This window comes from Megasphaera sueciensis (assembly GCF_050219315.1).
Lineage (GTDB): Bacteria > Bacillota > Negativicutes > Veillonellales > Megasphaeraceae > Megasphaera_A > Megasphaera_A sueciensis.
In genome coordinates this window covers 2,421,204-2,478,874 of record NZ_CP116939.1, presented here as the reverse complement: position 1 = coordinate 2,478,874, position 57,671 = coordinate 2,421,204, and the positions used below count along the sequence as shown (strand labels likewise).

At 39.3% G+C, this 57,671-nt stretch carries 51 protein-coding genes, 1 pseudogene, 2 riboswitches and 1 other annotated feature (2 of these 55 cut by a window edge); of the genes and pseudogenes, 26 read left to right on the top strand and 26 right to left on the bottom strand.

What is annotated here, in order from left to right; all coding sequences use genetic code 11:
* Positions 1-12, bottom strand: partial view of a transposase gene (locus tag NXG62_RS11920; RefSeq protein ID WP_427112640.1) — the 5' portion only. 228 nt of this gene lie to the left of the window's left edge; 12 of the gene's 240 nt are visible here — the first part of the coding sequence; its start codon is at positions 10-12; its stop codon lies off the left edge, out of view.
* Between the two features lie 293 nt (positions 13-305).
* Between NXG62_RS11920 and NXG62_RS11915 the strand changes: the two genes are divergently transcribed.
* The 6 genes from NXG62_RS11915 to NXG62_RS11890 are packed head-to-tail and all read left to right on the top strand — an operon-like array spanning position 306 to position 7,310.
* The gene (locus NXG62_RS11915; protein WP_427112639.1) at positions 306-1,835 is read left to right on the top strand and encodes an ABC transporter substrate-binding protein; all 1,530 of its coding nucleotides are present in this window, start codon (positions 306-308) and stop codon (positions 1,833-1,835) included.
* Between the two features lie 34 nt (positions 1,836-1,869).
* Positions 1,870-2,835: an ABC transporter permease gene (locus NXG62_RS11910; protein WP_427112637.1), complete on the top strand. Its 966-nt coding sequence runs from the start codon at positions 1,870-1,872 to the stop codon at positions 2,833-2,835.
* On the top strand, positions 2,825-3,697 hold the full coding sequence (locus NXG62_RS11905; RefSeq protein ID WP_427112636.1) for an ABC transporter permease: 873 nt from the start codon (positions 2,825-2,827) through the stop codon (positions 3,695-3,697). The genes NXG62_RS11910 and NXG62_RS11905 overlap by 11 nt, the downstream gene beginning before the upstream one ends.
* Positions 3,698-3,710: 13 nt before the next feature.
* Complete coding sequence (locus NXG62_RS11900; RefSeq protein WP_427112635.1) at positions 3,711-4,691, top strand: ABC transporter ATP-binding protein; 981 nt, start codon at positions 3,711-3,713, stop codon at positions 4,689-4,691.
* Positions 4,688-5,671, top strand: coding sequence for an ABC transporter ATP-binding protein (locus NXG62_RS11895; protein ID WP_427112633.1), 984 nt, complete (start codon positions 4,688-4,690; stop codon positions 5,669-5,671). The genes NXG62_RS11900 and NXG62_RS11895 overlap by 4 nt, the downstream gene beginning before the upstream one ends.
* A gap of 22 nt (positions 5,672-5,693) precedes the next feature.
* Entirely contained in the window at positions 5,694-7,310 is a 1,617-nt protein-coding gene (locus tag NXG62_RS11890; RefSeq protein WP_427112632.1) for a gamma-glutamyltransferase family protein, read from the top strand.
* 127 nt (positions 7,311-7,437) lie between these two features.
* Here NXG62_RS11890 and NXG62_RS11885 read toward each other — a convergent pair whose 3' ends face one another.
* Positions 7,438-8,844, bottom strand: coding sequence for a sodium:solute symporter family protein (locus tag NXG62_RS11885; protein ID WP_427112631.1), 1,407 nt, complete (start codon positions 8,842-8,844; stop codon positions 7,438-7,440).
* A 423-nt stretch (positions 8,845-9,267) separates the two neighbouring features.
* Between NXG62_RS11885 and NXG62_RS11880 the strand changes: the two genes are divergently transcribed.
* Both NXG62_RS11880 and NXG62_RS11875 read left to right on the top strand, forming a co-directional pair.
* Positions 9,268-10,623: a M20/M25/M40 family metallo-hydrolase gene (locus NXG62_RS11880; protein ID WP_427112630.1), complete on the top strand. Its 1,356-nt coding sequence runs from the start codon at positions 9,268-9,270 to the stop codon at positions 10,621-10,623.
* Positions 10,624-10,671: 48 nt separating this feature from the next.
* Positions 10,672-12,102, top strand: coding sequence for an amidohydrolase (locus NXG62_RS11875; RefSeq protein ID WP_427112629.1), 1,431 nt, complete (start codon positions 10,672-10,674; stop codon positions 12,100-12,102).
* Positions 12,103-12,181: 79 nt separating this feature from the next.
* On the opposite strand, the gene NXG62_RS11870 is transcribed toward NXG62_RS11875, so the two are convergent.
* Positions 12,182-13,372 (bottom strand): M20 metallopeptidase family protein, encoded by a 1,191-nt coding sequence (locus NXG62_RS11870; RefSeq protein WP_427112627.1) that lies wholly within the window; start codon positions 13,370-13,372, stop codon positions 12,182-12,184.
* Between the two features lie 232 nt (positions 13,373-13,604).
* The gene (locus NXG62_RS11865; protein ID WP_427114283.1) at positions 13,605-14,996 is read right to left on the bottom strand and encodes an ABC transporter substrate-binding protein; all 1,392 of its coding nucleotides are present in this window, start codon (positions 14,994-14,996) and stop codon (positions 13,605-13,607) included.
* A gap of 110 nt (positions 14,997-15,106) precedes the next feature.
* Between NXG62_RS11865 and NXG62_RS11860 the strand changes: the two genes are divergently transcribed.
* Positions 15,107-16,351 (top strand): IS256 family transposase, encoded by a 1,245-nt coding sequence (locus NXG62_RS11860; protein WP_083615847.1) that lies wholly within the window; start codon positions 15,107-15,109, stop codon positions 16,349-16,351.
* 49 nt (positions 16,352-16,400) lie between these two features.
* Here the strand turns inward: NXG62_RS11860 and NXG62_RS11855 are convergent, their stop codons facing one another.
* A complete protein-coding gene (locus NXG62_RS11855; protein ID WP_427112626.1) occupies positions 16,401-16,676 on the bottom strand; it encodes a hypothetical protein in 276 nt (91 codons plus the stop codon).
* Positions 16,677-17,947: 1,271 nt separating this feature from the next.
* Between NXG62_RS11855 and NXG62_RS11850 the strand changes: the two genes are divergently transcribed.
* The 4 genes from NXG62_RS11850 to NXG62_RS11835 all read left to right on the top strand — a co-directional run bounded on the left by NXG62_RS11850 (position 17,948) and on the right by NXG62_RS11835 (position 22,538).
* Positions 17,948-18,547: an N-acetylmuramoyl-L-alanine amidase gene (locus NXG62_RS11850; RefSeq protein WP_427112625.1), complete on the top strand. Its 600-nt coding sequence runs from the start codon at positions 17,948-17,950 to the stop codon at positions 18,545-18,547.
* A gap of 109 nt (positions 18,548-18,656) precedes the next feature.
* Positions 18,657-19,445, top strand: coding sequence for a polysaccharide deacetylase family protein (locus tag NXG62_RS11845; RefSeq protein WP_427112624.1), 789 nt, complete (start codon positions 18,657-18,659; stop codon positions 19,443-19,445).
* Positions 19,446-19,481: 36 nt separating this feature from the next.
* Positions 19,482-21,284 carry a sulfatase-like hydrolase/transferase gene (locus NXG62_RS11840; RefSeq protein WP_427112623.1) on the top strand — a complete coding sequence of 601 codons (1,803 nt, stop codon included), beginning with the start codon at positions 19,482-19,484 and terminating at the stop codon, positions 21,282-21,284.
* 132 nt (positions 21,285-21,416) lie between these two features.
* Positions 21,417-22,538: a murein hydrolase activator EnvC family protein gene (locus NXG62_RS11835; RefSeq protein WP_427114282.1), complete on the top strand. Its 1,122-nt coding sequence runs from the start codon at positions 21,417-21,419 to the stop codon at positions 22,536-22,538.
* A 55-nt stretch (positions 22,539-22,593) separates the two neighbouring features.
* Here the strand turns inward: NXG62_RS11835 and NXG62_RS11830 are convergent, their stop codons facing one another.
* The 5 genes from NXG62_RS11830 to NXG62_RS11810 are packed head-to-tail and all read right to left on the bottom strand — an operon-like array spanning position 22,594 to position 26,761.
* Positions 22,594-23,364 (bottom strand): amino acid ABC transporter ATP-binding protein, encoded by a 771-nt coding sequence (locus NXG62_RS11830; protein ID WP_091653088.1) that lies wholly within the window; start codon positions 23,362-23,364, stop codon positions 22,594-22,596.
* Positions 23,365-23,375: 11 nt separating this feature from the next.
* Entirely contained in the window at positions 23,376-24,086 is a 711-nt protein-coding gene (locus NXG62_RS11825; protein WP_427112622.1) for an amino acid ABC transporter permease, read from the bottom strand.
* Entirely contained in the window at positions 24,070-24,855 is a 786-nt protein-coding gene (locus tag NXG62_RS11820; RefSeq protein ID WP_427112621.1) for an amino acid ABC transporter permease, read from the bottom strand. The genes NXG62_RS11825 and NXG62_RS11820 overlap by 17 nt, the downstream gene beginning before the upstream one ends.
* A 12-nt stretch (positions 24,856-24,867) precedes the next feature.
* Positions 24,868-25,746 (bottom strand): transporter substrate-binding domain-containing protein, encoded by an 879-nt coding sequence (locus NXG62_RS11815; RefSeq protein ID WP_427112620.1) that lies wholly within the window; start codon positions 25,744-25,746, stop codon positions 24,868-24,870.
* 19 nt (positions 25,747-25,765) lie between these two features.
* Positions 25,766-26,761 (bottom strand): uroporphyrinogen decarboxylase family protein, encoded by a 996-nt coding sequence (locus tag NXG62_RS11810; protein WP_427112619.1) that lies wholly within the window; start codon positions 26,759-26,761, stop codon positions 25,766-25,768.
* A gap of 45 nt (positions 26,762-26,806) precedes the next feature.
* Positions 26,807-27,029 (bottom strand) — a binding site (T-box leader).
* 479 nt (positions 27,030-27,508) lie between these two features.
* A riboswitch (SAM riboswitch) is annotated at positions 27,509-27,610 on the top strand.
* A gap of 166 nt (positions 27,611-27,776) precedes the next feature.
* A riboswitch (SAM riboswitch) is annotated at positions 27,777-27,875 on the top strand.
* A gap of 76 nt (positions 27,876-27,951) precedes the next feature.
* Between NXG62_RS11810 and NXG62_RS11805 the strand changes: the two genes are divergently transcribed.
* The 7 genes from NXG62_RS11805 (at position 27,952) to NXG62_RS11775 (ending at position 34,691) form a co-directional block, all read left to right on the top strand.
* Positions 27,952-29,082: a trans-sulfuration enzyme family protein gene (locus NXG62_RS11805; RefSeq protein ID WP_427089550.1), complete on the top strand. Its 1,131-nt coding sequence runs from the start codon at positions 27,952-27,954 to the stop codon at positions 29,080-29,082.
* A gap of 104 nt (positions 29,083-29,186) precedes the next feature.
* Positions 29,187-30,359, top strand: coding sequence for a pyridoxal phosphate-dependent aminotransferase (locus tag NXG62_RS11800; RefSeq protein WP_427112618.1), 1,173 nt, complete (start codon positions 29,187-29,189; stop codon positions 30,357-30,359).
* Positions 30,360-30,379: 20 nt separating this feature from the next.
* Positions 30,380-31,204: a MetQ/NlpA family ABC transporter substrate-binding protein gene (locus tag NXG62_RS11795; RefSeq protein WP_427112617.1), complete on the top strand. Its 825-nt coding sequence runs from the start codon at positions 30,380-30,382 to the stop codon at positions 31,202-31,204.
* 41 nt (positions 31,205-31,245) lie between these two features.
* Complete coding sequence (gene menC, locus NXG62_RS11790; RefSeq protein ID WP_091652861.1) at positions 31,246-32,358, top strand: o-succinylbenzoate synthase; 1,113 nt, start codon at positions 31,246-31,248, stop codon at positions 32,356-32,358.
* Positions 32,359-32,514: 156 nt separating this feature from the next.
* Positions 32,515-33,417 carry an IS30 family transposase gene (locus NXG62_RS11785; RefSeq protein WP_427112616.1) on the top strand — a complete coding sequence of 301 codons (903 nt, stop codon included), beginning with the start codon at positions 32,515-32,517 and terminating at the stop codon, positions 33,415-33,417.
* A gap of 24 nt (positions 33,418-33,441) precedes the next feature.
* Positions 33,442-33,786, top strand: a complete 345-nt coding sequence (locus NXG62_RS11780; RefSeq protein ID WP_427111881.1) for a transposase — start codon at positions 33,442-33,444, stop codon at positions 33,784-33,786.
* On the top strand, positions 33,783-34,691 hold the full coding sequence (locus NXG62_RS11775) for an IS3 family transposase (protein WP_427112048.1): 909 nt from the start codon (positions 33,783-33,785) through the stop codon (positions 34,689-34,691). Before NXG62_RS11780 ends, NXG62_RS11775 begins: the two co-directional genes overlap by 4 nt.
* Before the next feature lie 338 nt (positions 34,692-35,029).
* Here NXG62_RS11775 and NXG62_RS11770 read toward each other — a convergent pair whose 3' ends face one another.
* From NXG62_RS11770 to NXG62_RS11760, 3 genes are all read right to left on the bottom strand, one after another.
* Complete coding sequence (locus NXG62_RS11770) at positions 35,030-36,268, bottom strand: IS256 family transposase (RefSeq protein ID WP_427112192.1); 1,239 nt, start codon at positions 36,266-36,268, stop codon at positions 35,030-35,032.
* Between the two features lie 87 nt (positions 36,269-36,355).
* Complete coding sequence (locus NXG62_RS11765; protein ID WP_427112615.1) at positions 36,356-37,456, bottom strand: KamA family radical SAM protein; 1,101 nt, start codon at positions 37,454-37,456, stop codon at positions 36,356-36,358.
* 235 nt (positions 37,457-37,691) lie between these two features.
* Positions 37,692-38,975, bottom strand: coding sequence for an ArsB/NhaD family transporter (locus tag NXG62_RS11760; protein ID WP_427112614.1), 1,284 nt, complete (start codon positions 38,973-38,975; stop codon positions 37,692-37,694).
* A gap of 304 nt (positions 38,976-39,279) precedes the next feature.
* Here NXG62_RS11760 and NXG62_RS11755 point away from each other — a divergent pair, with 304 nt between their 5' ends.
* From NXG62_RS11755 to NXG62_RS11735, 5 genes and pseudogenes are all read left to right on the top strand, one after another.
* Positions 39,280-40,044 carry a DeoR/GlpR family DNA-binding transcription regulator gene (locus NXG62_RS11755; RefSeq protein ID WP_427112613.1) on the top strand — a complete coding sequence of 255 codons (765 nt, stop codon included), beginning with the start codon at positions 39,280-39,282 and terminating at the stop codon, positions 40,042-40,044.
* Complete coding sequence (gene pfkB, locus NXG62_RS11750; protein ID WP_427112612.1) at positions 40,041-40,943, top strand: 1-phosphofructokinase; 903 nt, start codon at positions 40,041-40,043, stop codon at positions 40,941-40,943. The genes NXG62_RS11755 and pfkB overlap by 4 nt, the downstream gene beginning before the upstream one ends.
* A 32-nt stretch (positions 40,944-40,975) precedes the next feature.
* The gene (locus tag NXG62_RS11745) at positions 40,976-42,892 is read left to right on the top strand and encodes a PTS fructose transporter subunit IIABC (protein WP_427112611.1); all 1,917 of its coding nucleotides are present in this window, start codon (positions 40,976-40,978) and stop codon (positions 42,890-42,892) included.
* Positions 42,893-42,964: 72 nt separating this feature from the next.
* A complete protein-coding gene (locus NXG62_RS11740; protein ID WP_427112610.1) occupies positions 42,965-43,222 on the top strand; it encodes an HPr family phosphocarrier protein in 258 nt (85 codons plus the stop codon).
* A 19-nt stretch (positions 43,223-43,241) separates the two neighbouring features.
* Positions 43,242-43,765, top strand: a pseudogene (locus tag NXG62_RS11735) (putative PEP-binding protein).
* A gap of 188 nt (positions 43,766-43,953) precedes the next feature.
* Here NXG62_RS11735 and NXG62_RS11730 read toward each other — a convergent pair.
* From NXG62_RS11730 to NXG62_RS11675, 12 genes are all read right to left on the bottom strand, one after another.
* Positions 43,954-44,964, bottom strand: coding sequence for an XdhC family protein (locus NXG62_RS11730; RefSeq protein WP_427112609.1), 1,011 nt, complete (start codon positions 44,962-44,964; stop codon positions 43,954-43,956).
* A 12-nt stretch (positions 44,965-44,976) separates the two neighbouring features.
* A complete protein-coding gene (locus NXG62_RS11725; RefSeq protein WP_427112608.1) occupies positions 44,977-46,020 on the bottom strand; it encodes a sulfate/molybdate ABC transporter ATP-binding protein in 1,044 nt (347 codons plus the stop codon).
* Entirely contained in the window at positions 46,017-46,688 is a 672-nt protein-coding gene (gene modB / locus NXG62_RS11720; protein ID WP_427112607.1) for a molybdate ABC transporter permease subunit, read from the bottom strand. Before modB ends, NXG62_RS11725 begins: the two co-directional genes overlap by 4 nt.
* A gap of 81 nt (positions 46,689-46,769) precedes the next feature.
* A complete protein-coding gene (modA, locus tag NXG62_RS11715; RefSeq protein ID WP_427112606.1) occupies positions 46,770-47,621 on the bottom strand; it encodes a molybdate ABC transporter substrate-binding protein in 852 nt (283 codons plus the stop codon).
* Positions 47,622-47,656: 35 nt separating this feature from the next.
* The gene (locus NXG62_RS11710) at positions 47,657-48,595 is read right to left on the bottom strand and encodes a molybdenum cofactor synthesis domain-containing protein (protein ID WP_427112605.1); all 939 of its coding nucleotides are present in this window, start codon (positions 48,593-48,595) and stop codon (positions 47,657-47,659) included.
* Position 48,596: 1 nt separating this feature from the next.
* Positions 48,597-49,574, bottom strand: a complete 978-nt coding sequence (moaA, locus tag NXG62_RS11705; RefSeq protein WP_427112604.1) for a GTP 3',8-cyclase MoaA — start codon at positions 49,572-49,574, stop codon at positions 48,597-48,599.
* Positions 49,571-50,062, bottom strand: a complete 492-nt coding sequence (moaC, locus tag NXG62_RS11700; protein ID WP_427114281.1) for a cyclic pyranopterin monophosphate synthase MoaC — start codon at positions 50,060-50,062, stop codon at positions 49,571-49,573. Before moaC ends, moaA begins: the two co-directional genes overlap by 4 nt.
* Before the next feature lie 11 nt (positions 50,063-50,073).
* Positions 50,074-51,093: a molybdopterin-binding protein gene (locus tag NXG62_RS11695; protein ID WP_427112603.1), complete on the bottom strand. Its 1,020-nt coding sequence runs from the start codon at positions 51,091-51,093 to the stop codon at positions 50,074-50,076.
* A complete protein-coding gene (locus NXG62_RS11690) occupies positions 51,090-52,172 on the bottom strand; it encodes a histidine phosphatase family protein (protein ID WP_427112602.1) in 1,083 nt (360 codons plus the stop codon). The genes NXG62_RS11695 and NXG62_RS11690 overlap by 4 nt, the downstream gene beginning before the upstream one ends.
* A gap of 2 nt (positions 52,173-52,174) precedes the next feature.
* The gene (locus NXG62_RS11685) at positions 52,175-53,011 is read right to left on the bottom strand and encodes a TylF/MycF/NovP-related O-methyltransferase (protein ID WP_427112601.1); all 837 of its coding nucleotides are present in this window, start codon (positions 53,009-53,011) and stop codon (positions 52,175-52,177) included.
* Positions 53,012-53,013: 2 nt separating this feature from the next.
* Positions 53,014-53,937 carry an NTP transferase domain-containing protein gene (locus tag NXG62_RS11680; RefSeq protein WP_427112600.1) on the bottom strand — a complete coding sequence of 308 codons (924 nt, stop codon included), beginning with the start codon at positions 53,935-53,937 and terminating at the stop codon, positions 53,014-53,016.
* Positions 53,938-54,501: 564 nt separating this feature from the next.
* Positions 54,502-55,356, bottom strand: a complete 855-nt coding sequence (locus NXG62_RS11675) for a hypothetical protein (RefSeq protein ID WP_427112599.1) — start codon at positions 55,354-55,356, stop codon at positions 54,502-54,504.
* A gap of 302 nt (positions 55,357-55,658) precedes the next feature.
* On the opposite strand from NXG62_RS11675, the gene NXG62_RS11670 reads away from it, so the two are divergent.
* A complete protein-coding gene (locus NXG62_RS11670) occupies positions 55,659-56,783 on the top strand; it encodes a M20/M25/M40 family metallo-hydrolase (RefSeq protein ID WP_427112598.1) in 1,125 nt (374 codons plus the stop codon).
* 72 nt (positions 56,784-56,855) lie between these two features.
* On the opposite strand, the gene NXG62_RS11665 is transcribed toward NXG62_RS11670, so the two are convergent.
* A protein-coding gene (locus tag NXG62_RS11665) for a sodium:solute symporter family protein (RefSeq protein WP_427112597.1) crosses the window boundary here: on the bottom strand, positions 56,856-57,671 show its 3' portion. Its footprint extends 645 nt past the window's final position; only the last 816 of its 1,461 coding nucleotides appear in the window; its start codon lies off the right edge, out of view; it ends in the stop codon at positions 56,856-56,858.

The window sequence follows — 57,671 nt, the reverse complement described above, 5'->3', positions numbered from 1 at the left end:
GGCCTTATTCACAGCCTTGATCCCAGTTTCATAGGTCGAGAGCAGGGTGAAGGATGAGGTCTTTTGTAAGCCTTTTCGCGTGTGAGCGCTTTGGGCCGGATGCAGGCGATGACAAACGCATCGACATAGTCGTTCTTGCCGAGGTCAATAAACGATTGCTTGTAGTTTTTAATGGCCTTCGGATTCAAGCAGTATACCGCAGTGTGGAACGGAGCAAGAACCTCACAGGAAGAGAGATAAGAAGTTTTACCTTGTAAGCAAAGCGGAAATCTTGCTTACAAAATATATTATACGAGGGGATAGATATGAGAAAAAATTTTTATATTGTAACCATTATAGTGATGGTATGTTGTCTAATGCTTACAGGCTGCGGCAATAAAGAAATGGGGCAAGGTCAATGGGATGGCACTTTAAAAATTGCATTGCATCAGGATCCGCCTAATCTAGATCCTTGTTTTTCTACAGCTGCCGTAGATAGGCAAATATTTCAAGGAATTTTCGATACATTGGTCACACTTGATGAAAAGGGGAACATCAAGCCTATGTTGGCTGATTCTTGGGATATAAGTTCTGATGGTTTAGTGTACATATTTCATCTACATAAAGGAATCGTATTCCACGATGATACTCCATTTAATGCAGATGCCGTCGTTTTTAACATCAAAGAATCTTTAAAAAAATCTTCCAGCAGAAAAAGTGAATTATCATTTGTATCTGATGTAGAAACTATTGATGCAAATACAGTAAAGATAATATTAAAAAAACCGTTCTCTCCATTTTTATCTGTTTTAACCGATAGAGCAGGCATGATGAGATCACCGGCTGCCGTAAAAAAATATGGTAAGGATTTTATGAATCATCCCATAGGAACTGGTCCATTTTTGTTTAAAAACCGATTAAAAGGCGATAGTGTCACATTAACACAAAATCCCCACTATTGGAATCATGTTCACATGCCTAAGGCAAAAAAAATTATTTATAAAATTATTGATGATCCCAATGTTGCTTTAGTTAATTTAAAAAGTGGTCAAATCGATTTTTCTGACTATTTACCTTTTAACCAAATCAATGACTATAAAAATGACCCTATAATTACTGCCTCCGATGAGCCGGCTTTGGGTTTTAACGGTTTTTTCCTAAACACCAAAAGTGAAGCATTTTCCGATGTACGTACTCGCAAAGCCATAGACCTTCTCATTGATCGAAAAGCAATTGTCAATGTAGCCCTATCTGGTGTCGGAACACCTGGCAGAACAGCATTTCCCGAAATGAATTTTGCCTATGATACGTTAGATACTCCGCAGAAACCAAATATAGAAAAAGCAAAAGAATTACTTAAAGCAGCAGGAAAAGACCATGGTTTCTCATTTACACTTTGTACTGACACGAATCCGATTAACCAAACAATGGCCCAAATGCTTCAAAAAATGATGCATGACGGCGGTATTGACATGAAAATACAAAAAGTTGACTTTGGCACTTTATTAGCCAAAGGAAAACGAGGACATTACGAAGCTATCGTCATCCAATGGAGCGGCCGTATCGACCCCGATCAAAATATTTATTCGTGGTTATATTCAGGAGCGTCTAATAATTATGCGTCTTACAGTAATTCTCATGTTGATGCAGCTTTGGAAGCAGCGAGAGCATCTCAGAATATAACACAGAGAAAACAATTATATCACCAAATGGACACATATCTTGATCGAGATGTTCCTTACATTTTTTTATATCATGCACACAATTTATATGGAATGCGGCGTAATGTTAAGGGGTATATACCAAGTCCTGACGGCATGATAAAACCAGTAAACATATATAAAGAAGGAAATTAAATAAATTTTACAGATAAAAACGAGGGGGATATATATGCGGCAACTTATTTTTAAAATAGTCTCATTCATTCCTGTATTCATTTTAGTTAGTATCATGGTGTTTTCTATGCTTCATATGTTGCCTGGTGATCCTGCAACAACGATATTAGGAAATGAAGCATCACCGGAAGCAATAGCAGCTTTAAATGAAAAATTAGGAATGAATAAACCTATTATAATGCAATATTTTGATTGGATTTGGGATATAATCCACGGTAATTTTGGAAATTCTATGGTAGATAATACCCCGGTCCTACAATTAATTTCCCAGCGATTACCCGCTACGTTGGAATTAATCACAGGCTCTTTTATCGTGGCATTGCTTATTGCTTTACCTACAGGAATTATATCGGCAGCCCGTCCAGGAACTTGGATTGATCATATTTGCACATCAATATCCATGATTGGTATGTCCATTCCCCACTTTTGGTTAGGAATGATGATGATTATATTTTTTTCCGTAAAAATAGGAATTCTCCCAGCTTCCGGATATGTTCCTTTTTCTCAGGATCCGGCTGGAAATTTAGCTTCCATGATTATGCCTATGGTCGCTACTGGTTTTCGTCAATCAGCAGTTTTAATGAGGATCGTACGCAGTAGTATGCTTGATATACTGAATGCCGATTATATTCGTACAGCTATAGCAAAAGGTCTTTCGGAAAGGTCCGTTTTAATGGGACAATCCCTGCGAAATGCACTCATTCCTGTAGTTACTACCAGTGGTTTGCTCATTGCTGGCTTAATAGGCGGACTAGTTATTACAGAAACTATTTTTTCAATTCCAGGATTTGGTAAATTAATGATTGATTCTGTATTTCGCCGTGATTATACAACTGTCCAAGGCACCGTTTTAGTTACAGCCCTGCTTGTCATTTTCATCAATATTGCAGTAGATGCATTATATACATACATCGATCCACGTATTAAAAACGAAAAAGAAGGTGGCCAAAATGACAAATAATCAGACCCATAGACAATCTATGGTTCATGTAATCTTTTATCGCTTCCTACACGATAAACAAGCAATGCTCGGTACATGCATTATTTTTATTCTGCTATTTATCGCTGCTTTTGCTAATTTTCTTGCTCCGGCAAATCCTGTATTCCAGCAAAATTATTCTGCAATACTGATAGATCCGGGCACATCACAGTATCTACTGGGCAGTGATGAATTAGGACGGGATATTTTATCACGTCTAATATACGGTTCTCGTTTTACATTAGCAGCGGCTGTCCTTCCCGTATTTTTTGCGTTGCTTATCGGAGTTCCCATTGGACTGTATGCCGGATTTAAAGGTGGTATCATGGATCAATGGGTCATTATGCGCATCGTTGATGCCTTCCAAGCTTTTCCTTCTCTGATTTTGGCATTGGCATTAGCCGCAATGTTGGGTGGAGGCTTTGCCAATGCAATGTTGGCCATCGGCATTGGATTTTTACCTAATTTTATTCGTATTACTCGTTCTCAGGTCATTAGTATTCGAAATTTAGAATATATTCAAGCAGCTAAATCAATTGGATGTACAAACATGCGTATTGTTTTTGTTCACATTTTACCTAATGTAATTCCCATTTTATTGGTACAAACAACATTATCCATGGCCACTGCCATTATTGCCGAAGCCGGTTTATCATATATCGGCATCGGAGCCAGTCCTGAACAACCTAGTTGGGGTTCTATGCTGCGCACAGCACAAGGTTTTTTAAGTGTACAACCCTGGATGGCTTTTTGGCCAGGAATTTCTATATCCGCAGTCGTACTTGGATTTAATTTATTCGGTGATGGACTACGCCGTGCAATTGATTCGAAAATTCGGCACTAAGGAGGAGAGACTCATGGCAAACCCTATTATTCAAGTAAAAGATTTACATGTAGAATTTATGTCTGACGGACAAGTTATTCCCGCTGTGGATGGTGTTAATTTTCAGGTATCAGAAGGGGAAACATTGGGATTAGTCGGTGAATCAGGATGTGGAAAAAGCACTACAGCTCTTGCTATTATGCGTATTCTGCCACGATATATTGCACAAATCACTAAGGGAGAGATTCTGTTTGGCGGAACTTCCCTCTCAACATTATCGGAACCGGAAATGCAGAAAATCAGAGGAAATACTATCTCTATGATTTTTCAGGATCCTATGACTTCATTGAACCCGGTGTATTCGATAGGAAAACAGCTTCGTGAAGGGCTGCAACTCCATATAAACTGCTCTCACGCTGAAGCAGATAAACAAATTTTGAAAATGTTAAACCTTGTGCATATTCCACGTGCAAAAAGTATTCTCAAAAATTACCCGCACGAACTTTCCGGCGGCATGCAGCAACGTATAATGATTGCTATGGCTTTATTATGCAATCCACAATTATTGATTGCTGATGAACCAACAACGGCACTGGATGTAACTGTTCAAGAACAAATTTTAGATTTACTGCAGATAATTCAAGAGAAAAAAAGAATGGGAGTAATTTTAATCACACATGATTTAGGAGTTGTTGCCCAAATGTGCCAGCGGGTATGTGTCATGTATGCTGGTCAAATCGTAGAAACTGCTGATATTGATAGTATTTTAGATCATCCACTTCATCCTTACACGCAGTGGTTGATTGCTGCCATTCCGGAAAACAATACAGGAAAAAGACTGCACTGCATACGGGGAAATGTCCCTTTACCGGGAACCATTACTTCCGGATGCCGCTTTGCCGATCGTTGTCCTGTTTGTATGGATATCTGTCATACAAAAACGGTTCCTGTACTATCTGTCCAAAATCGACAAGTCCGCTGTTTAAAATATATAAGAGAGGATGAATCTATATGACTGAAAATGTCCCCATATTAGAAGTAAAGCATCTAAAAAAATATTTTCCTATAAAAAAAGGCAGCATAGTAAAAAAAACAGTAGGTACAGTCAAAGCTGTTGATGATTTATCATTTTCTTTAAATCGTGGAGAAACATTGGGAATCGTTGGAGAATCTGGTTGCGGGAAATCAACAATGGGCCGCTGCATACTGCGTTTATTAGAACCAACATCAGGAGAAATCCTCTTCAGAGGAATTGACATAGTAAAACTTTCTCCGGCAAAAATGCGTTCATATAGACGGTATATACAAATTATTTTCCAAAACCCTTATGCTTCCTTAAATCCGCAAATGACGGTAGGTCGTATTCTCGAAGAACCATTATATATACATGGTGAACGAACACCATCAATACGAAAAGAAAAAATAGTAAATTTGCTAAAGATTGTCGGTTTAGATGAAAGTCATTATTACTCATATCCACACGAATTTTCTGGCGGGCAACGGCAGCGTATCGCGATTGCCCGAGCCTTAGTTACACATCCCGATCTTATTGTAGCCGATGAAGCCGTGTCCGCCCTTGATGTATCTATTCAAGCACAAATTTTAAATTTAATGCAAGATTTACAAGTTACATACGGATTAACTTATATTTTTATCTCTCATTCACTTCCTGTTATTCGTCATATCAGCACACAGATAGGTGTTGTCTATTTAGGAAAAATGATGGAATATGCCAAAACCAATGATCTTTTCTCTATGCCGCTTCACCCATATACACGCCGACTTCTCGCTGCCGTACCCAGTGTAAAAAAGCGAAGAAGACGACCCGTCAGTCCGGCATTGCAGGGCATTCCCAATGCGTCTCATCCCCCGACAGGGTGCGTTTTTCATACACAATGTCCTTTATGCCAAGAAATCTGTAAAAAACAAATCCCCTCTTTTCAACATATAGGTAATGACCATTGGGTAGCCTGTCACTACATAAACAAAAAATAAAGCCACACCAGGAGGAAAATATATGAAATTAGATCTCGACATCACAAATTACGCATATCCATCACGCAGAGAAATCATATTAGGGAAAAAAGGAATGGTATGTACCTCGCAATCAACTGCCGCTCAAATAGGATTAGACATTCTCCGTCAAGGCGGCAATGCCGTAGATGCTGCTATAGCTACTGGCATTGCCATGACCGTTTTAGAACCTACCAGCAACGGTTTAGGCAGTGACATGTTTGCGTTGGTATGGATGAACAATTCTCTGTATGGATTAAATGGCAGTGGGTATGCTCCATCCGGAATATCTCGCAGTGTATTGAACAAACGCGGTGTGACAAAAATCCCCGATCGTGGTTGGATTCCTGTTACAATTCCGGGAGCACCGGCCGCATGGGCAGAATTACATCGGCGTTTTGGTCGTCTTTCCTTTAAAAAATTATTTGAACCTACTATCCAATATGCCCGCGAGGGATATGCTGCAACCCCCACTCTATCTCAAATGTGGACTAAAGCTGCCACTACTTTTGCACCATTTTACGGCAAAAAAGAATTTTCCGGCTTATTTCAAACTTTTTTCCCACAGGGGAATCATGCTCCTCAAATCGGAGAAATTATTACATTAAAAGACCATGCCAAAACATTACAACTCCTTGCTGAGAGCAACTGTACCGATTTTTATCATGGTGAAATAGCCGATGCCATTGATGCTTTTTCCCAAAAAACAGGAGGCTATATACGAAAGGAAGACCTTGTTGCATATAAACCTGAATGGGTAACGCCTATTCATACGAATTACCGTGGTTATGATGTCTGGGAAATTCCACCCAATGGGCACGGATTAGTTGCACTTATGGCATTAAACATTGTTTCTGGATATACATTTAATCGTCATAATACGGCAGACTCACTCCACCATCAAATAGAATCCATGAAATTAGCTTTTATTGATGGGAAAAAATATATTGCCGATGCGCGTTTCATGAAAACCGACATGGCATACTGGCTATCAGAAAACTATGCTTCTCATAGGCGAAGTTTAATCGGGGAAACCGCAATTATGCCAACTCCCAGCGATCCTGACTGCGGTGGTACTATTTACTTATGTACCGCCGATGGAGAAGGTAATATGGTCTCCTTTATACAAAGTAATTTTAAAGGGTTTGGATCAGGAATTGTCATTCCTGGATATGGTATCGCGCTAAACGACAGAGGCAATAATTTTAGCATGGACGAAAATAATGATAACTGTATCATGCCATTAAAAAAACCATATCACACTATTATTCCTGGATTTTTAACGAAAAACGGATCTGCTATAGGTCCGTTTGGTGTCATGGGTGGTTTTATGCAACCGCAAGGACACATGCAAGTTATTATGAACACAATTGATTTTCATATGAATCCCCAGAGTGCTTTAGATGCCCCTCGCTGGCAATGGATAGGCGGAAAGCAAATAGAAATGGAGCCAGGTTTCCCGGATAACATCATTACAGTATTGAGAGAAAAGGGACACGATATCATTATCAATCCTGATCTGAACGCATATGGACGTGGTCAAATTATTTGGCGCAATGAAGAAGGTGTATTAATGGGAGGAACAGAACCGAGAGCAGACGGAGTTGTCGCTGCCTGGTAAGTAGCGGTTGTATAACTAAAACATCCCCCTGAAACACAGGATACACTATCTATGTTTCAAGGGGATGTTTTAGTTATATAATTTATTTATTAAAAATTAAAAAATACAGTAATGCTGTATCATAACACTAATAATTTTCTTTTATCACTGGGTGTTTAATTGTTTCTTTATCCAAAACACTTACCATTAAAAAAGTTATAACACAAACTATCCATTCCATATAAATAGGGTGTGCAACAACATGCGTAGAGGGAACAAATTCCCAAACAAACAAAGTTATAATGCCCATTAAAGTAGTATAAAAAGCTGTATTTTTTCGACATAACCGAGGTATAAAAATCGTACCTAAAAATACTACCGTAAACGCAGTAGTCAAGGATAGCCCAATTAACATCGTTTTTACAATTCCACTGGCATTGAACGCCATCCACAATGTACCTATTCCTAAAATTAAGATTGCCCAACGATTGATAATTGTATATTTGTGATCGGATATTTTTGGATCAAAAAATCGTTTATAAATATCTTGACTGAACAACGTCCCCGCCGCCAAAAGGATATGGCTGCAAGTACCAATATCAGCAGCCCATAACGCAGCTAGCGTAATACCAGATACGATAGGGTCAAGACCCATAATCATATTAGGCAATGCCAGTGTTGCGTTTAGATCTGGATGAGATACACGGGCTGCCATTCCCATAATGGCACAAAGAAATCCAATAGGAAGCATCAGCAATGCCCCCCACATAAAACCATGTTTCGCCGTTTTTGCATCCGCTGCAGCACATGCAATCTGTACCGGACCTTGTGCCGTCAACGTCTGTGTAATCATAACAACAAACCAACCAATCACTGTTGCCAGTCCCAGAGGTGCAATAGGATCGAACCATGCCACTCCCACAGGAAGCGATAGTACAAACTGGTTCCAGCTGCCTTGCTGCTGAATAATAGAATACGTGCTAATCAAAACACCAAAATAAATTAAAGTCACACTCAGAATATTAGAAATACCGGAAAACCACAATCCGCCGATAAGCGTCGTCCCAATGAAAACAACAGCACTGACAATCATGCCTTGTTCAAAAGTAAAAAACTGCGGCAGCAAGCTCGATAAAATAGCTCCGCCAGCAATATACTGCAAAGACGTAATAACGAGCTGTACTGTAATCATACCTAAAACAGCAATTGCCCGACCTTTTTTGTCGTAAAATCGTTCAAAAAATTCCGGAATTGTCGTACATTCCATCTTTCGATATTTGCCTGCCGCTACAAATGCCATTGCTACTGCTCCCGCCGCCCAAGCTACATTATACAAGCCTGCTGATATACCATAGGTAAAGGCATTTTCCGCAACGCCAATTGTTGAGGCTGCCCCCACCGCAGTTGCAGTAATATTAGCAGCAACCATCGGTGTCGTCAAGCCTCTTCCCGCAAACAAGAATCCCATACTGTTCATTGTTCGCCGCCGTACATATATACTGATAGCGACGAGAATACACACATACAAAATAACGATACCCAATTGGATATTCATTTTTCCCCCTGCCTCCTCTTTTCAATTTACCAGATTATAGTTTTTACACTGTATTATTCCAGCCAACCTTTGTTTATTTTTAGCAATATATAGTATACGTTGCATAATAAACATATCTGATGATTTTTATGTAATTGGTCTTATTATATCACACAATGTCTCTTTTAATACATGCCGGTTAGAAGAGATGGCTATAAAGTACAGGCGGATTCTTTTTATACCATGGTCAAAATACTTAAATTATTAAAATTATTATATATAATATAGGCTTGACGAACAAAAAATTTAGTGTAATAATGAACAAAAGCAACGGTGCTAAATAAGGTATCGTTGCTTTATTTTTATAAATTTGCATATCTGTCTTTTCTTATCAACGTGACTCACTATATTACGATATGGAATTTATTATGAGGAGATGTCCCAATGAAGGAAATACATGCCGATTATGTAAGCCGTTTTCAAGAATTTATAAAATTTCCTACTATATCCACTACCAATGATGAGGCTACTGATTTTACTCCTTTTTCTCAATTTCATGAATATTTAGAAAAAAACTATCCCTTAGTACACTCTTATACAAAAAAAGAAAAAATAGGAAATGCAAGCTTATTATTCCATTGGAAATCATCACATCCTACGCTACCTCCCGTCTTACTTATGGGACACCAAGATGTTACCTCTGCCGGAGATCCTTCATTATGGCACTACCCGCCATTTTCCGCCGAAATTGCAGATGCCTGTATATGGGGACGCGGAACAACAGACTGCAAGCATATCATGTTTGCAGAATTAGAAGCTGTAGAAGCCTTGCTGGCTGAAGGATTTTCTCCTGCGTATGATATATATTTAAGTTACGGCCATAATGAAGAGGTGGGAGCGGACAACGCCCATAAAGGAGCAGTATTAACAGCAGCAGAATTAGCCCGTCGAGGAGTACATTTTGAATGTCTGCTCGATGAAGGCGGTATGATAACAGCAGGAAAAGAAAAAGGATATGATGGTTATATTGCAAATATCAGCTTAGCGGAAAAAGGATTTAATAATTACAAATTATATTATGAATGCAGCGGAGGTCACTCTTCTACACCCGGTCAAGGATCCTCTTTAGGGAAAATAGCCCGCGGAATTATAGGTATTGAAGACAATCCGTTTCCATATCGCTTGACGCCATTAACACGCAAACAACTTTCTGCAATGTCCCTCTATGTATCAGAACCAGAAAAAAGTATCTTCGCTTCTCCTGAAGAACATTGGAAGGAACTTAAAAAACTCGCTGAATCGGATAAAAAACTAGATGCTATATTACACACAACAATGGTTGCAACAATGGCTTCCGGAAGCCAACAGGCCAATGTTCTCCCCTCTCAGGCTGAAGCAGTTATAAATTGCAGATTATTGCAGGGTGATACAGTTGAATCCGTATTATCATATATACGCAGTCATATCCCCGCAAATCTTACGGTACACAGTATGTATGACACAGATCCCGTCCCCGCACCAGACGTAGACGAAAATGGTACATATGGACTGTTATCTTCTGTATTAAAAGATATGTATGGCAAACAGACCATCATTGTTCCATCTTTAATGACCGGTGGTACAGATGCGCGATTTTATGCCGATGTATGTGACAATCTATTTCGCTTTGGTGGATTTCTCCGCGATAACAGATGGGGGCAAGCCCATGAAATAAATGAAAAAATTCCTTGTGATGCACTGCCATCAGGAATTAATTTTTTCAAAACATTTCTGAAAAAATACAACATAAAAAACCAATAATATCATTATCTCAATCAATTACGCTACAGTGAAACGGAGGAATTACCCATGGATCCAAAGCAGAAAATCGAACAGCTTGTAGAACAAAAAAAAGATAAGTTTATTTCTCTTAGCCAAACTATATGGGAATTGGCAGAATTAGGATATGAAGAATATCAATCTTCCGAAATCTTATGTAAGGCGTTGGAAGAAGAAGGTTTTGCCATCACCAAGAAGCTGGCAGGTATTCCTACGGCTTTTAAAGGCGTATGGGGCAGCGGTAATCCTGTAATCGGTATATTAGGAGAATATGATGCATTGCCCGGTTTAAGCCAAAAAGCCGGATGTCCAGTTAAGACACCTTTACACGAAGGCGGTGCCGGACATGGCTGCGGCCATAATCTATTAGGTACCGGAGCTATGGCAGGTGCCGTTGCCTTAAAAGAATACTTGGAAAGTACAAAGCAAGCGGGGACCATTATATATTTTGGTACTCCTGCAGAAGAAAATTTAAGTGGCAAAGCATTTATGGCTCGAGACGGTGTGTTTGACGGAGTAGACTTTTTTTATACTTGGCATCCCTCTTCTTTCAACCGTATTGGTGCCGTACATATGAACGCGAATATAAGCCGTATTTATGAATTCAAAGGCATAACTGCTCATGCCGGCGGTGCCCCCCATTTAGGCCGAAGCGCCCTCGATTCCTGTGAATTAATGGGAGTAGGTGCAAATTATCTCCGTGAACATATCATTATGGAAGCACGAATACACTATGCGTATTTAGATGTTGGCGGCCGAGCTCCTAATGTAGTTCAGGATCATGCCGCCGTACGATATGTGATTCGTGCCCCCTATTTACGACAAGTAAAGGACATCATAAAGCGAGTCGACCAAATTGCTGAAGGGGCAGCTCTTATGAGCGGTACAACCGTAACCTATCACACAGAATCCGGATATTCAGAATATATACCAAATAACGTTCTTGCCGAAACGGCAGACAAAGCGCTTCATGAAATAGGAGGACCGCTTTGGGATGAACAAGATTTTGCACTGGCTAAAGACTTCACAGATGCGTTTAATGACCAATCAAAAGAGAAAGAACGAGAAACTATCATCCAACGCTATGGCCGAGATAAATTAGCAGAAAAATTACAAAATCCGCTGGATACGCAAATTGAAAAATATGACAAAAATCATATAATAATGGAATTTGGCTCCACCGATGCCGGTGATGTTGGCTATATTGCTCCTACGGTGCACCTCAACATTGCTACCGAAGCCCTTGAAACACCTGGCCACTCCTGGCTGAAAGCCGGACAAGCAAATTCTTCGATTGGATTAAAAGGAATGGTAACAGCCGCCAAAGTAATTGCTCTTTCTTGTGTCAAAATGATAGAAGATCCCGATAAAATCAAACAAGCCAAAGAGGAATTTATGCAGAAAAACAATGGCATATATGATTGTCCTGTGGCCGGAGTTACTGAATTACCTAAACTATAAAAACATATACATCTATAGTATGAATCCATACGGGCTGATAACTAATCTGTTATCAGCCCGTATGGATTCATACTATAGATCATGTATTTTTTTTGCGATGTAACTTCAGCCAATTAATCGCACTTTGTGCATATACGCCGGAACCGCCAGATAAAACAGAATCATCCATTGTAAAATTATTGCTATGATGTGAATGAACTGCACCTACTGCCGGATTATAAATACCCACAAATGCAAAACATCCAGGTTTATGTTTTAAATAATAAGCAAAATCCTCTCCTCCCATTGTTTCAGATATATCAAATAACGCATCTTTCCCTAATACATCAACAACTGCCTGCGACATGATTGCCGTGCATTCTTTATCATTAATAGTCGGCAAAACCATCTCTTTATATTCTAACTCTGCCGTCGCTCCATAGGCATGTGCCGTATCCATAATAATCCGCTCCATTGTACTTTTTAAATCTGCTCCTATCGCGGGATCAAAAAAGCGAGTTGTCCCCTCCATTACCGCTTCTCCCGCAATAATATTGAAACGATCACCGCTATGCAGCATTCCAATGGTCAGTACAACAGGCTCTGTCGCACTATAATGCCGGGATACGATGGACTGCAGATTCATTACAATAGCCGCCGATACTACAACGGCATCTACCGTCTGCTGTGGTTGGGAGGCATGTCCTGATTTTCCATGAACCCTGATTGTAAATTGATCTCCTGCTGCTAAATTTGCTCCTTCTTTTACAGAAATTTTCCCCGCCGGCGTATCAATCCATGCGTGAGCACCAAAAATAGCTCCTATTTCATCATACCAGTTACCAAAACGCATCATATAGGAAGCTCCACTGCCTAATTCTTCTGCCGGTTGGAAAATCAGATATACGGTTCCGTAAATATCCTCTTTCATAGCTAGCAACATACGCGCGGCCCCCAACAACATCGCGATATGGCTGTCATGTCCGCAGGCATGCATCTTTCCTTCATGCCTTGATTTGAAATCCACATCATTAATTTCCGTTACGTTTAATGCATCGATATCAGCCCGCAAAGCCACTGCGTTGCCCTCATGAGCTCCATGAATTATAGCAATCAATCCGGTGTTTTTTTCTGGGTGTATCTCATAAGGAATCCCCATTGTCTCCAATTCAGCTGCAATACGTTTTGTCGTTTCTATTTCTTCATAACTAAGTTCCGGATATTGATGAAATTCCCGTCTTAAATCGCGCACATATCCTTCCAACACTTTAACCAATTCTGTTATCTCCATTACTGCATCCCCCCTCTGTAGAATAACAATATATTCCATACATTCCCCTGCATTTAAATATATCAAATGCAAGGTTTTACAGCCATTACGCTTAAAAACCTTGCACTTGAATAGTATATATGCTGTTTCCATGAAGCGACAATTAGCAAACACCGCTTTATTTTTATATCATGAATAAATCAGTATATAAATACTTTCCCACCGCATTCATGGTGTTTATCATATACCACCATTATTCAAAATGCCATTCATTCAGATCATCCAAAGAACCTTCCCAAAACTCTTTAATACCGCCTTTTAAATTTTTTGTTTTTGTAATAATATCATCCGGCACATATAAAGATACGATAAATTGATTATCTCTCATATATTTCTGAATTTCTGAATATGCAGCTTTGCGTTGATCAGCAGAAGTCATGGCCGCTGCTTTTAAAAACATATCTGTAAGTTTCGGATCATCTGTGTGCGGATAATTATTACTTCCTCCGGGAATAAAGTAAGAACCATAATCCGGATCTACCGTCATACCATATCCTAAAAGCAATAATTGATAATCACCTTTTTTTGCATTTCCCAGTGTTGTTGGAAAATCCAATTTTTGCTGTTTAACATTCAATCCAATAGCCTTCAGATCTTGTTGAATTAAATCAGCCGATTGTTCACGAAGTACATTTCCAATAGGTACCTGCAAAGTCAATTCCTGAGATGTATCAAATCCTGATTCAGCTAATTCCTGTTTTGCTTTAGCTACATCATAGGGTAACATTTCCACATTTTTGTCATATGCCGGACACGGCAATGTATACACAGTAGGAGCCAATCTTGCAGCACCTTTGAAAAGTTGATCTACAATCTGCTGCCGATTAATTGCCATTGTAACAGCACGCCGGAATTTTACATTAAAAGCCGGATTGCTATTGTTAACTTCCAAATACTGTCCCCCTAATGCAGGAGCTGTTGATATGTCGAGTTTACTGTCTTTTTTCAACATATCTAAATCCTTAACCGGAATTACACCAATCCCATCACCTGCTGTCATCTGAATATTTCCAGACTTAAGTTCAGTTACCAAGTTGGTACCATTCATAATGCGGATAAATATTTTATTCAGCTTAGGCGCTCCTTTATAATATTCTTTATTCGCTGTGTATTCTACATGATCATTTGTAACGTACGTCACAAATTTAAACGGTCCGCTGGTAACGGTAGGTTTAGTAGCCGCTTCAGAATTAGCAATAGAGGCGGGGTCTAATTTTTCAAATACATGTTTTGGTATAATGAAGACCTTGAACCCTAAAAAGCCTTTAACGTACTCAGGGTCTACCGGTGTTTTAGTCTTAAATGTTATAGTATGTTCATCTTTTACCACTAAATCCGGAATTTTATCTCCACTTGTTAGTTTTCCCTGATCATTTACTCCTTCTAACATATTGATATACATCCCTTTGGTCGTTTCCACTTTAGGATTAGCAATCAAATTGAAGGTATACATGACATCTTCCGCTGTAATCGGCTGTCCATCCGTCCACTTTGCCTTTGGATTAAGTTTTATCGTATAATTCTGATTATCTTGTGTTTCAATACTTTCTGCCAGTTCCGGAGTAAATTTGTGGGAGTGTAAAATGAAGTGTGTAAGTTACCGGTAACCAATTTACTAACTTACGCACTTCATTTTTTTGTCGAGGTGCGGTACACTATCAGAAAGCAGGTTGAAAGGAATTGAGTACAGCACTGATGAAGAAACGTAGAAACCCGAGTGAGAAAGGCCAGGCAATCGCCAAGCTCATCATGGAACAATACCAGCCGAAGACGCAGGAAGACATGCAGATAGCGCTGAAGGACGTGTTCGGTCCTATCTTCGAAGCTATGCTGCAGGGCGAGATAGATAACCATCTCGGGTATAGCTCCAATGATCATAGCAAGAAGGAAACCTCCAACCGTCGGAATGGCTATACGGAGAAAACCATCCAGACTTCGGTCGGCGAGGTCCCCATCCGCGTCCCACGGGACCGCGAATCTACCTTCGAGCCCCAGGTAGTCCCCAAACGCACCAAGGATGTCACAGGGATCGAGAGCAAGGTACTGGCCATGTATGCACGCGGCATGAGCCAGCGGGATATTGCCAAGACGATTGATGACATCTATGGATTCGAGCTGTCCGCAGAGAGCATCTCGAACATCACAGACCGAGTGATGGACGAAGTCCAGCATTGGCAGACACGTCCTCTGAACCCCTTCTACCCCTTCTTGTTCGTAGACTGCCTGTACGTCTCTGTACGCAAGGATTATGAGACCAAGAACCACGCTGTCTACGTCATCCTCGGCTATGACATCAATGGCTCGAAGGATGTCCTGGGCCTTTGGATGAACGAGACGGAGGGCAAACATAACTGGATGCAGATATTCGATGAGCTGAAGGCCCGTGGCGTTGAAGATGTCGGATTCATCTGCATGGATGGTGTCTCCGGTTTGGAAGAGGGAGCAAAGTCCATCTTCCCCCAGGTGGTCGTGCAGCGCTGCATCGTCCATCTGATCCGCAACTCCATCAAGTACATCCCATCCAAGGATTACAAGGCCTACACGACCCAGCTCAGGAAGGTCTATGGAGCCGTGAACCTGAAGAGTGCTGAGGCCGAATTCGAGCGGTTCAAGCAGGCCTGGAGCCAGTACCCCGGTGCGGTAGAAACATGGAAGCGGAACTGGCAGCATGTCCAGCAACTATTCAACTATGGCAGTGCCGTAAGGAAGGTGATGTATACCACCAATGCGATAGAGAGCGTGAATTCCAGCTTCCGAAAAGTCACCAAGAAGGGCTCGTTCTCCAGCGAGGAATCTGTCTTCAAGGTTCTCTATCTCAGGGTAAAGGAACTCTATGCCAAGTGGGAAGGGCATCATATCCAGAACTGGGCGATGGTCAGAAACCAGTTGGCTATGGATGATAAGCTGCAAGCTCGTATCCTGAAATACGAGAAATTTTAAAGCCAGCAATCACTGGTAACGCATCTTCTTTTATGATACCTAAAAAAACTTACACACTTAACTTGACAAACCCAAATTTGTTGGGTTCCGGCATTCCCAAGAGCGAGTCATACATAAAGCGAATAGAAAATTGTCCTGCAATCCCCGGATTAAATAGTGGATTAAGCGAATCCGGCGCATTAGTCATACCAATATATAACGTATCACTTTTACTTTTGCCGCTGTCGTCTTTACTACCACACCCACTAATTATTACTGCTCCCGCCAGCAGAGAAACCCCTAATATAAATGCTTTTCTTCTACGTATCCAGTTTAATACTCCCATAATGCCGCCCCCCCAAAGTACAAATATCAAAACGCTTCATACAAACCTTTCAAAAATCAACTATTTATATATATCCGCTAGATATTTGTTTTATTCTCCCCCTCTATTCATTAAATTAAATATAATACTAAATTAATATAAAAAGCCTCTGCACGTCGTATATGCAGAGGCATCTTTACCTATATTAACTTATATCACATATAATAAGCTATGGTTGTATATTTGTCAAATTTTTTTCTTATTTGTCATGAAATAAATAAAATAAATATGTTTTTTACATTATTTTATTTAAATTAACAATATTAACACATGCGTTTCTTTATTTAAACAACTCAAGATAGTATCGTATAGAATATACTTTATATTATCTGCAAATATATATCTTACCTTGTATACTACATTTGATGATCAAAAATCTTAATAATAATTATATCATCATATAAATACGACAAATTTGACCAAATTCTTATTCCTTACCAGATTATGAACCGCCAATATAGCCGCGCGATAAATAATTTATAGGAGCAGAAAAACCATTTGTTCGCAGGAAGTATATATATGCTTCGAAATTCAGAATTAGTTTACTCTGCGGATTATCGGGTACCCATGCGTGAACCGGCTGTACAACAAAATCCAATACATTTATATTTTTATAATATGTTTGCAGTATTTCCTGCAGCAACACGTGAAAAAAAATGATATGAAGAAAAATAAATATTCTTACATAACACCATGTCATCACTATAATCAATGTGATTTTCTTTTTTATTCTCTCCTCTTGTCTTTCAACTATTTTTTTCTACATAATGTCAATCAATATATTATATGTTTTAATTAAATAGTTAAATATACAATGAAATTTATAATTTTTAATGCAAATAAATAAATAAATTATAAACACAAAATAATATATTACACTTTTATTTGTAATGCAGAAAATAAAATAATCTATCCTATGATACAAAATATGACAATACAAACTTTTTTATTTGCAATTTTCTTAAAACACCTTGCATAGATAACGAATAAAAACTTAATGCAAATGAGAAGCGTTTATATATTTTAAAAATTGTAAACTCACTATTAGATAAAGTGAACATATGAACATTTATTGAAAGTAATCAGTATATATCTAATATTTTTATAAATTTTCTCCAATAATTTATCTCATTTTTTCTAAAATAGGTGTCTGGACTTTTCTAAAATATAGTGATATACTCGACGATAGTTGAGAATGTTTGTTATATTTTTATCAAGGAAAGAGGAATATTATGAATAAAATCGGGCGCCGAGAATTTTTGCGCCGTTCCTTTATAACGATTGGAGCTGCAAGCATTTTACCCACATTCATCCCTAAAATTGTACAAGCATATTCAACATCACACCCTATGCTATCCCCGATCATAAAAGAAACAAATCTCACCTTTTGTCAACCGTTGGTTCAACGTAAAATTACAAATATTATCGTGATTCACCATGTTGGCGGTACCAATCGTGATGTATCGGCATCTGAGATTCATCAATGGCATTTAGCAAACGGATGGGCTGGTATCGGATATCATTTTATTATCCGAAAAAATGGTACAATTGAACAAGGTCGACCAATGGGTGCTATTGGAGCTCATTGTTATGGGTATAATCAAACTTCCGTAGGAATTTGTTTAACCGGCGATTTTGAAACGGCATATCCTACAGACGCTCAGTTAAAATCGATCGGACTTATGACGGCATACCTTTGCCAAAAATATTCATTGCATCCGAACAACCATACTGTTTTCGGTCATCGCGATTTAAATTCCACTTTATGTCCGGGGAAGAACTTATATTCACAATTAAATTCGTTAAGAAACGCCGCTGCATCACTTTTATAAACACTAATGCTGCATAAAGGAGTGACTACAACTGAAAACGCATACATTGTCATCTTATGGAACAAAAGTGATACTCGCGGTAATCACACTGTTTACATTCGTAGGTATCATGCTGGCATATTGGTATTTTGGATCAGAGCATTATGAAGTAACAGGAATACCTATTTTAAATTATCATGAAGTAGATAATACATTTCATACCTGCTTAACTATGACTCCACATGATTTTTCTCAACAAATGCAATATCTAAAAAATCAAGGATATCATACCATCACCACTGCTCAATTAAATGACTATTTAACAAAAGGAACCGCTTTACCCGACAAACCCGTCATGATTACCTTTGATGATGGATATGTAGATAATTATACCGATGCATATCCCATTTTAAAAAAATATAATATGACCGGAACGATTTTCATCATAACCAGTCTTGTCGGAAAACCCGGCTATTTATCTTGGCCCCAAATAAAAAAAATGGATAAAGACAACATAGCTTTTGGCTCGCATACAATTACACACAGACCGTTATCAGAATTGGACGAAAATACCGTTCGACAGGAACTTACTACTTCAAAGCAACAGTTAGAAACACAATTGGGACACTCGATCCATTTTATTGCTTACCCCGAAGGCAAGTATAATACAATGGTAGAAAGAGAAACAAAAGCGGCTGGTTATGCCGGTGCTTTCACCGTCAATGCCGGACGTCTTCACGCAGGAGACGATCCATATGCCTTGAACAGGGTCGCCATATTTGAGGGAAATAACAGTTTTACACACTTCCGCATCCGCTTGCTGTTATCAACATTATGCGGCTATCTATGGAAATGGCATGCGTTCTTTTATACGACGCTTCATCTGGAAAAACTAGCATCTTTTATACCACAACCATAGAATATAAAAAATATTAATGAATCGTTGGAGGGCCATATGAAACATACTATATTATTTCGCAGGACAGTAACCAGTGCGCTTTTATTTGTCATTGTCTTCAGTTTGTGCTTCGCCTGGTATTATGCAACTTCTATTGGACTAGGTGATGACAATCTGCGTTATGATGCGGTAGGATTAGCGGCGGCCGCTGCTGCTGCCGTACTTCCCGTTATATTATACCGACGTGCTCTTCGTGTCGTATCCTTACTTCCCGGAATATTTATAGCGTTATCATGGATCATTACCGGCCCTTATGTATCATATGCAACGTTTGCCGCCAGCGGCATCATTTATCTAAACAATATGTATGACATTTATATCGGGCTCTATTTATTTGGCCTAACATTGTGTATATACATGCTATTTCGCCGCTTCATCAATGACAAGACCGCGGCTCTTGTTACATCTATACTGCAAATAATGGAGTTGATTATCCCCATAGTACAGTGGATCTATTATGCATTGTATCATTCATGCATCACGACCTCTGGTGCGTTAATCATATATCAGACAAATATTTCAGAAACAGGGGAATACCTCCATTCATTGGGAATTTTTCACGTCGTGGGGATTATCGTTATACTGTTTATCTGTTTAACCACATTTTTTGTCGTTGAAACAAAAACACTTCCCATCCCAAAAAATAACTGGGGGAAATTAAGTGTTCCCATATTCGCTTTGCTGATTATCATTCCTTCCGCCTATGTCATGGCGGAAAGCATCGTACCAGAAAGTTTTCCGATTCGATTGTTTTTAGATACGCACGATTATCTGCAGCAGTCTTCATTATATGCTACAAATCATGCCAAAAAATATAACGCTTTGCAAGTTGTTCAAAAAAATCCTGCACATAGTCCTAATACAGTAATTGTCGTAATCGGCGAATCAGAAACACGTACATTGATGAATGCCTATGATCCAAAACATGTACAAAACACCCCTTGGCTCACAGGAGAAAAATCAAATCCCAATTTTACTCTTTTTACCAATGTTTATAGCTGTGCTTGGTATACCGTCCCGGTATTAGAACATGCATTGACGGAATCGAATTTTTATAATACTAAACAATTTAATCAATCTACTTCTATTATTGATATAGCAAAAAAACTAGGTTATAAAACCTATTGGTTCAGCAACCAGGGTTCTATAGGAATTGCCGATACACCGATTACGCTGGTTGCAAACACTGCCGACGTAGCAAGATGGACAGATCAAGATAATAAAGAATCACGCTATGATGAATCATTGCTGGACTTTTTAAAACAAGTGAATCCGAACGAAAATAACTTCATTGTACTACATTTAATGGGAAGTCATATAGAATACCGCAATCGGTATCCACAATCCTTCCATAAATTTGATGATGGAACTTTAAATGAACAGGCTGATTTTGACAATACAGTGCTATATACAGATTGGATATTATCTCAAATTTATCAATATGCTCATGACAATTTACACTTAGATGCTATGGTATATTTTTCCGACCACGGTTCAGACCCCATGGTACGTCGTCAACCAGATCCGACAGGCTTTACGGTTCTGCGCATTCCCATGTTTTGTTACGTGTCCGATCAATATGAACAACGCAACCCGGATGTAGTTCGTACATTAAAACACAGTCAAAATGCCTTTTTTACGAATGATCTAATATACGAACTTGTCTGCGGCATATTGAATATCCAATCCCCTAACTATGATGAATCCTATAGTTTAGCATCTCCAAAATGGAAAATGAAGCGAAAAGATTTAGTTACACGATTCGGTGAAACAAGTCTAATGGATGATACGGCCTTTTAAAAATGAAGAATATTCCTTGTCAAAAACGCCATTTACAAAACAATTGTAAATGGCGTAAATGTTATTAATAAGGGTGTGATATATGTGAATACCTACAAAATATTCATTAATCGCGGACTAACCGGCTTTCTCATGTTTTCTTTACTGGTTCCTGCCTTTGGCAGTCTGGCGGATGACTCGGACAATCTGCAGAACCAATTGTCCGATGTACAGACGCAGATGAATCAGCAGCTGCAAAAAAAAGACAATGCAGACGCAGTCATCAGTAATATTTTTGAAAGACTTCGCATCATTCAAACTAGTCTGGATACGGCTAAAAATCAATACAAAAATATTTCGGACCAATTACTCCAAACAGAAAATCAAATATCGGAAACACAAGTTAATTTAGACAAAACGCAGGAAAATCTAAAAAAACGGCAGAAAATTTTAGGTACCCGTATTCGTGATATTTACATGCATGGTCAACTGGATTACTTAGATGTTGTCATCGGCGCTAAGGATTTTAATGATTTTGCCAACCGCGTAGAGCTATTGGAACGAATCGTAAATTCCGACATGGAACTTATCCATTCCATTGCTGCCGATAGGGATACAATCAACCAGCAAAAAACAGAATTAGAAACGGAACGACAAGAACAGGTAAAATTACAATCTGACGCTGCAAAAAAGAAAGAAGAAATTGAAAAGCATAAAGCAGAACAACAAGCCATTTTAGATAAAACCCAAAATGACAAAGCAACGGCTGAACAAGCCTATAATGAATTGGAAGCTTCCTCACAACATATCAGTGATATGCTTAAAGCCAGAGCCAATGCAGCTGCGGCAGCAAACATGGATTTTGATACTAGTGCTCCCACTCCCAGTGGTTCCGGAATATTTATTTGGCCGGTAAACGGTCCTATTACTTCTCCATTCGGCTACCGCATACACCCCGTCTTAGGTCGCAGAATTTTCCACAGCGGGATTGATATCGGCGTCGATTACGGAACTCCGGTGCATGCCGCCGCTGCCGGCGTCGTCGTAGAAGCCGATTGGATGGGCGGATATGGAAATGCCGTACTCATTGATCATGGCAACGGATTATCTACTATTTATGGACATAATACAAGTCTTACCGTTTCCGCCGGCCAAACGGTATCGCAAGGACAGATTATTGCCTATTCAGGCGCTACTGGCATGGCTACCGGACCGCATGTACATTTTGAAGTACGGCTGAATGGCACGCCCGTCAATCCGATGAACTATTTATAATAAATAGCAATATTTACCCTGATTTTATGCATTTTGCTAAAAATCAGGGGGGTATTTATCTGCATTCATACTCTTCACAAATTCCACCACAGGGCAATATGCGTTTCAAAAACATTTTCGTGCGATCATGCTTAGGATGAACGAAAATATCTTCGGCAGCACCTTCCTCTACAATAACGCCGCCATCCATAAAAATAACATGAGTAGCCACATCTTGGGCAAATTTCATTTCATGCGTAACAACAATCATAGTAGTTCCTTCTTCTGCTAGTTTTTTCATTACCCGCAGTACTTCACCGATTAATTCCGGATCCAATGCAGAAGTCGGTTCATCAAACAAGATTACATCCGGCTTGACCGCTATTGCTCGGGCAATACCTACTCGCTGTTGCTGCCCTCCGGAAAGCTGTGCAGGATAATAGTCATATCGATCTGACAATCCTACTTTATCTAATGCCTGTCTGCCAATTGCCAAGGCTTCACTTTTGCCGACATGTCTTCCTGCCGTCAGTCCTAGTGTTACATTTTCAAGAGCGGTTTTATTTGCAAAAAGATTATAATTCTGAAACACAAATGCTGTTTTCTTTCTTACTTTAGCTATATCTGACGAAGACGTATGACTTAAATCAAGATGAAGTGTATCAAATTGCATAGTTCCTTCATCCGCTTGCTCCAAGAAGTTAAGGCAACGTAAAAAGGTTGTTTTCCCTGAACCGCTGGGACCCAGAATTACAATCACGTCTCCTTTTTGGACATCAACGTTTACGTTTTTCAAAACATCAACTCCGTTAAATTGCTTGCGAACATTCTTAATCTGCATTAACATACTATCTCCTCCTATACATGCATTGCCCGGAATGTACTTATCTTTGACTCTGCTGCAGTATATAAAACCTGAATAATCGTGCAAAGAATGATGTATACAAAGAAAACATCTATATACGCTTCAATATAATTATATCCAAAGGATGCCGCGATTTTCCCAATCGCCAGAACATCCTTCACCGTCATTAAAAAAGCTAATGAAGTACCTTTGATTAAATTGACAGTAATGTTGCAGATATTGGGTAACGCCACCACCATAGCCTGCGGAATAATTACATGGATATATACTTGAAAACGAGTTAGGCCAATGGACAATCCTGCTTCAAGTTGTCCTTTGGAAATACTGATAAGTGCGGAACGAAATACCTCTGACAGCAATGCGATCGTATTTAATGAAAACACCACAACCGCATAAAAAAAAGGATCCATCGCATCAAAAACATTAAAGTTGATTCCTAATGTTTGGACAATTGTATTCAACACACTCGGCAGCAAACTGTACAATAAAAGTATCTGTAAAATAATGGGAGTCCCTCTCACAAAGGATACATATACACGAACGGCTCCACTGCTGATTTTGGCATCATTCAAACGCAGAACTGCCATGTAAAAAGCAATGGGAGCTGCTAAAAGCAGCGAAAGTATCGTTAGTTCCAATGTTGTGGAAATACCTCCCAGTATTTTAAAAAATGTTTCGTACATAAAATCAAGATCCAGGTCCATGAAATTTCACCCCCTTTATAAGAAATAGCCTAGCCCGTTTCTTATCTTGCTTAACTGTCTGCACTGTTTTTAATGTTTGTCCTTTATCTAAACGTTTTTCTATTATAAAAAACACTTTTTCAATTAAAAGGGCCATTACCCAATAAATAAACATGCAGGCTAAATAAATCTCTATTGCATATGCTCCAAAATTCTGTGAAATAATCAGATTGCCCTTACCAATCAAATCGATCAATCCTATGGTATATGCCAGTGCCCCTTCTTTGAGAAGATTAATAACCGAATTGCCAAAATTTGGCAAAGCAATGATCATGGCCTGGGGAATGACAACCTGTATTACCGCTTGCAGCGGTGTCAGTCCAATACTCACTGCGGCTTCATATTGCCCCCGGGGAACTGCTAAATAAGCGGATCGAAACACCTCTGACACATAGGCCCCAAACAATAATACAAACGTTATAATAGCAAATACGGATCGATCCCAGTCATCAATTTGATAATTGAATAATCCGTCTACTAGCTTTGGCAGTCCGTAAAATACAATAAACAATAAGACGATGGAAGGAGTACACCGCATAACATACGTATACCCCTGTGCCAACCATCTCAACGGACCAATCGAGCTTAGTTTTGCCTTTGTCAATAAAATTCCAAATATAGACCCAAACACAATACTGCTGATTCCAACAAAAAGAGTTATCTGCAGATAGGGTAATAAAGCTGGAATGGATTGCAACAAAAAACTTGGATCAAATGGTCTATAATTCATTTTTTATCCCTCTTATTTATCACTATCTCCAATATAATTGGATAAACTTTCGCCGAAATATTTATTTTCCAATTCGGTAATTTTTCCTTCTGCCCGTAGTTCTTCTATGGCTTTATCATATTCATCAGCAAATTTTTGTTCCTTTTTATTAAACAATGGGTATGTTGGAATTCCCTTGTACCGTATATATGACACGTTATCGGCAAATTGATGGTATGACCCATTCTCGTTAAGAACGTTATTTTTATAATTTAGTTCCACTTCAAAATAGGCATCATACCGGCCTTCCATCACCCATGTATAGGCATCAGATACCTTAAAAGCTTCTGACGGTACCAATTTAATTTGCTTATCCGGATGTGATTTATTATATTCTTCCACTACCGCATATTGCGCATTCTGCGGTGCAATAGGAACTAACTTTCCGCTATATGCCGCAAAGGATTCCATATCTTTAATTTTATCTGCCGTATCCTTACGTATAACCAGTCCAATCACACTGGCACCTATATAATTTTTCGGGAAAATATATTTTTTTTCACGTGCCGGTGTTTTCCATATTCCTTTAGTCCCTACCGTATATTTCCCAGATTCAACACCAATTAACAAATCATCATCAGAGGTCGGGACAAACTTAAATTCATATTGCGGCAATTTTTTAGCTACCTCTTTCATTACAGCAACTTCAAATCCATCCGATTCTCCTTTATCATTTACATAATCATACGGCACATAATAATTGGTATGAGCAACGGTTATTACTTTTTTCGCACCATCAGCTCCAGCTACTGTTTCCTTCGTATCACTCTTACCGCATGCTGCTAACGTAATTGCTGCCGTCCCGATTAATAACACCGCTAACATTTCTTTTCCCAGTTTTTTTATATTCATTGTCGATTCCTCCCTTATATTATAAAACCGCCGCCTTCTGACGCACCCATTCCAATCGATCTCTGGAAATATCAGGCGGGACCGTGCAATCAGCTCCCAAGATTACTCCTGTTTTCCCAGCTCCACGAATAATGCGCTCTGTTTCTGCTTCCACAGCATTTTTGCTGCCATTATATAATATATCGTTTTCTGTATTGCCAAAGCCACCGATAACGGCACGTCCACCAAAAAGTTTTTTCCCCTCTTCGAGAGAAACTTCTTCAATATGAGCCGCCCAGTTAATCGCCTTAACATCATACTCTGTATACCAGGATAAATCATTGCGGTGGCCCAAATAGCCGCAGATATGGAGAATATTATATGCGCTGGCACGATTTGCCGCCGATAAAATTTTCTTTTCCCCCGGCGTCAAAATACGTTCATACGCTTCACGATTAAGTCCCTTAATATTTTGCAAACTCAAATAAATTCCAGTAATGCCGGCTTCTTTTATAATTCGCTGAGATAAAACCGCCAAATCATCACTAATAATATCCAGTGCACGCTTTACTACTTCTTCATTTTCTTGAATAAGTGTCGTTAAACTAGTATCGCCATCCGGCAACATAAATTTTAATGTTGTTGCAGCACAAAAGACATTATAAAATAATAAAATTTCATTGCTGTAACGATTACTTAATTTTTTTGCATATGCAATCTGATCAGTAAACCATCTATCATGTTCAGGAAGAGGCTGAAGTCCTTTTAAATCATCAATAGTTTTTACTTTTGATAATACATCCTGCTGATATGTAAAAAAACCATCCGTCATAATTTTAGCAAAGTCAGGTTTTGCGGTATCTAAATATTCTTCTTCTCCAGCCAAAACAAGTTTAGCTAATTGCGGATTTTTAAAAGCATTGGCACTGTGAACAGTAGGTATCGGTAAAATATGGAACCAAAATCCAACGGGAACACGATCCACCGGTTTGTTATCAAGTGCTGCTAATACTAATTCTTTTTTTGTTTGTGACATACGAACATCTCCTTTTAATTTTAGATAAAAAAATATCGTCCCCTGTACAGAGACGATGGCCGCGATTCCACTCTGTTTACAACACATATATACTTGTGCTGTATCTCAAAACCGATAACGGCGGCACCGGACACAGCCTACTAAAATTCAGCTGTTCTGCTCTCAAAGGCATTCCCCATACTAGTCATTTTCGCAAATTTTCAGCCATTGATCTGCGTTCTCTGTAAAAAGCCTATGTATGTGTACTTGTTTTGATCATCGCATTATTAATGTATACTTTTTTTGTATATTTTATAGCTATGCTATTTCATCACCTCTCCTATTCCTCCTATTTTGTGAATGATGGATACACTGAAAACAAAACGCGGCCAAATTTAGTATTTAACACGCAAAAAAACACCATCTCCTTATACAGAGACGGTGGTCCGTGGTTCCACTCTGTTTACAGCACTCGCTGCAACTATTTCCATTAACGGCGGCAACCGGATCCGGCCTACTATTTTCGGTCGGTCTGCTCCCAAAGGCATTCCATCGCACTTATGTTTCCCGCAAGCTCTCAGCCGATGGCTCGCGTTTTCTGTAGGACATAAATATACGTGTACTTGTTTTGGTCATTGCATTTTCAATGTTTACCGATATGGTACACGTTATTCAATTGTTTGTCAAGAGAATTCTTGTTTTTTTTATTCTTGATTTTTCCTCTTGACAAATTGATTGCAATAGTGTAGTCTGATAACCACAATTACATATTCATCCAGAGCAGCTGAGGGACTGGCCCTATGACGCTGCGGCAACCTCCTTGATAGGAAGGTGCCAATTCCAGCAGGATTTCTTCCTGACCGATGATATTAGTATATACCTTTGTATTTACGTCATCCGTCGATGACGTTTTTTTTATTACATTCTTTTGTTCCCACAAGGAGATCTGCACTATGAGGTACTTAAAAAATTTGACTATCATAATGCTTCACACAACTTAATATTGTGTTATGATTTTTTATAATACAATACGACTCTTTCATCCAGAGCAGCTGAGGGACTGGCCCTATGACGCTGCGGCAACCCCCATACGGGAAGGTGCCAATTCCAGCGGATTTTATCCGGCAGATGAACACGCACCCGCTTTTTTGCGACGCCATCTGCCATGGCGTCTTTTTTATTGTCCATTTTATTAAGGAGGCATTTATTCTATGAGATTTGAAACAGATTGCATTCACGGCGGCTATCATCCCGATTCAACAGGGAGCGTAACAACTCCTATTTATTTATCCACGGCGTTCGCTCATCCCGGCGTCAAACAAAGCACCGGCTATGACTATATCCGTTCCCAAAATCCCACGCGGGAACAGTTGGAAAAAACCATGGCCTTGCTGGAACAAGGGTGTGACGCGTTAGCTTTTTCTTCCGGCATGGCCGCTATTTCCTGCGTCTTGGAACTGTTCAAGCCCGGCGACCACATCATCTATTCGGCCGACTTATATGGAGGTTCCATCCGTATTTTCAATGAGATTTCCCAGAAGAACGGCTTGTCCTTTACGGCCCTCGATACCGGCGATTTGCATGCAGTCAAAGAGGCTATCCAAAAAAACACCCGGGCGATTTACGTAGAGACACCTTCCAACCCGACGATGCAGATTACCGATATTAAATCCATTTGCGAGTTAGCCCATAAATACCATATTCTGGTCATCGTCGATAATACCTTCCTAACTCCCTATTTTCAAAAACCGCTTACCTTAGGTGCCGATATCGTCGTCCACAGCGGCACAAAATATCTGGCCGGACATAACGATGTATTAGCAGGATTTCTTGTCACCGCTCATAAAGAACAGGCCGAACGGCTGCATTTTCTCCATAAAACGATCGGCGCCTGTCTATCTCCCTTCGACTGTTGGGTCGTCAGCCGCGGTCTGAAAACATTGCCGCTGCGGATGGACCGCCATGCCGCCTCTGCACTGCGCATCGCTAAATGGCTGAGTAAGCAGCCGGCTATACGGAAAATATATTATCCCGGGATAGCTTCCTCTCCCCGCTATGAAATCAATACCAAGCAGACAACCGGCTTCGGCGGCATGATTTCCTTTGAAGTAGATACCGAAGAAACGGCTGTGAATCTTCTGCAACGGGTCAAACTGATTCTGTTTGCAGAAAGTCTGGGCGGTACGGAATCATTGATCACCTATCCGCTGCTGCAAACACACTGCGATGTTCCCAAAGAAGAATGCTTTGCCAAAGGCATCAACGAAAAATTATTGCGTCTTTCTGTCGGTTTAGAAAATGTAAACGACTTGATCGCCGACTTAAAACAAGCACTGGCATAACCAAAAAGGAGTGACTCTTATGAATTTTGATAACGTAACAAATCGCCAAGGTATATAAATTATAGCAATCACACTACATAATACAAAACAAAGAGGGAATCTATATGCAAGAATTATCTAAAAAAATATCGTTATTTACAGATTCTGTCATTCGTCGTATGACACGCATTTCGGCAACATATAATGCCATTAATTTATCACAGGGATTTCCTGATTTTCAACCTCCAAAACCTATTTTAGATCGATTAGCGGAAGTTGCTCACAACGGTCCTCATCAATATGCTATAACCTGGGGCGCTCAAAATTTTCGAGATGCTTTAGCAGAATATCGGTCTCGTCTGTTGGGTCGTACTATTGACCCAAACTCTGAAATTGTTGTTACTTGTGGCAGTACGGAAGCTATGATGGTTGCAATTATGACTCTTGTGAATCCAGGAGAAAAAGTAATTATATTCTCTCCTTTTTACGAAAATTATGGAGCAGATACTATACTTTCTGGTGCTGAACCAATTTATGTATCTTTAAACCCACCAGAATTCACCTTTAATCCCGATGAATTAGAGGCCGCGTTTCAACAACATCCTAAAGCTCTCATTCTATGCAATCCTTCTAATCCCTGCGGAAAAGTATTTACAAGAAAAGAATTAGAATATATAGCTACTCTAGCCGATAAATATGATACTTATGTAATTACCGATGAAGTATATGAACATATCGTATATAAACCAAATGTTCACACATACTTTGCTTCTTTACCAGGCATGTATGAACGCACATTAACATGTAGTTCACTCTCAAAAACATACTCCATTACAGGTTGGCGTTTGGGACACATTACGGCACCGTCTTCAATTATTGAAGGAGCAAGAAAAATACATGATTTCTTAACAGTAGGTGCTGCTAGTCCGCTTCAAGAAGCTGCCTACATTGGATTTAAATTTTCACAACAGTATTATGACGATTTATTAGCTTTATATACACATAAAAAAAATATTTTACTTGACGGATTAGATAGCTTAGGCATCATTCATACTAATCCACAAGGAGCGTATTACGTTCTTCTGGATATATCCGAATTTGGTTTTACCGATGATTTGGAATTCTGCGAAGTATTAGCAAGAGATGTTGGTATAGGTGCTGTGCCTGGTTCATCTTTTTTCAAAGAACCGGTCAACTATTTGATACGTTTACATTTTGCCAAAGATGACGCCACACTATATGAAGCACTAAACAGGCTGGAACATATGAAAAGCATTATAAAAAGAAGAGTTATTTGAAATCAAAAGGAGAATCCATTATGAATTTAAAAAAAATTGCAATTATTACCTTTGTACTGATTACTACAGCTAGCTTGTTTGCTGGCTGCGATAATCAAAATATTAATTCTGCATCACAAGAAAAAAAGGAAATCACTGTAGGGGTCACTCCTGGCTCTAGTGAACAAATTTTAGAAGTCGTTGCTAAAGAAGCAGATAAACAAGGTCTCAAAATACATGTTAAAACGTTTTCTGACTATATTACCCCTGATCAAGCATTAGCAAACGGAGATATTGATTTAAACGCATTTCAGCATCAACCATTTTTAAATTCTTTCAATGAAAAAAATGGCACCCATCTTATCAGTATAGGAAAAACCTATTTAGCTCCATTAGGGCTTTATTCTCATAAATATAAATCTACTACAGAAATTCCTAACGGCGCAAAAATTGCCATTCCAAATGATCCTTCGAATGGCGGTCGTGCTCTGCAGCTGTTACAAAAACAAGGCTGGATAAAATTAGCGGAAGAAAAAGACCCAACAAAAATTACAGTTCAGGATATTGTAGATAATCCCAAACAGCTGCATATTATCGAGCTGGAAGCTGCTCAGCTTCCCCGTTCTCTTGATGATACGGATGCTTCTATTATCAATGCGGGGTATGCTATTTCTGCTGGCTTAAACAGTCAAAAAGATGCTATCGCGGTAGAAGATAATACAAGTCCTTATGTTAATATAATTGCCGCTCGTCCTGAAGACAAAGATAATCCTGCTTATCAAAAGTTTGTCAAAGCATTCCAATCTGAGGCTGTCAAAAAATACATTAATGAGAACTTCCCTGGAGCCCTTGTTCCTGTATGGTAATACAAAAAACATTCAACATTATTAAAGGGCGGTAACTCATTATGAAAATCAAAAAAATTATTTTACGAAAAATGTACCAAGATATGAAATCAGGATTTCGTACCAGCTTTGGCATCACAACAAGAAAAAAGTTTTCCATGATAGAAATACATACTACGGAAGGGATTGGCTATGGTGATTGTTCTGCATTAGATAAGCCTTGGTATAATGAAGAAACCAGAGATGGTGCATTTGAAGTTATAAAAAATTTTCTTGCCCCCGCCCTCTTAGAATATAACCACATTCCAACACCAGAGGTTTTTTTTAATGACACTTCCTGGATTCGTCGAAATAGAATGGCTCGTTCTGCAGTAGATTGTGCTCTATGGGATTTATACGCTCAGGAGCAAGGACTAAGTCTTTCTAAAGCGTTAGGCGGAACCCGAAATGAAGTCGAAACAGGTGTCAGTTTAGGTATAGAAAAAACACCAGATGATCTCTGTCGAACTATTGAAAAATATCTGCGTCATGGGTATCGTCGTATAAAATGCAAAATAAAACCAGGGTATGATGTAACTTATATTGAAAAAGTACGCAAGGAATTTGGCGACATTATGCTTATGGTGGATGCCAATTCAGCATACACACTGGCTGATATTGATATTTTCAAAGAATTAGACCAATATGATTTATTGATGATTGAACAACCGTTAGCTAGTGATGATATTGTTGATCATCGCCATTTGCAAAAAATCTTAAAAACTAGGATTTGTTTAGATGAGTCCATTGACTCCGCTGAAGATGCCCGTAAAGCAATAGAGCTAGGCAGTTGTCGGACTATTAATATTAAAATAGCTCGCGTTGGTGGTTTAACGGAAGCAAAACGTATCCATGATATCTGCACAAAAAATAATGTTCCAGTCTGGTGCGGCGGCATGCTTGACACAGGAATTGCCCGCTCCTTTAATATTGCAATTGCTTCTTTGCCCAATTATCGTTTTCCTAATGATATTCCCGCATCAGATCGCTATTGGCTATACGACCTTGTAGTTCCTTCCACAACGATTAACTCTCACGCAATGATTCATGTGCCAACAAAACCCGGATTAGGTTTTTCTCCTATCTCAGAAATAGTAGATTTATTTACAGAAAAAAAAGTGGAACTTACAAGATAACTCCTCAAAAAAACTGCGGTAAGTTTAAGCATAACTCCCCGCAGTTTTTTTATATCTTGAATTGTAAAATGAAGTGCGACAAGTAATAAAAATAGCTCATAGAGCTGACCTCGTGTAAAATGAAGTTACCACACACCATTAAACGGAGGTTATCTTATGAGCTACCACCATTTTAGCATGTTTGACCGTGCGCGTATACAAGCACTTCATACTCTTGGTTATTCAATTAGACAAATTGCTATACAGACAGGACGACATCATTCGAGTATCGCACGGGAATTAGTTCGTAACACAACAAAAGATATCTATATAGCAGAGGAGGCTCATCAATGCTATAAAAAGCGAAGAATCCATTCCAAACCTCGTGGCAAGTATGATAAAACTATCGCGGCTATAGTGGAAGAAAAACTGCTTTTAACATGGTCTCCTGAGCAAATTGCACAAACAGCTGCCTTAGGAAAAGTCAGTTTTAAAACCATATATAACTGGATGTATCAAGGGAAACTTTCCCTTGACGAAACGGTATTTCGACACAAAGGAAATCGTTGTTGTCCACCAGAAACGCGTGGTACATTTGTAGCCGGTCTATCAATTTCTGATCGACCGAAAGAGGCAAAAGATCGGCAGATAGTTGGACATTGGGAGCTTGATTCTATGGTTTCAAGCCGCGGAAAAAGCAAAGGTTGTTTTGCTACTTTTGTAGAGCGAAAAAGTCAGCTGTATATAGTGCTAAAAATGTCAGACCGCTCTTCCCCTAGTATGCAGAAAGCGATTGAATATCTCTACAGCATCCTACCCTTGAACGCTTTTAAAACAGCAACGACAGATAGAGGAAAAGAGTTCTCCTGTTATAAATCAGTAAAAGAAAAACTAGGAATTGACATGTATTTTGCAGCCCCCTATTGTTTTTGGCAGCGGGGCAACAATGAAAATTCCAATGGATTACTCAGAGAATTTTACCCTAAGAAGATCGATCTTTCTCTCGTAGACGAAAAGGAACTCATACTGATGTTGTACAATAAAAATTGGCACCCTATTCTCAAGGATTGTGATATATAATTGATAGAGAATAGGAGAAATAAGATGGCAAAACGAATTATAAAAACTTATGACCAAGAATTTAAATCACAGGCTGTAAAATTAGCTCAGGAGATTGGTGGACACAAAGCCGCAACGGAACTGGGGCTTCCTGATAGTACTATCTATACATGGGTTAAAGCCTTCAAAGGAGGTAGGTTGGAGGCAAAAGACGCTGTTCATACTCCTTCCAATGCCTTATCTCTTAACGAGGAACTTATTGAACTTAAAAAGCGTGTTAAAGAACTGGACAAAGAGAATCGCCATCTTAAAGAAGTGAATGAATTTCTTGAGGAAGCAAGCGCTTTTTTCGCCGCCAGCCGTCGGAAGTCAACAAAAAACAGAGATTGATATTTATTGCAATAAAAACTGAAGACGGCACTATTAAAGGTAAAATTTCATTCTATTGTAAAAGCCTATGCGTAACCAGACAGGGATTTCACAATTATCTTAAATATAAAGATAAGCCTTGGAAATATCAGTCTCTTGCAGATGCTATGTTAGATATCTGTGCTGAAGATGAATGCAATGATACTTACGGACGAATCAGAATGCATCAAGCGTTAGAGCTAAAAAAACCTGCTGGTATTGAGATTCCGAGTGAACGGACTGTATACCGTGTTATGGAAGAAATCGGTATTAGCCATAGACCAAAAAGAAAACCTAATGGAATCACAAAAGCTGATAAAGAAGCCAGAAAATCTGATGACTTAATTAAACGTGATTTCTATTCTGATAAACCGTTAAGCAAGTGCGTAACAGATATGACTGAAATAAAGTGTCTGGATGGAAAACTGTATGTATCCGCAGTTTTTGACTGCTTCGATTCTGCAGTACTGGGATTAGCAATGGATACAAATATGAAAGCCACGTTATGTGAACAAACAATAATTAATACATATAAAGCATATCCAGAAATTCGGGGCTGTATCCTGCATAGTGATAGGGGAACACAGTATACCAGTGAGCTGTACCGTAATGCAATTAAGCAATACGGAATAGTACAAAGTATGAACAGTGCAGGTGGCAGATGCCATGATAATGCCCGTTGCGAAAGCATGTGGGCAAGATTAAAGGAAGAATTAATCTATAATCGATATAATGCTTCAAAAACAACTGTTGAACATATGAAAACAATTATATGGAGATATTTCATTAGTTACTGGAATAACCGAAGAATCTGCTCCACCAATGGAGGATTACCTCCAATGATTAAGAGACAACAGTATTACCGCTCATTGAAGGATGCAGCGTAGATCCAATATCCTCGAGAAAAAAGTGTAAAGAGATATTGACAATATCAGAAGGAGTATTAAAAAATGAAATGGGCAGAGGTGAAAAATTTACGTATAAGAGGGACACTAAATAGAACCAATATAGATAGTGAAAACAAACAATTTTCTCGGTACGTATAGTAGGCCTGAAAAATACTTGCTTGGGATACTGGTGAATAGCCGAAGTCCTATACGAATATGAGAGCGCGCCAAATTCTGTGTAAACTCCATATAGTGGTGCAAAATAATAAGAACGTACGAGTCAGCGGTTATATCGTTGGCTCGTTTTCAATATAACAACAAGGGCATGCCCCTGTCAATCAATTCGGCATCCGATCTGCAAAATACACCGCGAGTTGTGCATGAATCTTGCTCCAATCAGGCCGTCGGCCTGTCCATTTTTTAGTAATATCCATCATGGCTAAATACAGCCTTTTGAGCAAACTGTCATCTGTTGGGAATACAGACTTTGCTTTTGTTACTTTTCGCAGCTGCCGGTTAAATCCTTCGATGGCATTGGTAGTATAAATCAGTCGGCGTAATTCTTCTGGATACTTAAAATAAGGACTTAAATTTGCCCAGTTTGACCTCCAAGATAACGTAATGGATGGATATTTAGCATCCCAAGTTTCGGAAAAATGCTCCAGCGCTTCTAACGCTGCCGGTTCATCCACTGCGGCATAAATGGCTTTTAAATCGTGCATCAACGCTTTGATGTCTTTGTACGATACATATTTTGTCGAATTCCGAATTTGATGGATAATACAATTCTGGATTTCTGTTTGTGGATAAACGGCTTCGATGGCTTGGGAAAATCCCGTCAGGTTGTCGGTACACGCAATCAAAATATCGTCTACCCCACGATGTTTGATGCCATTGAGAATGGTCGCCCAGAATTTGGCACTCTCATTTTCACCCACCCACATGCCAAGTACCTCTTTTCGGCCTTCTAGATTGATGCCAATGGCAATATACACTGCTTTCTTGATGATTTGTCCTTCACTGCGGACAGGGTAATGAATCGCATCCAAAAATACAACGGCATACAGCGGTTCCAATGGCCGTTGTTGCCATTCTTTGGCAACGGGAAGTATTTTATCCGTAATACGGCTGATGGTGGTATCCGATACCTCTAATCCATAAATATTCTGAATAGGTGTTTCCATATCACGAGTCGTCATGCCCTTAGCATACATCGATATAATCTTTTCTTCTACGTCGTGGCTGATACTGGTTTGATTCTTTTTCAGGATCACCGGATCAAAATCTCCGTTGCGGTCTCGAGGAACCGCAATGTCCACATTCCCGAAACTGGTACGCAGTGTCTTAGGACTATGCCCATTGCGACTGTTGCTTGTATCCTTGTTCTTGTAGTCATATTTGCTGTACCCTAATTCATCATCCAGTTCAGCATCCAATCCGTTTTCCATAAATTCAGCAATCGTATCTTTGAATAAATTTTGGATATCATCCATGCTGGTGATGTTGCTCATTTGCAACAATTCACGAATTTTGGCACGACGTTCCCTTTCTTCTAGACTGCGTTTTCTTTTTACCATAATAAAAACCTCCGTATGATGTAATTTTATTTTACACCACACGAAGGTTTACACAAAATTTGGGATTGTCCCGTTTGTACTACTACATCATATATCTTCGAGCCATTTTTCATCAACTGAAAGCTTTTTAGTAAATATTTTCCCTATATTATGTGAATTTTTAGCTTGTTTATATTGAAACACCATGTTTCCTGCATCATTTAATCCAAGAATGCGTATTTTTCCCGTAACATGCGACATGGTATAATCAGCAACTTTCCCCAGTCCATTTTGCTGGGCATTCGCTTCATTAACAATACGACTTCCTTCCAACAAAGGTACTTGAAAACGACTCTTCACTCCCATAACGGGACGACACTGGAAAATATAATGAGGTACAATTCCCCATGCTGTAAGTTTACGCAGCAATCTTGCCAATATCTCCGCTTTATCATTGATGCTCCGCATAAGAACTGTCTGGTTTTTTACAACAATTCCCGTCTCCTGCAATATTTGTACGGCTTCTTGCGCTTGTCCTGTTAATTCTTTTGGATGATTAAAATGAGTAATCACATATATTTGCTTTTTCTTATTATATTTCCGTAATATATCCTGAAGTTCTGCATCAGTTATAATCCGCTGTGGAAACGTAACGGGAACCCGGCTGCCGATACGGATAAAATCCAATTGAGGAAGTTCCACAAATGTCCGCAAATATTCTTCTATGCGAATATTGGAATTAATCAAAGCATCTCCGCCAGAAATCAAAACATTATTTATTTCCGGATGTGCTTTTACATAGTCTGTCATCTCATCTATATGATCTGCTACTTCTTCACCCGAAAGACCTACAAGACGTCTGCGGAAGCAATGCCGGCAATACATGGCACATTGGTTGGAAGAAAGAATCAATGCCGTTTCCTTATATTTATGCTGCATCCCCGTAAGAACCGTATTCGAAGCCTCTCCGCTAGTATCAAGAAGTCCGTCACTGTCAAATTCACAAACTTCTGGAACCGACATTTTTCGAATAGGATCCTCTGGATCCTCCTTATCTATCAAAGAAAAATAGTATCGAGAAATAGACATAGGATAATATTGAATCAATTCTTTCATTTTTTCAATTTCTTCTTTTGTCAGCGGCAATAAAGCCGCTAATTCCGAAACGGTTGTAATATTGTTTTTTAATTCATTTTGCCAAGTATTCATACCTTACGCCTCCTTCCACAAAGATGTTAAAAAACATCTCATGCTACCATATATCAGGGGAAATTATTTCTAATTCTATTATATGAATTTTTTATCTGTTTCTGCAATATAAAATAAATGATAATTTTGCAATCACCTTTGCAAAATTCATATAGCCTGTCGCTTTTCACTCTTATACATACATAAAAAATCTGCCAGATTATATTCCACTGTATCTGTCTGATATTTTGTCTTTTTACAAATATCGAAAGTATACATAAATACTGCTGATAAAAACAGAAAGGACCATTAATGGAAACGCAATCTTCATAAAACCAATAAAAGAAATTTGTCTGCCCCGCTGTGCAGCCATCGAAGCGACCACAACATTGGCACTTGCTCCAATCAACGTCCCATTGCCTCCCAAGCAAACTCCTAAGGATAACGACCACCAAAGAGGATCGAGATTAGTCATACCCATGATTCCCATATCTTTGATAAGAGGGATCATCGTTGCGACAAAGGGAATATTATCAATAAAAGCAGATGCAAAAGCACTTATCCAGAGAATCAGCATGGCAGTTGCCGCTAAATTTCCCTGCGTAATTTTCACAGCTTCCGCAGCCATTATGGCAATAACCCCCGTATCAACCAACGCTCCTACCAGAACAAACAATCCAGCAAAAAAGAATATGGCCGTCCATTCTATTTTTCCTAACACCTTAGTAATCGTACCTTCGTCATGACGACAGCTGATTAACAACAATAACCCTGCACCGGTAAGTGCCGCTGTCGCTGTTCCCAAATGAAGCGTATTATGAAATACAAATAACCCGATTGTTATACATAAAACAAACAAACATTTTCGCAGTAACCCCGGTTTGTGAATCTGTTTTTTAGCATCAAGCCTCATAACTTGCTCCTGTAATATTGCTGTTGTATGAAGTTTTTCCCTGTATATAAAAATAAGTACGATTTCCGTCACAGCAAATATACCTACGCAAACAGCCGACAAATTGGTAATAAAAGACATAAAATTCAGTCCAGCAGCACTGCCGATCATAATATTAGGCGGATCTCCAATAAGAGTCGCCGCACCACCAATATTAGCTGCTAAAATCTGTGAAATCAAAAAAGGTTTTACATCTATCTTCAGTTGTGATGTAATACTAAACGTAATAGGTACGGTCAATAAAACCGTCGTTACATTATCAAGAAACGCAGAACAAACCATCGTCAAAAAGGACAAGGCCGCTAATAATGCAATGGGTTTTGCCCGAACTTTTTTTGCCGACCAAATAGCCAAAAAACTAAACAACCCCGTTTCACTGGTAATATTGACAATGATCATCATCCCCATCAAAAGACCTAACGTATTGAAATCGATATGTGCTATCGCTGCCTCCTGCGATATAATCCCACAAAGAATCATGAGTACCGCACCACATATGCCAACGATAGTACGCTGAACTTTTTCCGAAATAATAAGTACATAGGCGATCACAAAGATCACAATTGCTTCCATAGTATTAATTGCCAAAAAAACACTTCCCATTTTTCTGCTAATAAATAATCTATATATACACTATATTAATACTATTAGTATAATGTATATATAGAAACAAAACAAGAATAAATATTTTATCCGCAATTTAAGGTTATATTGTAAATGTTATATGTACAAAAAACATATATTAAAGTATATTATTTTCTATGCTTTTTTTATATTATTGAACGTTTTTGAATATTAATAAAATATAATGATTGAAAATGATTGATTTTGGATGTTTTATCACGATATAATGATAACAAGAAAATACAGTGATAAGAAAGGAGTTATAAATATGCTTTCGGAAGAACGCCAAAATGTCATTTTAAAAATCGTCAACAATGCGGGCTCTGTCTCTATTCAAGAATTAATAACCTGTCTCCACATATCTGAGTCTACAGCTAGACGTGATCTTCTGATTCTTCACGGACAGGGCAAGCTTAACAAAGTACATGGCGGAGCTACCTCACTAGGTATTAATCACACTATTTATAAAGCCGATATGGAAAGTTTAAAAGAAAAATATTTAATGCATATGGTTGAAAAACGAAAAATCGCCAAATATGCCGCGTCCCTCATTCAATCTGAAGACTTTATTTATATTGACGCAGGTTCTACGACAGAGCAGCTTGCTGAATTTATTTCCAAGCCAGAAGTGGTTATTATGACAAATAGTATTCCTTTAGTCCAAAAACTAGCCATAAAAGGATACAATGCATATATTTTGCCGGGAAAGGTAAAAAGCAGTACAGAATCTGTCGTAGGTAGTCAAGCTCAAGAACATTTACAAGATTGCCATTTTACTCTTGGATTTTTTGGTACAAACGGAATTACTCTATCTGAGGGCTGTTCCACTCCAGATATTGAAGAAGCTGCAGTAAAGCAACGTGCCTTGAAACAATGCAAACAAAGTTTTATTCTCTCTGATAATAGTAAATTCGGACTTTCCTCTCATTTTACTTTTTCCAGTTTAAAAGACACCAAAATTATTACAGCAGCTACTACTGCTGATTTTGACTATTCTATCTACAAAAAAGTTACGGAGGTTTACATTTTATGATTTATACGATTACATTTAATCCTTCTCTTGACTATGTGGTCACTATGGGCAAATTAAGCCTAGGCAGTATAAATCGGGCTGAAACAGAGACTGTTTATCCCGGAGGAAAAGGCATTAACGTAGCACTGGTTCTGGGAAATTTAGGTATCCCGGCTAAAATACTGGGATTTATTGCCGGTTTCACAGGCCAGGAAATTGAACGCTTATCTCATTTATATGGCGGCGACTGTGATTTTATCAAATTAGACACAGGGTATTCTCGTATTAACATGAAAATCAGTGCTGATACAGAAACAGCCGTCAATGGGCAAGGCCCTTCTATCCCTTTAGAAAAATTACAGAGATTGATGCAGCAAATTGACGGATTGCACGCAGGAGATATATTGGTATTAGCCGGAAGTATTCCCGCTGATATTCCTGATGATATGTACGAACAAATTCTGCAGCGTCTCGAAGACCGTTCTATTCGTACTGTTGTTGACGCAACCGGCGAATTACTGCGGAATGTATTGAAATATAAACCGTTCCTCATTAAACCAAACCAAGATGAATTGGGTGAAATATTCCAAGTCACCTTAACAACTGATGAAGAAATTATTTATTATGCCCAACGGCTGCAAACAGAAGGAGCCAAAAACGTTCTAGTTTCACTCGGCAGCAAAGGTGCGCTGCTCATAGGAGAAAATGGTACAATCTATCGACAAGCCTCCCCTCCAGGCAGATTAGTTAATTCGGTCGGAGCCGGAGATAGTATGGTTGCTGGTTTTATTGCCGGATACCTGCACAACGGCAATATGGAAGAAGCCTTACGGCTCGGTGTATGCACAGGAAGTGCTTCTGCCTTTAAAGATTGGCTGGCAACGAAACACGATGTTTCCCAAGTTTTGCTTACGTTATAAGCAGTATATTCAATGACAAAGGAGAAAACATTATGCGTATTGTTGACTTATTAAAAAACCAGAGTATCGATTTACACGCAACAGCAACAGACAAAAAATCAGCTATTGATCATATGGTTGACTTAATGGCTGCTAATGGTAATCTTATAGATAAAGGAACTTATAAAAAATGCGTATTTGACCGTGAACAAGAAGGCAGTACCGGTATCGGTGAAGGAATTGCAATTCCGCATGCCAAAACCGCAGCTGTACGAGAACCGGGCCTTGCTGCCATGATTTCTCGAGACGGCATCGATTTTGACAGCATAGATGATGAACCGGCACATCTTTTTTTTCTCATTGCGGCCCCAGAAGGTGGAGAAAACATTCATTTGGAATTATTGAGCCGTTTAAGCCGCATGCTGATGGATAATCAATTCCGTGATAGTCTAATGGAGTCCAAAAGTACTGATGATTTTCTTGCCATAATCGACAACGCCGAAACCAAGCAACGGATTTCCGAATCATCTGATACGGATATTTCCACACCTTTATCACCTTCTTCTCGACCTTTCGTTGTTGCCGTAACTGCTTGTCCGACAGGAATTGCTCACACATATATGGCGGCAGAATCATTGGAAACCAAGGCAAAGGCCATGGAAATTGACATTAAAGTGGAAACAGATGGCTCTGGCGGCACCAAAAATATCCTGACTACGGAAGATATAGAAAAAGCTGTCGGAGTTATCGTCGCTGCAGATAAAAATGTAGAAACCCAGCGTTTTTCTGGTAAACCGGTACTATTTGTCAATGTCGCCCGCGGTATTAAAGAACCGGAAGTGCTAATCAAACAAATACTTTCAGGACAAGTACCTGTATTTCGGGAAAATATGGAAAATAAAGCCGAAATTGCTGCAAATAAGCGAAACGAAGGTGTCGGTCGTCAAATATATAAACACGTAATGAACGGAGTATCTCATATGCTTCCCTTCGTCATAGGCGGAGGTATTATGATCGCCTTAGCTTTTCTCTTCGATATGCAACATGCCGGAACTGCTCAATTTGGCTCCGGTACCCCATTAGCCGCTTTTCTAAAAAATATAGGCGGATTATCTTTTGGCATGATGATGCCTATTTTAGCAGGTTATATCGCAATGAGTATCGGTGAACGTCCCGCGCTTATGCCAGGTATCGTAGGCGGCTTTTTGGCAACAACAGGTGGTTCCGGATTTTTCGGTGCTCTTTTTGCCGGCTTTATCGGTGGTTTTCTTATTCTTGGATTAACTCGGCTGTTTTCCAACCTTCCTAAAGCATTAGAAGGAACAAAACCTGTTCTTCTATTTCCCGTAATAGGACTCATCCTTATCGGTATTGTCATGACCTATATTATTAATCCCCCTACCGCACTATTTAATGCTTGGCTGGCCGATACCTTGAACGGCATGTCCACATCAAGCCGTATTATTCTCGGATTGGCTCTCGGCGGCATGATGTCTATTGATTTCGGCGGTCCCATAAACAAAGCTGCCTATGTGTTTGGCACTGCCTCTCTGATGAGTGCTTCCGGCACTGCCGTAAGTTCAGGGATTATGGCTTCCGTCATGGTGGGTGGAATGGTTCCGCCTATTGCAATTGCACTCTGCACATTGTTTTTTAAGCGTAAATTCACAGTGAAAGAACGTCAATCCTGCATTACTACGTTTATCATGGGTGCTTCCTTTATCACGGAAGGTGCTATTCCTTTTGCTGCGTCTGATCCACTCCATATTATTCCATCCTGTGCTATAGGTTCTGCTGCCGCAGGCGCATTATCTATGTTATTTAATTGTACGTTGCCAGCTCCACACGGCGGCATTTTTGTTTTTGGTGTTGTAACAAACTGGCCTATGTATCTCGTTTCGTTACTCATCGGTTCTATTGTCGCCATGCTGATTCTCGGCGTAATCAAAAAAGATGCACTACAAGAATAACGCCCTATACACAACCGCAGCAGATAATTATAATACAATATAGACTTGTTCATATAAGGGGGAGGTTTTGTTATGAAAAAATTTACTTATACTATTAACGATCCAGCAGGTATTCATGCCCGTCCGGCAGGTATTCTTGTTAAAGAAGCAAAAAAATTTGAATCATCCATTTCCATTTTAACGGCTAATCAAAAAGGAGATCTGAAACGTATTTTTGCAGTTATGGGATTAGGTGTCAAACAAGGACAAACAATCACCATTCAAATCTCCGGTCCAGACGAAGATCACGCAGCGGATGTAATAAAATCCTGCTTAAAATCCAATTTATAGCTAAAAGGAGTTATACTATATTACAGTAAAGGGGAAATGCGTTTTTGCCGGTATCGCAATCGGCCCTATGGCTCTTTTTCATCGCAGTACTATTTTCACCGCTGCCCATACCATAGAAAATGTTGAAGCTGAAACTGTCTGTTTTCATTCAGCCAGAAAAAAAGCAATATCCCAACTTCAAAACGTATACGACAAAGAACAAGCTGCCGTATTTGAAATCCATCAAATGATGCTTGATGATCCGAATATGGAAGTGGGTATCATGATCGAAACTTCAGCCGCTGCTATCATCAGTGATGAACTAGCAAAAGAAGTAGATTTTTTAGTATCGGTACTAATGACTTAACACAGTATACAATAGCTATTGATCGCCAGCATACAGGCCTCGATAATTTTTTTAACCCGCATCATTCTGCTGTATTGCGTCTTATCAAGCAAACAATCGAAAATGGGCATAAAGCAGGAATTTGGGTTGGAATTTGCGGAGAACTCGGAGCTGATTTGGAACTGACAGAATATTTTTTTGCGTGCCGGTGTCAATGAGCTTTCTGTATCACCTCCTGCTATACTGCCTCTGCGCAAAAAGATCCGTTCCCTTAATTTAAGCCAAAAATAAGCTTCGCTAAAGCAAACATAGTAACTCTATATGTGTAAAACGGGGGATAGGATGAAATAATTTCATCCTATCCCCCGTTTTACACATATATTATTTCTGAAGTCTATAGAAATAATTAATATCCTCCCATCGTATGCATTGTCCTTCCCGCTCTTTTTTCAATTAATTGTCCTGCAATACTGACCGCGATTTCCGCTGGTGTTTCACTGCCAATATCAAGTCCGATAGGAGCTGTGACTCTTGCCAAGTCGGTATCCGTAAAGTGTATTTTTTTCAGCTTTTCCGCCACCATTGCATGTTTTGTCCGACTTCCAATAACACCAATATAACTAGCCGGGGTCCGCAATGCAAACCTTTCTACTTCAAAATCGCCTTCATGCCCCCGTGTAACAGAAATAATATAATCTTCCGGCTGTATATCATAAAATTTCTCTAATTCATTATAGTCTCTTACATAACAAGCTTCCGCATCCGGAAAAAGTTCAGGTGCAGCAAATTCCGGTCTATCATCTGTCACAATACAGCGAAACCCTATAAATCGCAACATGGGAACTAATTTTTGTGCCACATGTCCGCCGCCGAAAATAAAAACACGAATATGATTATAAATCATCATAACGTAATAGGTTCCCTCTGATGTGTCAATGGTATCACATCCCTTAACTGACGTAATTTCCATTTTTTCTACAGGAATATCTATCCCAGCTATTCCCTCTGTACAGACAAAACCTATTCTTTCTGCCGTAAAAGGCAATACCAACCAGCCTGCTTTATGATCTTTTATTGCACGCCACATAGTATGTACAGCCTGTTTATTTCGTTCTGTCGGAGCTACAAACGTGAATAAAACCTCCACATTCCCGCCGCAGGCACCACTTAAATTAAAAATAGATACCTTTCCTTTTTTTTGCTTTAACACCTCCTCGGCTTCTTGTAAAGCTAAAAATTCCATGTTTCCGCCGCCAATAGTTCCTGCCGCCAACCCCGCATCATCGACAACCATGCAAGCTCCTTTACTGCGCGGTGCGCTTCCTTTATCTGAAGTCAACGTGACAAGAATACTGTTTTTTTCCTTTTGCAAATCATTCCATAACGCATCAGCAATTTCATATATAATGTCTTTCATTTATTACGCCTCCTACGCATATAACAAAAGGATATTTTCCCCCTTAATCCCCAATTTTTCAGGTATTGTTTTCGGCTTATCCGTTTTAGCGAAACGCCACCATATCAAATTCGTCTCTTTATTTTGTCCTAGATACTGGAATTTTACAATCCACTCAAAGGGCTGTTCGATTTGCTCGACTACAGTAATATCAAAAGCATTTTCACTGATTTCTCCGCAAAAACAATGGGCACGTATGCCGATGGCCTGCACCCCTTCTTCCACATAACGTCCCGTGTCAAGTATAAGATTCCAATCCGGCACGTATATTTGTGTTGTTCCTAGTTTATTTGCTTTAACTATATTTTTGCACCCTGTAAGTTCTGCACCCACACGCGTTGCCGGATCCTGAAAAATTTTCTTTGTTTCTCCAAAAACATCCAAATGTCCTGCATCCAAAACAGCAATATGATCACATAATTGATATGCTTCATCCCGACTATGCGTAACAACAATAACATCTTTTTGAAATTCTGCCAAAAGCGTATGCAATTCGGTCATAAGCTGTTCTTTAAGATAACTGTCAAGTGCGCTGAACGGTTCATCCAAAAGCAAAATTTCAGGTTTATTGATGAGAATACGTGCCAGGGCCACTCGCTGCTGCTGTCCTCCGGAAAGCTGTGCCGGTTTGCGTTTTTCCAGTCCTGACAACTGCATGCGGTCTATAATATCTCCAATACGATTCGTCCGTTCCCTTTTATCAGATACCGTATGCACCCCACAAGAAATATTCTCCGCAACAGTCATATTAGGAAATAACGCATAATTTTGAAAAAGGTATCCTACATGGCGTTCCTGTGTTTTTAAATTAATGTTTTTTCTACTGTCAAATACCGTACGTCCGTTTATAATGATTTTCCCCTCATCAGGCCGCTCAATTCCCGTAATGCATTGCAATGTTTTGCTCTTTCCGCTTCCCGATGCGCCTAAGAGTCCTAAAATACCATATTCTAATTGAAATTCCACATCAAGTCTGAATGCTCCTAGTTGTTTATGGATTTCTATGGTCATGCTCATGAACAGACCCGCCTTCCTTGTCCGTGTTTTTCCAACATATTAACGGTCAATAATACTACGGCACTAATAGCAATATTGACTAACACCCACACAAAAGCGCTATATTCATCATTGGTTCTCCATAATTGATAAACTGTTGTCGAAATAGTTGCGGTATTTTTTGGAATATAGCCAATAAGCATGCTGGTCGCTCCATATTCACCAAGTGCTCTGGCAAAAGACAATACAGTCCCAGCGATGATTCCTTGTTTACAATAAGGCATCCGTATATGCCAGAATATATATGTACCAGATAATCCTAATGTTCTTCCACTCCAAGCAAGCGTTTCATCAAAACTTTCAAAAGCTCCGCGTGCCGTACGATACATCAGCGGAAATGCAACAACCGCGGAGGCAATAATTCCTCCATACCAGGTCATGACAAACTGCACTCCTATACTTTGTAAGAAAATTCCAACAGGATGTTTCAAGCCAAAAACAAGTAATAACAGCCAGCCGCATACGGTAGGCGGTAAAACCAGAGGCAACGTTAATACAACATCCAGAACTCCTTTCCATACTCTCGGTAGTTTAGCTACATAGTATGCCATACCTATACCACTGAAAAATACGATGACACAAGAAATTGCTGCAATCCGCAAGCTATTCCATAGTGGATACCAATCCATAGTTATCAAGTCCTTATACAAAATGAGCGAAAAACTTTTTTTCTTGCGAAAAGTCTTCCTCTTATTTCATTTTACACTTTTTCAGCTGATTTTACTAAAACCAACACCTTCAAAAACCTTCATAGCTTCTTCACTTTGCAAATATTTTAGAAACTCTTTTGCTGCTTCCTGATTGTTGCTGTTCTTCATGACAGCAGCCGGATAAATAACCTGACCGCACATAGATTTCGCAGCAAGGCCGAGAGGTGTTAGTCCGGCACTAAATGCATCCGTACTATAAATAATCCCACAGTCCGCACTACCTTCCTTAACTTGTGTAGTTACTTCTTTAACATTAGAACCATAGGAAATATGTCCGGCCTCTGCCAATGCAGTTTCATCGAGTTTATAAAAATCTAAAATTTTCTGAGTATATTGCCCCACAGGAACATCACTGTTGCCCATGACGAGACGAATAGATCCATTTTTTAATTTTTCAGCCATATCTTCAAAATCTTTAATATGTTTAGGATTATCCTCCGGTGCAACAAGGGCCACTTTATTTTCCAATAAATTTAACCGCGTTCCCTGCAAAACATAATCCAATCTTTGTGGATTTTCTGCTTCCCCTTTAGAAACATCCAATTCATTCATTTGTTTAGGTGCCGCAGAAATAAACAAATCACAAACTGCCCCATTTTGAATTTGTGTTTTTAATGTTCCTGATGAGTCAAAGTTATAAATAATTTCAATATTAGGATGAGATTTTTGGTAATTTTCAGCAATGGTATTCATTGTTTCCGTCATACTGGCGGCAGCAAATACTGTCAGATGAGTTTTTTTACCCGCATCTGCAGCGGTCTTTGCGTCTTTATTGTTAGAGATGCCGCATCCCATGACATTAAACAGCAAACAAGCAAGTATACTCAACCCAATATATTTTTTAAATTGCATGATATTCACCTCTTCTAATTTTAGATCATTTTTTATCAACGTCGTCCACACTCGGCAATCTCTCCGCGCAAAACAGCTAACCCGTGTGGCAATGTATCAAGGATACAATCCAGACATTCTTCACAAGCCGCAGGACTGCCCGGAAAGTTAATAATCAACGTTTTATGACGAATGACACTCACTGCTCGTGACAACATTGCCCGTGGTGTAATATGCAAGGAATAGGACCGCATTGCCTCTGCAATTCCCGGAACATTCTTTGTAGCAACTGCCAATGTAGTTTCAGGAGTAATATCACGCGATGCAAAGCCGGTTCCACCCGTTGTTGCCACTAAATCTAATTGCCGTTGATCCGCTAACCGACATAATTGTTGTTTCAATGCAGCGGCATCATCAGCAATTAAAATTTGCTCTACCACTTCATATCCTGCTCGTTTTAACCGTTCCGATATAAGTGGTCCACTCACATCCTCTCGTTCACCGCGGCTTCCTTTATCGGAAAGAGTTATAACCGCAACTTGATATGGTCTTTTGACTGTTCGTTTTACTATCTCTAAACGATCTCCGATATGAACCATACCGCCCTTTAAAACACGGGCAAAAATGCCCTCACGCGGCATAATGCAGTCACCTACAGACTTATATATGGCACAGTGCGCATGACACTCTTTGCCAATCTGAGTTATTTCCAGCAATATATTATTCCCGCATTGAAACAATGTTCCGACGGGAAGCTTCGATAAATCAAATCCCTGTACAACTAGATTTTCTCCGAAAGATCCAAACTCAACATGCCCCCCTTTTTGACGGAAAGCCTGTATTTTTTCTATGGATAATAAGCTAATTTGCCTATGCCAATGTCCGGCATGTGCATCCTTCTTGATTCCCCATTCCTGAATCAGTTCCGCTTCATTAACAGGTACTTTTTGAACACCTCGCACCGTACTAATACAAATCGCTGCTATTTTTCCCATGTTATCCTCCTATTCGGTTCATTGTTCTATATTCTGTAATTTTATTTTTTTCTGTAAAGCAATGTTCCTTCGGCTTTATACTGACTGCCATAGTAAACATATGAACCAACATTTGTTCCAAATCAAAAAAATCTGTTCCCGCCCGCAGCAGGGGTTTTAGCTCGACTGCCGTATCATAACACAAACAGGGTTTTAACTGACCGGTACTTGTTAGACGCATGCGATTGCAATCTATGCAAAAACGATGTGTGTTAGCTGCAATAAAACCGATGCGGCCTTTCAGTAACCGACTTTTAAAATACACGGCGGGCCCGTTACCGCGTTTTTCATTTACAAAATGCAAATCAGGGTACTGACGCGTTAGACATTGAAGCATATCATTTTCAGATGGGCCCGCATAATTACGTCCAACACCAATAGGCATTATCTCAATAAATCGAACATCCACCGGATAGTATGCGGCAATTTCGGCTAATGCCGCCACTTGATCTTTATTTTCTTCCATAAGAACGGTATTAATTTTTGTATGAATACGTGAGGCAGCACATGCTGCAATCGCGTCCCTCACCTGATGCAATCCATTTACTCCTGTAATACTTCGAAACTGTCCTTCCTCCATAGTATCCAAACTAATATTCACTCCATCTATACCCGCTGCCTCCAAATCCGGCAATACTTGTTTTAAATATATGCCATTAGTAGTCAGCGTAACATTGTTAACACCGGGTATAGCTTTTAACGCAGCAATAAATGGTACAATCCCTTTACGCACCAACGGTTCTCCTCCTGTTATTTTAAACCGATCGATTCCCAAAGATACAGCAACACGGCAAATTCTAAGAAATTCTTCATATGTCAAAATTTCCTCATGACAAATATGCGGCACAGTAATCGGCATACAATAACGACATCTCATATTGCATCGATCCGTAACAGAAATGCGCAAATAGTTAATTACCCGTCCCCATGAATCCTTCATTGTATCACGTCCTTTTCCGTATACAGAAAATGACCGCTTTTACCACCAATTTTTTCAACTAAATGAATTCCGCTGATTTCCATACGCTTATATACGGCCTTACACATATCATATATAGTAAGTAAAGCAACAGAGACACCCATGAGAGCTTCCATTTCCACTCCGGTCACGCCCTCACACTTTACTGTACACCGTGCTTCAATCTCACTCGTTTCCGGACAAAGGGAAAATGTAACACTGCACGTTGTAAGATTCAATACATGGCAAAGAGGAATCAGCTCACTGGTCCGTTTAACACCCATAATGCCACCTATTTGAGCGATACTCAACACATCTCCTTTTTTTACAGTTCCCTCACAAACAGCTGCAAAACATACGTTATCCATGCGTATCCGACCTACAGCAACCGCAATGCGGGAAGTGCTTTTTTTATTGCTTACATCGACCATAACTGCATTTCCTTTGGCATCAAAATGTGTAAATTCCATCATAACGCCTCCTATTTTCCAAATCCGCAATTAGGAAAAGTACAAATTGCACAATTTAAACAAAGCCCTCCTTCACCAAGAGCCGAAATCTGTGCTGCCGTAATAGGAACATCAACCAGCAACGCCGGCAGTACTAAATCAAAAATAGTTCGTTTAGCATACATGACACAACCGGGCAGTCCCACTACAGGCCGTCCGTCATCACTATAAGCCAAAAGAAACATAGCACCCGGAAGTACCGGAGCTCCATAAGCAACAATATGAATTCCACTGTTTCTAATTGCCAGAGGAGTCTGATCATCAGGGTCCACACTCATTCCTCCCGTGCAAAATACCATATCCATTCCATCGGCAAGCATTTTCTGAATTGCACTGGTAATCTTGTTGTGATCATCATCAACAATAATGTGCATTTTCATTACCGATCCAAATTCCATCAATTTTTCTTGAATAACTGGCGTAAACGTATCTTCGATCCGGCCATGAAAAATTTCATTTCCCGTCGTAACAACTCCAAATTTTTTTTGTTTAAAAGGAATAACATTAAACAGCGGTTTCATTCCGCCAACCTGTTTAGCCATTTCCATTTTTTTCTTTTCAATAACTAAAGGAATAACACGCGTCCCTGCCAATATATCTCCCTTTTGCACGGCAAAGCCACCATGCCGTGCAGCAATCATCATTTCTCCCAAAGAGTTAATTGCCCTGACTTGATCTTTTTCAACAGTAAATACCCCATCACACATTGCAATAAGTTCAATTTTTCCTTCCTTAGGTTCTCCCGACCGTATGTTATCTCCCATACAAATATCCCGTAAAATCATGGCCGCTTCATTTTCATGCAACATATTTTCATTGTTTTCCCAAATATACACATGATCTTTGCCGACAGAAAGCAAAATGGGAATATCTTCTTTTTGTATGATATGCCCTTTACGAAAAACCGGGGCTTTGGTAACACCTCGGATAATTTGTGTAATATCATGACAAAGAACTTGTCCCACTGCTTCTTTTGTATTGATTTGTTTCATGGTTTTCCCTCCTCTTGTTCTATCATTCTTTGAATGCGGATCGCCGCATTATATTGTTTCTGATGATTTATTTTTGCTTCCGCCGTAAGACACTTGCTCCAGCTTGAAGCAAACCGTTCTTCCAATGTGACTTTTTTATTACCGCATACTCTTTTATCGGCTAAATAAAGAATGCTCGCTTCATTAATCTCTCTCTTTATTTCTGGTATGCAATGATGCTGTTCTATGGATTTGGCAACTTTCATGTATCCTCGTTCTCGTAAAATAGTTGCTGCCATTTGTGGATGTACACGTCCTGAAGAACGGCACAAATCATGAAGAAGCGCGGCAGCATGCAGTGCCTTTTGAGAAACAAACACCTTTCTATCAAGCAAATAATTACTAATACGCCAGCATTCATCCCATACAGCAAGACAGTGCTCTCGTACGTTTACCGGAGTCCCATAGTCATCCCATAACTCATGAATTTCTTTTATTGAAGGACTATCATCAGGCAACTTGCCAACGGCTGTAACAATAAGTTCATTATCCGTATAATTAAGGACTGTCACACTACCATAGGGTTGACGGAACATGACATCAATTCTAGGATTGAGTCTCATAAGACGGTACATCAAAGCTCGAATGCTTCCCTCATGTGTCACCACAACAGCATTGTGTGCCGTCTTCGCCAAAATTTTTAAAACAACCTGCTGCATTCTATCAGCAGCTTGGTCCAATGTTTCCGCACCCAGCGGAACAACGGCCCAATTATCACCTCTTTTTTGATATAAATCAGGGTATTGCCGTCGAATCTCCTGAAAACTTTTCCCTTCCCATAATCCTACATTAATCTCTCTTAACGCGGTCATTTCTTGAACAGGAAACCGTCCAGATGCAATAATTTCTGCTGTTTTTTTACTGCGCAATAACGGACTGCAATAAATACTTTCAATGAAATCGAAATAAGGAATCCATGCCTGGGTTTGTTTCATTCCCTCATCACAAAGAGGGACATCCGTCCGACTGCCGATACAAAAACTTTTGTTATCAGGAAATAATGGTTTTCCATGTCTGATCAAAAAAACATATTGTCCCATAATTACTCCTTTACTACAATAGCAGTACCATGGAAATCACCTAATGGAACAAGTGCTAAACGACCATGATTTTTCTCATAATCAGCAACTGCTTTTCGTATTCCTTTAAAGCGATTTGAATCCCAATCATGAATAATCAAAATTCCACCTGCCGCCAGACGCGGCAAAAACCACTCAAGAGCTGCCAATGTCGGTTCATATAAATCTGCATCAAGACTGACCAGTGCAAATACGTCCTGTATGTCTTTACACGTTAACGGAAAATATCCCTGAAAAATAATTACGTTATCTTTATGAGGAAGCCGTTCCCATACCTCTGCCGCATTTGTATCAAAAAAATCATGCATATCGGCTTGCGAAAAGCCGCATTCTGCTTCTGTTCTAATATCGCGGCTGTCAAACCCGGAAAACGTATCAAATAAATATAGTTTTCTATCTGGAAAAAGTTCATTTAACGTAACCGCAAACTCTCCTTTATAAACGCCTAATTCAGCAATGGAACCTTCCACATTACAAATCCGGTCTGCTGCACGAAAAAGTACCGCGCTGCGCATATCCATGACATCTATAAAATCGGATAAAGAAACTATTTGCCCGATAAATCCGAGATTTTGTATCTGCTGTTTTAACTCCTTTGTCCGTACTGTATCACGCACTGCAATAACAACAATATCAGAACGAAGCTGCAGTGCTTTTTCCACTGAAAAGATAGGAATATTATATATATGTCCCGATACCGCATTATCTCCAAATGCCAGTATCCTAAACAGCGTATGGTTAATTAGTGCTGCCGTCGTCTTTCCTATTTGTCCCGCTCCCAGTATCACGATAGTCTTCATATTCAGGGCTCCCAATCAAAATAATCGTCAAATATATCTTCCGCATATTTTTTAACTGCCTTTGCATATTGTTCATAACAAAATAAAAGTTTTCTGCCATCTTCTGTAAGAATGCTCATTCCGCCGGCTTCTCCTCCATGCTGCCGTTTTAAAAGAGGAAATCCGAGCCGTTCTTCCAATGCTGCCAACATCTTCCATGCTTTGCTATAAGAAATGCCGATTTTTTCACTAGCCACTTTGACAGTTCCTGAATATGCAACCATGTGAAGCAGCAATGCTGCATTTTTATCAAAAAGACGGCCTTCACGCATAAGAGATACATCCACTGCCGGCCTAAAAAGAAGTTTATTATTACGTTCCAGCAAATCCTGATATTCTTCCTTGGTATCTGCATCAAGCAAAATTCCTTCATCCTCCACGGCAATAAGATTAATATCTTCGGCATAAAGATCTATCGCCGTTTTTAACCCACCGTTTCCCTTGTATTTTATAATTTTGTCGACAAGTGCACCGGATAACAGAACAGGATGCCCATCCCGATCAAAATATACAGGTTTGACCACATCCGATACCGTATCAAGCAATTGTCGTACCGTATCGTATGTAAATAAAGGAATATCAGCCGGTGTAAAAAAAACACGGTCACACAAGTTCCGGATAAAGGAAAGGCCTAGTAAAACAGAGTCAAACATTTCGGTATGCTCATAATTTGGATTACGCACACAAATAGCGCCCATTTTAGTTATATGCTTTTCCAATAATTCAGCATAAAAACCAGTTACAACAACGATAGGAAAAACTTCGGCTTGTTGAAAATTTACAATCACTCTGCCAATAATAGACATTTCTCCCATACTCATCAAGGGTTTAAAATCTCCCATTCGCGATGACATCCCCGCTGCTACAATGACCGCACCTGTTCTCATATATAATCCCCACCAATCGAGTTGTATTTTTTTATAACTCGCTGTCCTCTTAGTAGACTATCCGACATTTTCTTCATTGTATCATACGTTTTTTAAAAATAAATATGATACATTCAAAAATATTCAATTATGCATTTTTAGTAATATAAATATTACAATAATGCACTTTCAGTATTAATTATCGTAAGGAATACTCGTAATTTTTCTTTATACTTGCGTTACATCCACTTACTTCTGTCCCCTGTTCCGAAAAAGGTCTGCCCCATATACCACTTTTACGTAAATGACTTACTTAAAGGATCAGTCCAAAAATCCGGAAAACCAATGCCCTTTATGACTGAAAACAACAAGATTAAAGTAATTAAATTTTTTAAATACCCGGGGCACTTTACTTATCACCAAGACAGGCAATAAAATTTCTAAATATTTCGGTATTTCCAAATACACATTATATGTTACCTAGACAGCAACGACTAATTTTCCCAAAGGACAGCACAAAAAAACCGATCTGCCTTTTATGCAGATCGGTTTTTATATTTCAGTATGGTTTTTCCAATAGTAGTATTAATTCTGTGAAACTGTCTTACAGGGCATTTGCGGACGCATGGCTTCCATGATAGTTTTTAAACAATCAGGCGATATTCCCGTACTTTGAGACATATCTGCCGCCATCTGTTTTATGTCATTCCGTTTCCTCTGCCGAAAGTCATCCTGGTGGGTTTTAAAATAATTTTGGATAGAATCTGCTTCAGTTTGTGTCATTTTTCCATCTCTAACCATCTGCTCCATCATAATTTTATGGTTGGCATATTGCGGCATCATCATAAAATAAATCTCTTTCAAACGTTCTGCAGAAATTCCCGTTTCTTCAGCCGTTTGCTGCAGCATATTCCGCAAATCCGGATGTTCTCCGTTCTGTCGGTTCCATCCTGATCTATGATTCATAAAGAAGTGCTGCATAGAATCCGCTTCCGCCTGTGTGATTTGCCCTTCCTGAACTAATCCCGTCATACGATCTTGTATTTGCTGAGATACGCTGTAATAGTCAGGTCTGGAAAAAATCTCTTTTATTGTTTGTTCTGAAATTCCCGTTTCATCAGGAAGGTGTTGTATCCATACGTCACGTTTTTTTATCAGTTGATTGGTATGTTCTTGTATGATATTTTCTAATTTATCTGCCTGATCCTGTGTAATTTTTTCTTCGGTCACCATTGTCGCAATTCGTTCATGAAGAGAATCGCAATGATCAAATCCCATTCTATATTGTCCTTGACTGACTCGATCAGTATCTGCCATAGGTGCCGCAACAGAGTTATTGGCTGAAACGGATATATACGGCAAAGCCATAACAATAGCTACGGCAGCACTTGCTAACATGCCTGCCATTATTTTTTGTTTTAAATTTTTTTCTATATGCATTGTATTCCACTCCTTTCTGTTATTACATTAAGTATAAACAAATAATATTACAACTTTGTTACAACCCTTATACAAAACTAATGCGTTCTCGCCAGAAAACCGTCTTTATTGCTTTTCCTTTATACGTTATCTGTTATATTAATAGTTTTTAATACAATACTTTGCTTCTTCTTTTTCTCAGTTTAAAAAATATAAAGCCAAACTTTTTATTACATCACACAGATAGTTATTGCTTTTTATTATAAAGACATTATAATATCCTTAGGTTCATTAAAAAGGACAAAATAATGAGGGGGATTACCATGAACAAACCATTAGAGCTTGCCGTACAAAAATTTATTACCGACCATAAGAAAGATTTAGTACAATTAATCATTGATATAAGTACCATTCCATCTCCGACCGGTTCAGAACAAAAAAAGGCAGAGTGGATTCTGGAAAAATTGAATAGCTGGGAAGCAGAAGGCGCTTACATAGATGAAGCTGGCAATGTAATATATCCCTATCATTTAGAAAAATCTGATACATTTCCGTTGTATAATGCTCATATAGACACTGTTTTCAACAATGTCACCACAATTGAACCAAAAATTGATGGACATACACTTTATGCTCCTTCTTGCGGTGATAACAGCTCCAGTGTAGCCGGATTGTTATTTCTCATCCGTATGCTTCATACATTAAAAATCAATTTACCTACAGGTATTCTTTTCGCCTTTAATGTTGGCGAAGAAGGACTGGGAAATTTGAAGGGCAGCCGCTATCTTGTCCATACATGGAAAGAACATCTCAGCGAAATGATCGCTGTTGATGGCAGCTGTAACCAATTTGTCAATCTTGCCGTAGGTTCTCGGCGCTATACCATTTCCATTACGGCAGAAGGCGGCCACAGCTGGGAAAAATTTGGCAACAGCAATGCTATCGCCGCAGCCTCTTCCATTATCTGCCAGTTGTATATGCAACAAGTACCGACAGTACCGAAAACTACATATAATGTAGGCACTATCTGTGGTGGTTCAACGGTAAATTCCATTGCGGAACAAGTAGAGTTTACCGTTGATCTGCGTTCTGAATCAAAAGATGAATTAGAACGTATTGATAAACATCTGACAACTATTTTACAAAAAGCGGATACGGAAAAAATACAAATCAAACAAACACTTATCGGGGAACGGCCTTGCAGTCAAGGCATCACACAATCAGAAATCTATGATCGTATTGCCGCTATTCGTGAAAACAACCATCAACCGATGAAATTTCATGCTGCCAGTACAGATGCTAATATTCCCTTAAGTATGGGAATTCCGGCTATTTCTTTTGGTATATGCGAAGGAAGCCGCGCCCACTCTATTTATGAATCTATTGATTTGGATACGTTAGAAGCGGGAATGAATCAGTTGGCAGCATTTTTATTGTTTCATATGTAATAAATTTTTATATAAAAAAAGGGCTGTGAAAAAATGATTTCTCATTTTTTCACAGCCTCTTTTTTATTTTAATTATTGAAGCCTCGTTTTTCCTTCTTTAGTCAAAAGGCTGACTGCAATAAAGACAATAAAGTTACAAACAAGAGCTACAAAACCAGCATTAAAATGAATACCCATCAATGGGAACGGGTCCATTTTGTTCAACATCAAGTAAAATACAAGGAATTCACCGACAAGAAGACCGCAGATAGCTCCCAATTTACTGGATTTAGGCCAGAACATACCAAATACAATAAGCGGAAAAAACTGTGTAACTCCGGAATAACCGGTAAGAAGCAAATTAACTAAAAGATTAGCATGGAAAATAGACAAATATAAAGCAATTGCCGTCAGAACAAGAATAAAATACCGAGCAGCTTGTTTCATATGTTCCGGGGATACATTTTCATCTCCGCCGCGGAACCCTTTAATATAAATATTACGAGATATCAAAAGCGAGGTAGATAAAAGCAAGTCCGCCGCCGGAATCATACAAGCAAGCGCACCGGCGCCGCCTACAATTCCAAGAACCCAAACAGGGAAGGTATCTTTAACCAAATATAAGAAAGCCATGTCAGCTACGGGCAATGGATTATTTATATATACTAACAACGCAGTAAAACCAACAAGCATAGGGCATATCAGCAACAGATGATATACGGGAAGCCATACAGCGTTGTGCCGCGGGACATCCGGATCTTTAGCGCTGAACGTGTTCGTCGTAAAATGAGGCCACATATAAAATCCTGCCGCCATAACACAAAGCGTAGACATGGCCCAGCCTACATCCAACACGTTTGTACTTCCCGGAAAAATCAAATACGTCGGATTAATCGCTTCAATCTTGGC

Coding starts and splice junctions, on each gene's coding strand:
- NXG62_RS11915 (WP_427112639.1), top strand. CDS start 306: ATGAGAAAAAATTTTTATATTGTAACCATTATAGTGATGGTATGTTGT.
- NXG62_RS11910 (WP_427112637.1), top strand. CDS start 1,870: ATGCGGCAACTTATTTTTAAAATAGTCTCATTCATTCCTGTATTCATT.
- NXG62_RS11905 (WP_427112636.1), top strand. CDS start 2,825: ATGACAAATAATCAGACCCATAGACAATCTATGGTTCATGTAATCTTT.
- NXG62_RS11900 (WP_427112635.1), top strand. CDS start 3,711: ATGGCAAACCCTATTATTCAAGTAAAAGATTTACATGTAGAATTTATG.
- NXG62_RS11895 (WP_427112633.1), top strand. CDS start 4,688: ATGACTGAAAATGTCCCCATATTAGAAGTAAAGCATCTAAAAAAATAT.
- NXG62_RS11890 (WP_427112632.1), top strand. CDS start 5,694: ATGAAATTAGATCTCGACATCACAAATTACGCATATCCATCACGCAGA.
- NXG62_RS11885 (WP_427112631.1), bottom strand. CDS start 8,844: ATGAATATCCAATTGGGTATCGTTATTTTGTATGTGTGTATTCTCGTC.
- NXG62_RS11880 (WP_427112630.1), top strand. CDS start 9,268: ATGAAGGAAATACATGCCGATTATGTAAGCCGTTTTCAAGAATTTATA.
- NXG62_RS11875 (WP_427112629.1), top strand. CDS start 10,672: ATGGATCCAAAGCAGAAAATCGAACAGCTTGTAGAACAAAAAAAAGAT.
- NXG62_RS11870 (WP_427112627.1), bottom strand. CDS start 13,372: ATGGAGATAACAGAATTGGTTAAAGTGTTGGAAGGATATGTGCGCGAT.
- NXG62_RS11860 (WP_083615847.1), top strand. CDS start 15,107: ATGAAGAAACGTAGAAACCCGAGTGAGAAAGGCCAGGCAATCGCCAAG.
- NXG62_RS11855 (WP_427112626.1), bottom strand. CDS start 16,676: ATGGGAGTATTAAACTGGATACGTAGAAGAAAAGCATTTATATTAGGG.
- NXG62_RS11850 (WP_427112625.1), top strand. CDS start 17,948: ATGAATAAAATCGGGCGCCGAGAATTTTTGCGCCGTTCCTTTATAACG.
- NXG62_RS11845 (WP_427112624.1), top strand. CDS start 18,657: ATGCTGGCATATTGGTATTTTGGATCAGAGCATTATGAAGTAACAGGA.
- NXG62_RS11840 (WP_427112623.1), top strand. CDS start 19,482: ATGAAACATACTATATTATTTCGCAGGACAGTAACCAGTGCGCTTTTA.
- NXG62_RS11835 (WP_427114282.1), top strand. CDS start 21,417: ATGTTTTCTTTACTGGTTCCTGCCTTTGGCAGTCTGGCGGATGACTCG.
- NXG62_RS11830 (WP_091653088.1), bottom strand. CDS start 23,364: ATGTTAATGCAGATTAAGAATGTTCGCAAGCAATTTAACGGAGTTGAT.
- NXG62_RS11825 (WP_427112622.1), bottom strand. CDS start 24,086: ATGGACCTGGATCTTGATTTTATGTACGAAACATTTTTTAAAATACTG.
- NXG62_RS11820 (WP_427112621.1), bottom strand. CDS start 24,855: ATGAATTATAGACCATTTGATCCAAGTTTTTTGTTGCAATCCATTCCA.
- NXG62_RS11815 (WP_427112620.1), bottom strand. CDS start 25,746: ATGAATATAAAAAAACTGGGAAAAGAAATGTTAGCGGTGTTATTAATC.
- NXG62_RS11810 (WP_427112619.1), bottom strand. CDS start 26,761: ATGTCACAAACAAAAAAAGAATTAGTATTAGCAGCACTTGATAACAAA.
- NXG62_RS11805 (WP_427089550.1), top strand. CDS start 27,952: ATGAGATTTGAAACAGATTGCATTCACGGCGGCTATCATCCCGATTCA.
- NXG62_RS11800 (WP_427112618.1), top strand. CDS start 29,187: ATGCAAGAATTATCTAAAAAAATATCGTTATTTACAGATTCTGTCATT.
- NXG62_RS11795 (WP_427112617.1), top strand. CDS start 30,380: ATGAATTTAAAAAAAATTGCAATTATTACCTTTGTACTGATTACTACA.
- menC (WP_091652861.1), top strand. CDS start 31,246: ATGAAAATCAAAAAAATTATTTTACGAAAAATGTACCAAGATATGAAA.
- NXG62_RS11785 (WP_427112616.1), top strand. CDS start 32,515: ATGAGCTACCACCATTTTAGCATGTTTGACCGTGCGCGTATACAAGCA.
- NXG62_RS11780 (WP_427111881.1), top strand. CDS start 33,442: ATGGCAAAACGAATTATAAAAACTTATGACCAAGAATTTAAATCACAG.
- NXG62_RS11770 (WP_427112192.1), bottom strand. CDS start 36,268: ATGGTAAAAAGAAAACGCAGTCTAGAAGAAAGGGAACGTCGTGCCAAA.
- NXG62_RS11765 (WP_427112615.1), bottom strand. CDS start 37,456: ATGAATACTTGGCAAAATGAATTAAAAAACAATATTACAACCGTTTCG.
- NXG62_RS11755 (WP_427112613.1), top strand. CDS start 39,280: ATGCTTTCGGAAGAACGCCAAAATGTCATTTTAAAAATCGTCAACAAT.
- pfkB (WP_427112612.1), top strand. CDS start 40,041: ATGATTTATACGATTACATTTAATCCTTCTCTTGACTATGTGGTCACT.
- NXG62_RS11745 (WP_427112611.1), top strand. CDS start 40,976: ATGCGTATTGTTGACTTATTAAAAAACCAGAGTATCGATTTACACGCA.
- NXG62_RS11740 (WP_427112610.1), top strand. CDS start 42,965: ATGAAAAAATTTACTTATACTATTAACGATCCAGCAGGTATTCATGCC.
- NXG62_RS11730 (WP_427112609.1), bottom strand. CDS start 44,964: ATGAAAGACATTATATATGAAATTGCTGATGCGTTATGGAATGATTTG.
- NXG62_RS11725 (WP_427112608.1), bottom strand. CDS start 46,020: ATGAGCATGACCATAGAAATCCATAAACAACTAGGAGCATTCAGACTT.
- modB (WP_427112607.1), bottom strand. CDS start 46,688: ATGGATTGGTATCCACTATGGAATAGCTTGCGGATTGCAGCAATTTCT.
- modA (WP_427112606.1), bottom strand. CDS start 47,621: ATGCAATTTAAAAAATATATTGGGTTGAGTATACTTGCTTGTTTGCTG.
- NXG62_RS11710 (WP_427112605.1), bottom strand. CDS start 48,595: ATGGGAAAAATAGCAGCGATTTGTATTAGTACGGTGCGAGGTGTTCAA.
- moaA (WP_427112604.1), bottom strand. CDS start 49,574: ATGAAGGATTCATGGGGACGGGTAATTAACTATTTGCGCATTTCTGTT.
- moaC (WP_427114281.1), bottom strand. CDS start 50,062: ATGGAATTTACACATTTTGATGCCAAAGGAAATGCAGTTATGGTCGAT.
- NXG62_RS11695 (WP_427112603.1), bottom strand. CDS start 51,093: ATGAAACAAATCAATACAAAAGAAGCAGTGGGACAAGTTCTTTGTCAT.
- NXG62_RS11690 (WP_427112602.1), bottom strand. CDS start 52,172: ATGGGACAATATGTTTTTTTGATCAGACATGGAAAACCATTATTTCCT.
- NXG62_RS11685 (WP_427112601.1), bottom strand. CDS start 53,011: ATGAAGACTATCGTGATACTGGGAGCGGGACAAATAGGAAAGACGACG.
- NXG62_RS11680 (WP_427112600.1), bottom strand. CDS start 53,937: ATGAGAACAGGTGCGGTCATTGTAGCAGCGGGGATGTCATCGCGAATG.
- NXG62_RS11675 (WP_427112599.1), bottom strand. CDS start 55,356: ATGCATATAGAAAAAAATTTAAAACAAAAAATAATGGCAGGCATGTTA.
- NXG62_RS11670 (WP_427112598.1), top strand. CDS start 55,659: ATGAACAAACCATTAGAGCTTGCCGTACAAAAATTTATTACCGACCAT.